The organism is Mesorhizobium sp. CO1-1-8 (assembly GCF_020164875.1).
GTDB lineage: Bacteria > Pseudomonadota > Alphaproteobacteria > Rhizobiales > Rhizobiaceae > Mesorhizobium.
Window position 1 is genome coordinate 57,131 of the sequence record NZ_JAIUGZ010000006.1, and the last position, 57,671, is coordinate 114,801.

At 62.8% G+C, this 57,671-nt stretch carries 50 protein-coding genes and 2 pseudogenes (2 of these 52 running past the window's edge); 28 read left to right on the forward strand and 24 right to left on the reverse strand.

Translation table 11 applies throughout. From position 1 onward, the window contains the following. The 12 genes and pseudogenes from LB558_RS13995 to LB558_RS14050 form a co-directional block, all read left to right on the forward strand. Positions 1-318, forward strand: partial view of a carbohydrate ABC transporter permease gene (locus LB558_RS13995; protein WP_224698087.1) — the 3' portion only. 633 nt of this gene lie to the left of the window's left edge; only the last 318 of its 951 coding nucleotides appear in the window; the start codon falls outside the window, past its left edge; its stop codon occupies positions 316-318. After that, positions 315-521 (forward strand): hypothetical protein, encoded by a 207-nt coding sequence (locus LB558_RS14000; protein WP_224698088.1) that lies wholly within the window; start codon positions 315-317, stop codon positions 519-521. The genes LB558_RS13995 and LB558_RS14000 overlap by 4 nt, the downstream gene beginning before the upstream one ends. A 2-nt stretch (positions 522-523) precedes the next feature. Further along, positions 524-1,635: pseudogene (locus LB558_RS14005) on the forward strand (ABC transporter ATP-binding protein). After that, positions 1,628-2,641: an ABC transporter ATP-binding protein gene (locus LB558_RS14010; RefSeq protein ID WP_224698089.1), complete on the forward strand. Its 1,014-nt coding sequence runs from the start codon at positions 1,628-1,630 to the stop codon at positions 2,639-2,641. Before LB558_RS14005 ends, LB558_RS14010 begins: the two are co-directional and overlap by 8 nt. A gap of 55 nt (positions 2,642-2,696) precedes the next feature. Beyond that, a complete protein-coding gene (locus LB558_RS14015) occupies positions 2,697-4,340 on the forward strand; it encodes a dihydroxyacetone kinase subunit DhaK (RefSeq protein WP_224698090.1) in 1,644 nt (547 codons plus the stop codon). A 71-nt stretch (positions 4,341-4,411) separates the two neighbouring features. Beyond that, complete coding sequence (gene dhaL / locus LB558_RS14020; RefSeq protein ID WP_224698091.1) at positions 4,412-5,014, forward strand: dihydroxyacetone kinase subunit DhaL; 603 nt, start codon at positions 4,412-4,414, stop codon at positions 5,012-5,014. Continuing rightward, the gene (gene dhaM / locus LB558_RS14025; RefSeq protein ID WP_013528085.1) at positions 5,011-5,400 is read left to right on the forward strand and encodes a dihydroxyacetone kinase phosphoryl donor subunit DhaM; all 390 of its coding nucleotides are present in this window, start codon (positions 5,011-5,013) and stop codon (positions 5,398-5,400) included. The genes dhaL and dhaM overlap by 4 nt, the downstream gene beginning before the upstream one ends. 22 nt (positions 5,401-5,422) lie before the next feature. Then, positions 5,423-5,725 carry an HPr family phosphocarrier protein gene (locus LB558_RS14030; protein ID WP_224698092.1) on the forward strand — a complete coding sequence of 101 codons (303 nt, stop codon included), beginning with the start codon at positions 5,423-5,425 and terminating at the stop codon, positions 5,723-5,725. Beyond that, complete coding sequence (ptsP, locus tag LB558_RS14035; protein ID WP_224698093.1) at positions 5,709-7,295, forward strand: phosphoenolpyruvate--protein phosphotransferase; 1,587 nt, start codon at positions 5,709-5,711, stop codon at positions 7,293-7,295. The genes LB558_RS14030 and ptsP overlap by 17 nt, the downstream gene beginning before the upstream one ends. An 11-nt stretch (positions 7,296-7,306) precedes the next feature. After that, complete coding sequence (locus LB558_RS14040) at positions 7,307-7,729, forward strand: hypothetical protein (protein ID WP_224698094.1); 423 nt, start codon at positions 7,307-7,309, stop codon at positions 7,727-7,729. 93 nt (positions 7,730-7,822) lie between these two features. After that, on the forward strand, positions 7,823-8,809 hold the full coding sequence (dhaK, locus tag LB558_RS14045) for a dihydroxyacetone kinase subunit DhaK (RefSeq protein WP_224698095.1): 987 nt from the start codon (positions 7,823-7,825) through the stop codon (positions 8,807-8,809). A 67-nt stretch (positions 8,810-8,876) separates the two neighbouring features. Further along, positions 8,877-9,887, forward strand: a complete 1,011-nt coding sequence (locus LB558_RS14050) for a nucleotidyltransferase family protein (RefSeq protein WP_224698373.1) — start codon at positions 8,877-8,879, stop codon at positions 9,885-9,887. A 7-nt stretch (positions 9,888-9,894) separates the two neighbouring features. Here the strand turns inward: LB558_RS14050 and LB558_RS14055 are convergent, their stop codons facing one another. From LB558_RS14055 to LB558_RS14070, 4 genes are all read right to left on the reverse strand, one after another. After that, positions 9,895-10,872: a serine kinase gene (locus tag LB558_RS14055; RefSeq protein ID WP_224698096.1), complete on the reverse strand. Its 978-nt coding sequence runs from the start codon at positions 10,870-10,872 to the stop codon at positions 9,895-9,897. Continuing rightward, on the reverse strand, positions 10,869-11,303 hold the full coding sequence (locus tag LB558_RS14060; RefSeq protein WP_224698097.1) for a lasso peptide biosynthesis B2 protein: 435 nt from the start codon (positions 11,301-11,303) through the stop codon (positions 10,869-10,871). The genes LB558_RS14055 and LB558_RS14060 overlap by 4 nt, the downstream gene beginning before the upstream one ends. Further along, on the reverse strand, positions 11,303-11,587 hold the full coding sequence (locus LB558_RS14065; RefSeq protein WP_224698098.1) for a PqqD family protein: 285 nt from the start codon (positions 11,585-11,587) through the stop codon (positions 11,303-11,305). The genes LB558_RS14060 and LB558_RS14065 overlap by 1 nt, the downstream gene beginning before the upstream one ends. A gap of 444 nt (positions 11,588-12,031) precedes the next feature. After that, positions 12,032-12,862: a DUF2259 domain-containing protein gene (locus tag LB558_RS14070; RefSeq protein WP_224698099.1), complete on the reverse strand. Its 831-nt coding sequence runs from the start codon at positions 12,860-12,862 to the stop codon at positions 12,032-12,034. Between the two features lie 145 nt (positions 12,863-13,007). On the opposite strand from LB558_RS14070, the gene LB558_RS14075 reads away from it, so the two are divergent. From LB558_RS14075 to LB558_RS33185, 3 genes and pseudogenes are all read left to right on the forward strand, one after another. Further along, positions 13,008-14,915 carry a propionyl-CoA synthetase gene (locus LB558_RS14075; RefSeq protein WP_224698100.1) on the forward strand — a complete coding sequence of 636 codons (1,908 nt, stop codon included), beginning with the start codon at positions 13,008-13,010 and terminating at the stop codon, positions 14,913-14,915. A 113-nt stretch (positions 14,916-15,028) separates the two neighbouring features. Then, positions 15,029-16,111 (forward strand): acyltransferase family protein, encoded by a 1,083-nt coding sequence (locus LB558_RS14080; RefSeq protein ID WP_224698101.1) that lies wholly within the window; start codon positions 15,029-15,031, stop codon positions 16,109-16,111. Positions 16,112-16,408: 297 nt separating this feature from the next. Further along, positions 16,409-17,109 (forward strand): annotated as a pseudogene (locus LB558_RS33185) (metallophosphoesterase family protein). Between the two features lie 76 nt (positions 17,110-17,185). On the opposite strand, the gene LB558_RS14090 reads toward LB558_RS33185, so the two are convergent. From LB558_RS14090 to LB558_RS14115, 6 genes are all read right to left on the reverse strand, one after another. After that, entirely contained in the window at positions 17,186-19,573 is a 2,388-nt protein-coding gene (locus tag LB558_RS14090) for a polysaccharide biosynthesis tyrosine autokinase (protein ID WP_224698102.1), read from the reverse strand. 236 nt (positions 19,574-19,809) lie between these two features. Continuing rightward, positions 19,810-20,706: a UTP--glucose-1-phosphate uridylyltransferase gene (locus LB558_RS14095; RefSeq protein ID WP_224698103.1), complete on the reverse strand. Its 897-nt coding sequence runs from the start codon at positions 20,704-20,706 to the stop codon at positions 19,810-19,812. A gap of 74 nt (positions 20,707-20,780) precedes the next feature. Beyond that, positions 20,781-21,749 carry a glycosyltransferase family 2 protein gene (locus LB558_RS14100; protein WP_224698104.1) on the reverse strand — a complete coding sequence of 323 codons (969 nt, stop codon included), beginning with the start codon at positions 21,747-21,749 and terminating at the stop codon, positions 20,781-20,783. Next, a complete protein-coding gene (locus LB558_RS14105; RefSeq protein WP_224698105.1) occupies positions 21,739-22,689 on the reverse strand; it encodes a glycosyltransferase in 951 nt (316 codons plus the stop codon). The genes LB558_RS14100 and LB558_RS14105 overlap by 11 nt, the downstream gene beginning before the upstream one ends. Then, entirely contained in the window at positions 22,689-23,684 is a 996-nt protein-coding gene (locus tag LB558_RS14110; protein WP_224698106.1) for a glycosyltransferase family 2 protein, read from the reverse strand. Before LB558_RS14110 ends, LB558_RS14105 begins: the two co-directional genes overlap by 1 nt. 40 nt (positions 23,685-23,724) lie before the next feature. After that, on the reverse strand, positions 23,725-24,897 hold the full coding sequence (locus LB558_RS14115) for a glycosyltransferase (RefSeq protein WP_224698107.1): 1,173 nt from the start codon (positions 24,895-24,897) through the stop codon (positions 23,725-23,727). A gap of 185 nt (positions 24,898-25,082) precedes the next feature. Between LB558_RS14115 and LB558_RS14120 the strand changes: the two genes are divergently transcribed. Both LB558_RS14120 and LB558_RS14125 read left to right on the forward strand, forming a co-directional pair. Then, positions 25,083-26,579, forward strand: a complete 1,497-nt coding sequence (locus tag LB558_RS14120) for a lipopolysaccharide biosynthesis protein (protein WP_127256341.1) — start codon at positions 25,083-25,085, stop codon at positions 26,577-26,579. A 52-nt stretch (positions 26,580-26,631) separates the two neighbouring features. Further along, positions 26,632-27,654, forward strand: coding sequence for a phosphoribosyltransferase family protein (locus LB558_RS14125; RefSeq protein ID WP_224698108.1), 1,023 nt, complete (start codon positions 26,632-26,634; stop codon positions 27,652-27,654). Positions 27,655-27,672: 18 nt separating this feature from the next. Here LB558_RS14125 and LB558_RS14130 read toward each other — a convergent pair whose 3' ends face one another. From LB558_RS14130 to LB558_RS14165, 8 genes are all read right to left on the reverse strand, one after another. Then, on the reverse strand, positions 27,673-28,752 hold the full coding sequence (locus tag LB558_RS14130) for a glycosyltransferase (RefSeq protein ID WP_023811595.1): 1,080 nt from the start codon (positions 28,750-28,752) through the stop codon (positions 27,673-27,675). A gap of 75 nt (positions 28,753-28,827) precedes the next feature. Continuing rightward, positions 28,828-29,277, reverse strand: a complete 450-nt coding sequence (locus tag LB558_RS14135) for a hypothetical protein (RefSeq protein WP_224698109.1) — start codon at positions 29,275-29,277, stop codon at positions 28,828-28,830. Positions 29,278-29,290: 13 nt separating this feature from the next. Next, positions 29,291-30,733, reverse strand: a complete 1,443-nt coding sequence (locus tag LB558_RS14140; RefSeq protein ID WP_224698110.1) for a GMC oxidoreductase — start codon at positions 30,731-30,733, stop codon at positions 29,291-29,293. A 92-nt stretch (positions 30,734-30,825) separates the two neighbouring features. Next, positions 30,826-32,157 carry a UDP-glucose dehydrogenase family protein gene (locus LB558_RS14145; protein ID WP_023811592.1) on the reverse strand — a complete coding sequence of 444 codons (1,332 nt, stop codon included), beginning with the start codon at positions 32,155-32,157 and terminating at the stop codon, positions 30,826-30,828. A 66-nt stretch (positions 32,158-32,223) separates the two neighbouring features. Continuing rightward, the gene (locus LB558_RS14150) at positions 32,224-33,078 is read right to left on the reverse strand and encodes a family 16 glycosylhydrolase (protein ID WP_224698111.1); all 855 of its coding nucleotides are present in this window, start codon (positions 33,076-33,078) and stop codon (positions 32,224-32,226) included. Between the two features lie 147 nt (positions 33,079-33,225). Then, complete coding sequence (locus LB558_RS14155) at positions 33,226-33,618, reverse strand: hypothetical protein (RefSeq protein ID WP_224698112.1); 393 nt, start codon at positions 33,616-33,618, stop codon at positions 33,226-33,228. Positions 33,619-33,866: 248 nt separating this feature from the next. Next, a complete protein-coding gene (locus LB558_RS14160) occupies positions 33,867-34,889 on the reverse strand; it encodes a glycosyltransferase (RefSeq protein ID WP_224698113.1) in 1,023 nt (340 codons plus the stop codon). A 94-nt stretch (positions 34,890-34,983) separates the two neighbouring features. Then, positions 34,984-36,108, reverse strand: a complete 1,125-nt coding sequence (locus tag LB558_RS14165) for a nucleotidyltransferase family protein (RefSeq protein WP_224698114.1) — start codon at positions 36,106-36,108, stop codon at positions 34,984-34,986. Between the two features lie 512 nt (positions 36,109-36,620). Here LB558_RS14165 and LB558_RS14170 point away from each other — a divergent pair. The 6 genes from LB558_RS14170 (at position 36,621) to LB558_RS14195 (ending at position 42,512) form a co-directional block, all read left to right on the forward strand. Continuing rightward, positions 36,621-36,773, forward strand: a complete 153-nt coding sequence (locus tag LB558_RS14170; RefSeq protein WP_224698115.1) for a lasso peptide — start codon at positions 36,621-36,623, stop codon at positions 36,771-36,773. 176 nt (positions 36,774-36,949) lie between these two features. After that, entirely contained in the window at positions 36,950-37,219 is a 270-nt protein-coding gene (locus LB558_RS14175; RefSeq protein WP_224698116.1) for a PqqD family protein, read from the forward strand. Further along, positions 37,203-37,757, forward strand: a complete 555-nt coding sequence (locus tag LB558_RS14180; protein ID WP_224698117.1) for a lasso peptide biosynthesis B2 protein — start codon at positions 37,203-37,205, stop codon at positions 37,755-37,757. Before LB558_RS14175 ends, LB558_RS14180 begins: the two co-directional genes overlap by 17 nt. After that, positions 37,754-39,676 (forward strand): lasso peptide isopeptide bond-forming cyclase, encoded by a 1,923-nt coding sequence (locus LB558_RS14185; RefSeq protein ID WP_224698118.1) that lies wholly within the window; start codon positions 37,754-37,756, stop codon positions 39,674-39,676. Before LB558_RS14180 ends, LB558_RS14185 begins: the two co-directional genes overlap by 4 nt. Further along, positions 39,673-40,659 (forward strand): serine kinase, encoded by a 987-nt coding sequence (locus LB558_RS14190; protein WP_224698119.1) that lies wholly within the window; start codon positions 39,673-39,675, stop codon positions 40,657-40,659. The genes LB558_RS14185 and LB558_RS14190 overlap by 4 nt, the downstream gene beginning before the upstream one ends. A gap of 8 nt (positions 40,660-40,667) precedes the next feature. Then, on the forward strand, positions 40,668-42,512 hold the full coding sequence (locus tag LB558_RS14195; protein WP_224698120.1) for an ABC transporter ATP-binding protein: 1,845 nt from the start codon (positions 40,668-40,670) through the stop codon (positions 42,510-42,512). 108 nt (positions 42,513-42,620) lie between these two features. Here the strand turns inward: LB558_RS14195 and LB558_RS14200 are convergent, their stop codons facing one another. Then, the gene (locus tag LB558_RS14200) at positions 42,621-42,896 is read right to left on the reverse strand and encodes an exopolysaccharide production repressor exox (protein ID WP_224698121.1); all 276 of its coding nucleotides are present in this window, start codon (positions 42,894-42,896) and stop codon (positions 42,621-42,623) included. A gap of 603 nt (positions 42,897-43,499) precedes the next feature. Here LB558_RS14200 and LB558_RS14205 point away from each other — a divergent pair. Both LB558_RS14205 and LB558_RS14210 read left to right on the forward strand, forming a co-directional pair. Then, positions 43,500-44,177, forward strand: coding sequence for a sugar transferase (locus tag LB558_RS14205; RefSeq protein ID WP_224698122.1), 678 nt, complete (start codon positions 43,500-43,502; stop codon positions 44,175-44,177). Positions 44,178-44,276: 99 nt separating this feature from the next. Continuing rightward, the gene (locus LB558_RS14210) at positions 44,277-45,542 is read left to right on the forward strand and encodes a polysaccharide biosynthesis/export family protein (protein WP_224698374.1); all 1,266 of its coding nucleotides are present in this window, start codon (positions 44,277-44,279) and stop codon (positions 45,540-45,542) included. Between the two features lie 314 nt (positions 45,543-45,856). Here the strand turns inward: LB558_RS14210 and LB558_RS14215 are convergent, their stop codons facing one another. From LB558_RS14215 to LB558_RS14235, 5 genes are all read right to left on the reverse strand, one after another. Next, a complete protein-coding gene (locus tag LB558_RS14215; protein WP_224698123.1) occupies positions 45,857-47,170 on the reverse strand; it encodes an O-antigen ligase family protein in 1,314 nt (437 codons plus the stop codon). Positions 47,171-47,363: 193 nt separating this feature from the next. Continuing rightward, the gene (locus LB558_RS14220; RefSeq protein ID WP_224698124.1) at positions 47,364-48,191 is read right to left on the reverse strand and encodes an SDR family NAD(P)-dependent oxidoreductase; all 828 of its coding nucleotides are present in this window, start codon (positions 48,189-48,191) and stop codon (positions 47,364-47,366) included. Between the two features lie 87 nt (positions 48,192-48,278). Next, positions 48,279-48,773, reverse strand: coding sequence for an acetone carboxylase subunit gamma (locus tag LB558_RS14225; RefSeq protein ID WP_224698125.1), 495 nt, complete (start codon positions 48,771-48,773; stop codon positions 48,279-48,281). Then, positions 48,770-50,974, reverse strand: a complete 2,205-nt coding sequence (locus LB558_RS14230; protein ID WP_224698126.1) for a hydantoinase B/oxoprolinase family protein — start codon at positions 50,972-50,974, stop codon at positions 48,770-48,772. The genes LB558_RS14225 and LB558_RS14230 overlap by 4 nt, the downstream gene beginning before the upstream one ends. A gap of 13 nt (positions 50,975-50,987) precedes the next feature. Further along, on the reverse strand, positions 50,988-53,117 hold the full coding sequence (locus tag LB558_RS14235; protein WP_224698375.1) for a hydantoinase/oxoprolinase family protein: 2,130 nt from the start codon (positions 53,115-53,117) through the stop codon (positions 50,988-50,990). 142 nt (positions 53,118-53,259) lie between these two features. Here LB558_RS14235 and LB558_RS14240 point away from each other — a divergent pair, with 142 nt between their 5' ends. The 3 genes from LB558_RS14240 to LB558_RS14250 form a co-directional block, all read left to right on the forward strand. Further along, positions 53,260-54,039 (forward strand): helix-turn-helix transcriptional regulator, encoded by a 780-nt coding sequence (locus tag LB558_RS14240; protein WP_224698127.1) that lies wholly within the window; start codon positions 53,260-53,262, stop codon positions 54,037-54,039. Between the two features lie 287 nt (positions 54,040-54,326). Continuing rightward, positions 54,327-56,501, forward strand: coding sequence for a thiamine pyrophosphate-dependent enzyme (locus LB558_RS14245; protein ID WP_224698128.1), 2,175 nt, complete (start codon positions 54,327-54,329; stop codon positions 56,499-56,501). Positions 56,502-56,590: 89 nt separating this feature from the next. After that, positions 56,591-57,671, forward strand: partial view of an ABC transporter substrate-binding protein gene (locus LB558_RS14250; RefSeq protein ID WP_224698376.1) — the 5' portion only. Its footprint extends 482 nt past the window's final position; 1,081 of the gene's 1,563 nt are visible here — the first part of the coding sequence; its start codon is at positions 56,591-56,593; its stop codon lies off the right edge, out of view.

The window sequence follows — 57,671 nt, forward strand, 5'->3', positions numbered from 1 at the left end:
GCGGCGATGATCGACGGCTATACGCGACTGCAAGCCTTCTGGCGCACCGTGCTGCCGCAGGCGACGACCGGCATCGCCGCGACCGCGATCTTCTGCCTGATCTTCGCCTGGAACGAATATGCCTTCGCCGCGCTGCTTACCTCAGGCACGGCGCAGACCGCGCCGCCCTTCATCCCGACCATCATCGGCGAGGGCGGCCAGGACTGGCCGGCGGTGGCGGCCGGCACGACGATCTTCCTGGTGCCGATCCTGGTTTTCACCATTCTGCTTCGCAAGCAATTGCTGCGCGGCATCACCTTCGGCGCGGTGCGCAAATGAGCATGACCAAGCCTCAGAAACGCAAAACGCGCTGGCCGGTCTGGGCCAGACGCGGGCTGATGGAAAACATCGCCACGGCACTGATCGCCATCGGCTTCCTGATGCTGTTCCAGCCCTTCGCGCTGTCGCTCTACACCTACTCCTTCATCACCATGCTCGCCGGCACGGTGATGTTCATCATCGTCTCCAAGTTCCCGGAATAATCATGGCCGAAATCCGCGTCCAGCACCTGAGAAAGGCCTTCGGCGATTTCGTCGCCGTGCAGGATTCCAACTTCGTCGTCGAGGATGGCGAGTTCTTCGTCATGCTCGGCCCGTCCGGCTGCGGCAAGACGACGACCTTGCGCATGATCGCGGGGCTAGAGCTGCCGACCGGCGGGCAGATCCTGCTCGGCGGCGACAACGTCACCATGCTGCGGGCACGCGAGCGCGACATCGCCTTCGTCTTCCAGCTGTTCGCGCTCTATCCGCACATGAATGTGCGCAAGAACATCGGCTTCCCGCTGCTGGCCCAAGGCATGCCTTCGGCCGAAATCCGCACCCGGGTCGAGGAGACGGCGAAGCTGCTGCGCATCGACCATCTGCTCAACAAATCCGTCTCCGGTCTTGCCGGCGGTGACCGCCAGCGTGTGGCGCTCGGCCGCGCTATCGTGCGGCGGCCAAAATGCTTCCTGATGGACGAGCCGCTGGGGACTCTCGACACCGAATTCCGCGATCTGATGGTCCATGAGTTGCGCGAGCTGCACAACCGCATCCACGCCACGACGGTGTATGTCACGCACGACCAAATGGAAGCGATGTCGATGGCCGACAAGATCGCCGTGATGAACCATGGCGTCATCGAACAGTTCGGAAGCCCACGCGAAATCTACGACCGCCCGGCAACCATGTTCGTCGCCGACTTCATCGGCTCGCCGCCTATGAACTTTTTGGGATTTGGCGGTGGATTGGCGAAGGGCGCCAAGGAGATTGTCGTGCAAGGCGCCAAGGTGGCGGTGCCGGAGGTGCGCGAGGATATCGCACCCAGCGACATGGCCCTTGGCATCCGCCCGGAACACATCCGCTTCGACGATGCCTCAAAACTACGCGGCGCCATTTACGGCACCGAATATCTCGGCACCACGCAGATCGTCGCGGTGGAGACGGCGGACGGCATCGTCAAGGCACGCGTCCCGGCCGAAATCCGACTGTCCACCGGCGACCATGTCGGCCTGACGCTGAGCAGCGCACGGCTGTCGCTGTTCGAGAGGAATCCGGCCGCGCGGTGAGAACCGCGATCCACGATGTGGCCTCGGAGCGGAGGGCCCAGCATGGCTGAGGTGCACATCAAGAACGTGACCAAGAATTTTGGCGACCATGTCGCCGTCGACGGCCTCGACCTGCACATAGCGGATGGTGAATTCGTCGTCCTGCTCGGGCCAACGGGGGCCGGCAAGACGACGACGCTACGCCTGATTGCCGGGTTGGAACGGCCGGATTCCGGCACGATCGAAATTGGCGGCCACAATGCCACGACCCTGTCGCCGGCCGAGCGCGACACCGCCTTCGTGTTCCAGCAATATTCGCTCTATCCGCATCTGTCGGTGTTCGACAATCTCGCCTTCCCACTGCGCTCGCCAGCGCGGAAAATGCCGGAAGACCAGATCCGCCGCCGGGTCGAGGAGGTGGCGAAGATGGTGCGCATCCATCACAAGCTCGCCAACCGCTCGACCAAGCTTTCGGGCGGCGAAATGCAGCGCGTCGCCATCGGCCGCGCGCTGGTGCGCAAACCCTCGATCTATCTGATGGACGAGCCGCTGTCGTCGCTCGATGCCAAGCTGCGCGGGGATCTCAGGCTTGAGCTGAAGCGCATCCAGACCGAGCTCGGTGCCACCATGCTCTACGTCACGCATGACCAGATCGAGGCGATGACCATGGCAGACCGCATCGGCATCCTCACTGAGGGCGTGCTGGTGCAGATCGGCTCGCCGCGCACCATCTATTCCGAGCCGGCAAACCTGCATGTCGCGGCAAGGCTCGGCCAACCGGCGATCAATCTTCTGCCAACCGGACTGCTGCCTGACGGCGGCGCACCGGCTGGCACCAAGACGATCGGCGCGCGCACCGAGCACCTGACGATCGCGAAGGCCGCGAACGGTCACGCCGACGGCGTTGTCGACTGGGTCGAGCATCTCGGCGACCAGAACCACCTGCATGTCACGGTGGGGGCCAAGAAACTGGTGACGCTGACCGATCCCGACACGGATCTGGCGCAGGGGGACAAAGTGGTGATCCGCTACCGGGCGCCGCTGTATTTCGGCGCCGACGGACAGCGATTGATGTGAGCGGTTTTCGGTGATTCAGCACCGGTTTTGACTTTGCCAGTACGGGACGAATTCGATGAAGCACTTTTTCAATCGCAGGGAAACGATCGTCACCGAGGCGCTGGATGGCCTGCTACGAACCATTGGCTCCGGCGATCTCGCGCGCCTCGACGGCTATCCCGAGATCAAGGTCGTCCTGCGCACCGACTGGGACAAGACGAAGGTCAGCGTCGTCTCCGGCGGCGGCGCCGGGCACGAACCATCGCATGCCGGCTTCGTCGGCAAAGGCATGCTGACGGCAGCGGTCTCGGGCGAGATCTTTGCCTCGCCAAGCGTCGAAGCCGTGCTGGCCGCCATTCGCGCGGTGACCGGCCCGGCCGGCTGCCTGCTCATTGTCAAGAACTACACCGGCGACCGCCTCAATTTCGGCCTGGCGGCCGAAAAAGCGCGCGCCGAAGGGTTTCGCGTCGAGATGGTGATCGTCGCCGACGATATAGCACTCCCCGATATTGCCCAGCCGCGCGGCGTTGCCGGCACCTTGTTCGTGCACAAGATCGCTGGCCATCTGTCGGAGGGCGGCCATGATCTGGCGTCCATTGCAGCCGCCGCTCGCGCGGCGGCGAAGGACATCGTTTCCCTCGGCATGTCGCTGTCGTCCTGCTCTATCCCCGGCCTGCCGCATGAAGACAGGTTTGGCGAAAACGATGGAGAGCTTGGCCTCGGTATCCATGGCGAGCCGGGCGTCGAGCGGATTGCGGTGCAGAGCGCCGACAGGCTGGTGGCGATCATGGCGGAGCGCCTCGCGGCACGGCTCGATCCCAAGGCCATCTACGCCTTGCTGATCAACAATCTCGGTTCCGTGCCGCCGCTCGAAATGTCTGTTATCGCCAACGCGGTGCTTGCCTCGCCGCTGGCCAAAACCATCAAGCTGACGATCGGCCCGGGCCCGCTGATGACGGCGCTCAACATGAACGGCTTCTCGCTGTCGCTGATCCGGCTCGACGCCGCGCGCGAGACAGCCCTGCTGGCGCCGGTCGGCCCGCACGCCTGGATGCCGGCAAAGCCCGTTGTGCCGCCTGCCGTCGTGCCGATGGTGAAAGCGGCCGGACAGAGCGCGGCACGCAAGCCCAGCCAGAATGCGCGGACCCGGTCTCTTCTCGTTACCGCCTGCGAAAGGCTGATCGCGCTGGAAGCCACTTTGAACGGACTGGATGCCAAAGCGGGCGACGGCGACACCGGCTCGACGGTGGCGGCCGGCGCGCGCAGTGTTCTCGAGCGGCTTGAAACACTGCCGCTTGCGGAACCCGCGGCGACGCTGGGCGCAATAGGCGACATTCTGAGCGCGTCGATGGGCGGCTCCAGCGGCGTGCTGCTGTCGATCTTCTTCACCGCGGCGGCGCAGGCTTTGGATAGCGGCGCGAGCCTGGCCAAGGCGCTGCTTGCCGGCCTTGAGCGGATGACTTTCTATGGCGGCGCAAGGATGGGCGACCGCACCATGGTCGATGCCCTAGAACCGGCCCTGAAAGCGCTCGAAGCCAGCGGCCTGGAGGAAGCGGCGGCGGCGGCTCGGCATGGTGCCGAGGCCACCTCCGCCATGGACAGAGCGAAAGCTGGGCGGTCCGCCTATGTCGGCAGCAAGCTGCAAGGTGTGACCGACCCCGGCGCCTATGCGGTGGCCGAGGTTTTCGCGGCGGCCGCCGCACTGCATGAAGCAGCTTGACGTATGCTCCAGTTGTCGAATGACCGTTCTTTCGATACTGCCGGCAAGATGGAAACCGGAATGCGGGTGACATGGCGGCGTTGAACCTTGCTGGGCTGATTACGGCCGCTGCGGATGCGATCGCCGCCCACGCCGAGGAATTGACCGCGCTCGACCAGGCGATCGGCGATGGCGACCACGGGCTGAACATGAAGCGCGGCTTCGAGGCGGTGCGCGCCGAAGCCGAGGCGTTTTCGGCCAAGCCGCTGCCCGATGCCCTGAAGGCTATCGGTACCAAGCTGGTGATGACGGTCGGCGGCGCCTCCGGCCCGCTGCTCGGCACCCTGTTCCTGGCGCTCGGCAAGGAGATTTCAGCGGCGCCCGATCGTGCCAATCTGACCAGGGCTTTCGGCAAGGCGTTCGAAGCGGTGGCAGCGCGTGGCAAATCGCAGGTCGGGCAGAAGACAATGCTCGACGTGCTGCAGCCGGTGCATGACGCGTTGCTGCAGGGAAAGACGGCGCCGGCAATCGCCGACATCGCCGACGCGGCCGCCGAGGTGACAATACCGATGAAGGCCCAGCGTGGCCGTGCGTCGTTCCTCGGCGACCGTTCGATCGGCCACATGGATGCCGGCGCACGTTCGACCGCGCTTCTGGTGCGCACGATCGTCGAAACGCTGGAAGGTCAGCCATGAGCAATGTCGGCATCGTCATCGTTTCGCATTCGCCGCTGGTCGCCGAGGGCACAGCCGACATGGTGCGGCAGATGGTGGGCGACGAAGTGCCGCTTGCATGGTGCGGCGGAAACGGCCATGGCGGGCTCGGCACCAATGTCGAGGCGATCATGGGCGCCATCGACAAGGCCTGGTCGGAGGCCGGTGTCGCCATACTGGTAGACCTCGGCGGTGCCGAGACCAACTCAGAAATGGCGGTGGAGATGATCGGCGAGCCACGGTCGCACAAGATCATCGTCTGCAACGCGCCGATCGTCGAAGGCGCGGTGATGGCCGCAACCGAGGCCTCCGGCGGCGCCTCACTGCGGGAAGTGGTGGCGACGGCGCATGAATTGTCGCCGTCGTGAGTGAACGGGAATTTTGAAAGACATGTCCGCATCCGCCGAAGCGACCGTTGTGATCAACCACGAGGTGGGTCTGCACGCGCGTCCTTCGGTGAAGTTCACCAAGCTGGCCAAGACGTTTGCCGCCGAGGTGGAAATCGCGCTTGCCGCCAACGGACCATGGTTCGATGCCAAGAGCATCGTCAAGGTGATGGCGGCCAAGGCGCCGAAAGGTACCGTGCTGCACATCAGGGCCAGCGGTGACGGCGCCAATGATGCCGTCGACGCGCTGGTCGAACTGGTGCGCCGCGATTTCGACGAAGGCACGGACCATGTCCGAACCGCTTAGGCTGCAAGGCATTTCGGCCTCGGCCGGCTATGCCGAGGGGCCACTGTTCGACCTCGACCAGACTGTCGTATCCTATGTCGGCAAAGAAACAGCCGACGACGAGAAGGCCGCGCTCGAAACCGCAATCGCCGTCGCGACAGGCCGTCTCACCGCATTGCTCGAGATGGCCGAGGGCGATGCCGCCGACATTCTCGAGTTCCAGATCGCCATGCTGAGGGATGATGCGTTGAGCAGCCCGGCCTTTGCCGCGATCCGCACCGGCCTGCCAGCCGACAAAGCATGGCGGCAAGCGCTTGATACTGAGGCTGCCGGCTACGATGCTTCAGACCAGGATTATTTCCGCGCGCGTGCCGCCGACATCCGCGACATCCGGGATCAGGTGCTGCGCGCGCTGTCCGAGGATGGCGACGTCCAGGCACCAGCCGGTGCCATCCTCTATGGCGAGGACATCGCGCCGACGCGTTTTCTCGAAACCGACTGGAGCCGCGGCGGCGGCATCGCTCTGAGGGCGGGCAGCACCGCCAGCCATGCTGCCATGCTGGCGCGCTCGCGCGGCGTACCTATGATCGTCGGTCTCGGTGGTTCCCCGGCTCATCTTGCCGGCACCGCGCTGCTCGACGCCGAAACTGGCGGCATCGTGCTGTCACCCTCCAAGACTGAAATCGCTGCCTTTCGCCAATCCTCCTCATCATTCCGGGCGCGCCGCGATCGGGCCGGGACGTTCCTGGGGCGACCGGCGGTGACCAAGGCCGGCACGGCGGTGCGGATGCAGGTCAACATCGCCGACCCGTCCGAGGTCGACGGTATCGATATCGCCACCTGCGACGGGGTCGGGCTGATGCGCACCGAATTCCTATTCGGCAAGACGCTCCCGGATGAGGAGACGCAGTATCGCGCCTATCGCAAGGTGCTGGAGTGGGCCGGCGACAAGCCGGTGACGATCCGAACCGTTGACGCCGGCGGCGACAAGCCGGTGTCCGGCTTTACGGTCGAGGAGAGCAATCCGTTCCTCGGCCTGCGCGGAATCAGGCTGTCGCTGGCAAGACCGGAGGTGTTTCGTGTACAGATCCGGGCGCTGTTGCGCGCCGCTGTCCATGGCAGTCTGAAGGTGATGTTCCCGATGATCGCCATTGTGGAGGAATACCGACAGGCAGCGGCGATGTTCGCCGAGGAGCAGGCGGTGCTTGCCACGCGCGGCATCGTTCACAAGATGCCGCCGCTAGGCATCATGGTCGAAGTGCCCTCGGTGGCGATCGTACCGGAAGCCTTTGCCGAGGCCGCTTTCTTCTCGATCGGCTCCAACGACCTCACCCAGTATGTCATGGCGGCCGCCCGTGATAACGCTGCCGTGGCACATCTCAATTCGGTCCGTCATCCGGCCGTGCTGCGGCTGATCGCGGCTGTGACCGCGTTTGGCCAGCGGGAAAAAATCCCGGTCAGCCTGTGCGGCGATGCCGGCGGCGATCCAGCCTCGATCCCGTCATTGCTCGAGGTCGGCCTGCGCGATCTTTCCGTCGCGCCGGCGCAACTCGCCATGGCCAAGGCGGCCATCGCGGACGTTTCTGTCTAGGCGCGGCCGGCATGGTCGACATCAAACCCGAACCCGGTTCCGAAGAGGCGATCCGCGCCTACAAGACGATCCTGTCGCACGTCATCGATCAGCGGCCGTCCGGCATGCGCCAGCGCCTCGCCGATGCGCTCGGCAAACACCGCAGCTTCGTCACGCAGATCTCCAGCCCCGCCTATTCGATCCCGATTCCGTCAAAACATTTGCCAGCTATCTTTTCCGTCTGCCATTTCAGCCCGGCCGAGCGCGACCAGTTTCTCGCCGCCTATCACCAAGCGCATCCAGGCAAGATGTCGGTCGCGGCAGGCATGCGCAAGACCCGGCATGTCTCGTTGATCGTGCCAGATTTCGGCGACGACAAGCAGAATGCCGCACTCGACAGAGCGGTGAACGATTTTATCCAGAAGATCACCAGCATCACCGGCAAGGGTAGCTGATCGAACTCTTTGTTTTACGCAATTCCGGACGGAAAACCGCGACACACTTTTCCTGGAATTGCTTTGGAAGGCCTATTTCGGGAGGAGACGACCGTGAAGAAATTCATGAACTCGGTGGACACGGTGCTGACCGAGAGCCTCGACGGTTTCGTGGCCGCCCATGCCGACATCCTGGTGCTTGGCGACGAGCACAAATTCATCCGCCGCAAGACCTTGCGGCCGGGCAAGGTGGCGCTGATTTCCGGCGGCGGCTCCGGCCACGAGCCGATGCATGGCGGCTTTGTCGGCCACGGCATGCTGGACGCCGCCTGCCCCGGCCAGGTGTTCACCTCGCCGACGCCGGACCAGATGCTGGCGGCGGCGGAAGCCGTCGACACCGGCGCCGGCTGTCTGTTCATCGTCAAGAACTATGAGGGCGACGTGATGAACTTCGACATGGCGGCCGAGATGTCGGAAGGCGTCCAGCAGATCGTGACCAATGACGATGTCGCCGTCGAGAATTCTTCCTATACGACGGGCCGGCGTGGCGTCGCCGGAACGCTGGTGGTGGAAAAGATCGTCGGCGCGGCGGCTGAACACGGCTTGGCGCTGGCGCCGTTGAAGGCGCTGGGCGACCGCGTCAACACGGCCACCCGCTCGATGGGCGTGGCGCTGACCAGTTGCACCGTCCCAGCGGCGGGCAGGCCGACTTTCGACATCGGCGATGGCGAGATGGAGTTCGGCGTCGGCATCCATGGCGAGCCCGGCCGCCGGCGCGATAAATTGAAAAGCGCCGATGCGATCGCGCAAGAAATCTGTGCCGCGATCCTGGGCGATCTCGGCGACCGGGCGAAGGGTCCGGCGCTGCTGTTCGTCAACGGCTTCGGCGGCACGCCGCTGATGGAACTCTATCTGATGTACAACAGCGCGCGCGCGATTTTCGAGAAGCATGGCGTGACGGTGACCCGTTCACTGGTCGGCTCCTACGTCACCTCGCTCGACATGGCGGGATGCTCGATCACGCTGACCATCCTCGATGACGAGACGACCACATTCTGGGATGCGCCGGTACACACTGCGGCGTTGCGCCGTGGCATGTAAAAGCTGGCTTACATCAGGCTTTTCTGCAACCATTCCTGACAATCCTATCCGAAACCTTGTCCGGTTGATGCTGCCATCTCTCACTGCCGCCGAAGAAAGACTCTTGCTGCGCTTCGCTGACCCCGAGGCGGCGGCAGGCGGCGAAGATTTGTCGGCAAAGACGCTGACGGCGCTGCTCGACAATGCCGAGTTCCACGGCGTGCTGCCGATCATGTTGCGCAAGCTCAGCGGGCAGCTGCCAGCGGATGCGGACCTGCACGGCAAGCTGGAAAATCTGCGCCAGAAGGCAACGATCGCCACCGGCCAGTCGATGCTGTTGAAGTATCATGGCGACCGCATCATGAAGGGACTGGCGGCGGACAATATTCCGGCGCGGATCGTCAAGGGACCCGTCTTCGCGCGAAAGCTCTACCGCAACGTCGCCGACAGGCCGTTCACCGACATCGACATCCTGGTCGAACCCGCCAACCTGGCGCGGGCAAACCAGGTGATCGCGGCATGCGGCTTCGAGCTTGGCAGCAACGAGGCCGAATCCTACGAACTGCAGGAATTCAAATGGCTCGAAAAGGAGAATTCCAGCCTGCTGGTCGAACTGCATGGCGACCTCGTGCATGATACCGGTATGCGGCGACGCCTGTCGCTGGGTTTCCCTGAATTGCGCACCATCGACGGCGAAGCGGCGGACACGCCGGCGGCCCTTCTGACGATTGCCATCGTGCACGCCGCCGGCGGCCACAAATTCCACCGGCTGCAGCTTTGCGTCGACGTGCTGCAAGGCGTGCGGGCGCTGCAATCACCCGAAGCAGAAGCACGCCTCTTCGATGCCGCCCGCATGACCGGTATCGAGCTCGAACTGGCTGTTGTGCTCGATGTGACTGGCCAGCTGTTCGAGGAGAGCCGCGCGCTTGAGCTCGCCGGCCGCATCAAGCCCGATCTCTCCATACGGCTGGCCAGGCGGTTGATCACCACGAATACGCTGCTTGGCGTCAATTCCAGGGACAGACTGGGCTCGCGCCTGCGTCGCGACGCCTTCCGGTGGATCCAGAGATTGGCCAAGGCCAGGCCGCAAGTAGCCTGACTTGACGTCAGTCCAGGGTGGCGCTGATCAGCGCCGCGGCGTCAGCCGGGCGCGCGCCCACTTCGAGCTGAAAGGTCGGCACCGAATTGACCAGCCCGGCGATGGTCGCCAGCCGGCGTTTCTGCATTGGCAGCAGCCCCGTCATGCTGGTGCGGACATTGTCCACTGCCAGCGCCACCATCGCGTCGGTCCTGGCCATGGCGACGAGCCGGGTCTGATGGTCGGCGGAACGCGCCAGGTGCAGAAGGGCCGCCACCGGCCGGGCGGATGCGTTTTCCACCCGCACGATCCCCGCCAGCCTTTCAAGCGAGACGGGCTGTTCGCTGTTGCGATCCCACGTCTGGCCAAGGCATGGCGCCACCTGCGGGATCATTTCGGCAGTCTTCTGGTGGATTTTGACGGCCCGCGGCAAGCCCCAGGCGGCGACTTTGCCCGAAGCGACATTCAGGATCATGGCGTCGTCGGAGCAGAGGCCAAAGCTCTGAGTTGCCAGCGCCAGCGACGTCGTGGTCTTGCCGGTTCCGCTCGGGGCATGGATCAGGACGACCGCATCGCGGTCAGGCAGGGTCAGCCCGGCCGTGTGCAGCATATGCTGGCCACCGGCGTCGAGTGCGGCGTCCAGGACCAGCATCGACGGCGTCCAGGCGGCTTTCGAACCGGTGCGAATCCGGAGTTCGGCCCAACCCGCCCCGCCATTGATCGCAACGGTTTGGCGCCCGGGAAAGACGAGATGGACAATGCCGCCATCCTCGATCATCCGGCAGGGACCGTCCTCCGGCACCTCGCCATCGAAGACGAGCGATCCATTGGGTGTCTCGTTCAGCGTGTCTGTCTCGGCGATATCGAGGCGAAAGTCCGGCTCGACGGGTTCCGCTATACGCAGGCTGCCCAGCATCCGGTCGAAATCCTGCCCCAGCTCGGGGCGCTCGGCCGATATGCCAAGGATCAGGCCGTTGAGGCCATAGCAGGCTGAAGGTCTGGTCAAGCGGGACGCGCCTTTACGGCATCGGCATGATGACGATAGATCTCGACCATGCCGGGAAGCTTGTCGCTGACCACCGGCTTGCCATCGAGGCAGATCCAGCAATGCGCCGACAGACGCTGCGCTTGCATCGATTGCGGATCGACGCCGAAGCGCAGGTCCGGATCGAAGCCGGCCAGCCGCAGGAAACAATGACCGAGCAGACCCTCCCTCAGGCACCTGCGGTCACGCATCAGCCAGGGGTGGCGGACTGTGCGGTTGACGCTTGCGACGATGTAGGCGGACGGCAGACCGCGATAGGGCGTCGACGAGGCGAGCGGCGCCCATTTGAGCACCTCCTCGAAGCTCCGGTTGGTGACGAGGACCGGCATCAGCCGCGCGCTTGCCCAGAGATGGCAGCGAAACAGAGCGCGCAGGAGCGGGCCGTCAGCCATCAAGCACCTGGCGCGGCGAGGATACCTTCCGAGATCAGATCCGTGGCCAATGCCGCCATGTCCTGATCGAGCGTCCCCTTGTCGACCTCGAACTCCTCGCAAAGCAGGTCGACGATCTGGTCGAGGTTGCGCGCGCCGTCCACCTTGTCGAGAAAGGCTTCGGTCGTGCCGTTGCATGTATAAAGCTGGCCGCTGCGCGCCAAAAGCACGACTGCGCCATCGCCCACATGCTGCACGGAGGCATCCTCGGCCATCCGCAGAACGGTTCCAGAGACTATTTCCACCGCGCCCCCTCCAAGCCATTCTCATCCCGGAATCAGATAGCGCGGAGGTGGCGCGCTGTCTATCAGCCGATCATGGGAGCCCGTTCGCGGGACCAATGGCTTTGCTGACAGATTCTCCGCGCCAGTCGCGTTAAAACCTGCTCGGTTGCGCCTTCCCGGCCGCATTCGTTCCAGAAATAGTCATCGATGAAACGTGACAAGCAGCGGGCCTGCCGGCAGCGGACGTTGCATTTCTTCCCCTAAGTAAGGTAAAGCCTGTCCGGGTATTGGGGAGATAGCGTATGCGTTACAATTGGGAGCGAGCTCCGACGAGCTTCGAACGTCACAGAAAAGCGCTGGCTACAGCCATTTTGATCGCTGGCGGCATTGGCCTCATGCTTGTGGCCCTGCCGATCTAGAAACAACCTTCAGACAGAGCGGCTGCCGGCGCTTGGGCGTGACCTCTCAGCGCGGCTGCCCGGTCACCGCAAGGAAGCGGCGATCACGCCCCTCGAAACCCTGGCTGAAACGCTGCACCAGCACGACAATCACCGGCGACCTGCCGACCGGGGTGAGTTCGTAGGATTCCGACAGGCTGTAGGAGGTCGGGCAGTTTCTTGAGCCCGGCACCGCCTTGTCCTCATGCAGGATCTTGAACGGCTTGCCATCCTGCCTTTGCAGCGTCAGCCGGAAGCCGAGCGCCTTGCCTGCCTTTTCACCTGGAACTAGCTGGTCGCCCTGCTGCGCCGCACCGAAACTTGCCGAACAATCGGTCGCGCTGGCCGCCAGGATTTCGTCGAGCTGGATGGTCGAAATGCCTGCTTCGCCATGGAGCGGCGCCAGCCGTTTCTGCGACACCTGTTCGAGGCGGGAGATGTCGTTGTAGGCAACCATTTCGCCCGGGAAGGTGAACTTGTCGGAAGCCGCCTGCTCGGCCGGGGATGTGATGGCATATTGGGCGAGAATGGGCGCCGCCTGCGCGGCGGCCTGCGCCCTCGCCTGCTCCAGCGTCAGTGTCGCCTCCTCCGTCTCGTCGACGACGAGGATCGGCTTACCGCCAACGAACTGATCCGTACGGGTATCGATGATGTCGATCTGCGACCAGCCGGAGTCCGAGACGCCAGCGTCGAGCGTTCCATATTGCTCGAAGGCGAAATAACCGCCATCCGGCGAAAAGCCGATGATGTGCCGTGCCGCGGCATCGCCGGCTTCAGCGGTTCCGGTGGACATAGCAAGTGCGGCGCCCATGACCGATGATAGCGAAAAGCGCCCGATGATCCGCACAGCAGCAGACATCACCACCCCAGTCCTGTCTCGCGGTTCATAGCTGCTTGCCCCCAAGGCGCCAGGTCGATCCCGTCGCCAACAATGGCGTGGATTTGCGGCCAAGGGTAGAGCGCGCTATCTGGAAGGAAGAAAAACATTTCCTGGGGAGGTATGGATGGCTTCACGCTATCACGAGGTCTATGAAGGTTGGAAACGTGACCCGGAACGCTTCTGGGCGGATGCTGCCGGCGACATCGACTGGTATTCGCCCTGGGACAAGGTGTTCGACGCCACGGCCGGTGTCTATGGCCGCTGGTTCACCGGCGCCACCTGCAATACCTGCTACAACGCCATCGACCGCCATGTCGCTGGCGGGCGCGCCGACCAGATCGCGCTGATCCATGACAGCGCGATCACGGGAACGATCAGGAAGTTCACCTATGCCGAGTTGAAGCGCGAGGTGGTTGCACTCACCTCGGTGCTGAAGAACCGTGGTATTCGCAAGGGTGACCGCGTCATCATCTATATGCCGATGGTGGCCGAGGCGGCCGTCGCCATGCTGGCCTGCGCCCGCATCGGCGCGGTGCATTCGGTGGTCTTCGGCGGCTTTGCCTCGCATGAGCTTGCCACCCGCATCGACGATGCCAGGCCGAAGCTGATCATTTCGGCATCCTGCGGCCTGGAGCCGGGCCGCGTCGTTGCCTACAAGCCGTTGCTCGACAAGGCGATCGAGATCTCCCGCCACAAGCCGGACGCCTGCCTGATCCTGCAGCGCGACCAGTTGCGCTGCGAGCTGAAGGAGCATTTCGACATCGACTACGCCGATGCCGTCGCCCGCGAACGGGCAGCGGGCGCCAATGTCGATTGCGTGCCGGTGCTGGCCACCGATCCGCTCTACATCATCTACACATCGGGCACGACCGGACAGCCCAAGGGCATCGTGCGTGACAATGGCGGCCATATGGTCGCGCTGAAATGGACGATGGAAAACGAGTTCGGCGTCAAGCCGGGCGAGGTGTTCTGGGCGGCATCCGATGTCGGCTGGGTGGTCGGCCATTCCTACATCGTCTACGGACCGCTGCTGCATGGCTGCACCAGCATCCTGTTCGAGGGCAAGCCTGTCGGCACGCCCGATGCCGGCACCTACTGGCGGGTGATAGCGGAGCATGGCGTGGTCGCGCTGTTCACCGCGCCGACCGCATTCCGCGCCATCAAGGGGCAGGACCCGAAGGGCGAGTTCATTGCCAAACACGACCTCTCCAAGTTCCGTACGCTGTTTCTTGCCGGCGAGCGCGCCGACCCGGAAACCATCAAATGGGCGGAGCAGAAGCTGAATGTGCCTGTGGTCGACCATTGGTGGCAGACAGAGACCGGCTCGCCGATGACGATCAATCCCGCCGGCCTTGGCCTGCTGCCGGTGAAATACGGCTCGCCCGGCGTGCCGATGCCCGGCTACGACATCCGCGTGCTCGACGATGCTGGCCATGAGGTGCAGCGCGGCACGCTGGGCAATGTGGTGATCAAGCTACCGTTGCCGGCCGGCTGCCTGCCGACGCTGTGGAACGCCGATCAACGGTTCCGCCAAGCCTATCTCGAGGAGTTCCCCGGCTTCTACAAGACGGCGGATGCCGGCATGGTCGACGAGGACGGCTACCTCTACGTCATGGCCCGCACCGATGACATCATCAACGTCGCCGGCCACCGGCTGTCGACCGGCGCCATGGAGGAGGTGCTTTCGGCCCATCCCGATGTCGCCGAATGTGCGGTCATCGGCATTGCCGACGCCATGAAAGGCCAGGTTCCGCTGGGCTTCGTGGTGTTGAACGCGGGTGTAACCCGCGATGTCGGCCTGATCGAGAACGAGGTGGTCGGCCTGGTGCGCGAACGCATCGGCCCGGTCGCCGCCTTCAAGACGGTGGTGACGATCAAGCGCCTGCCCAAGACGCGTTCCGGCAAGATCCTGCGCGGCACCATGCAGAAGATAGCCGACAAGGAAGAATGGGCCATGCCGGCGACGATCGACGATCCGGTCATCCTCGACGAGATCACCGCCGCCTTGAAGGAACGCGAAATCGGACTTTGAGCCACTGAAGGGTGGGCCGCGGACGACCTTTTCGAACGGCAAGCAATACTTTTATTGTGCGACGCAGCAATGCACCCTAAAGTCGTTCGCGGGGGGCCATCGACAAAGGTCGCATGGCTCAGCAGAAGATTACATTTGGCGGCGTCGACATCCTGCGCTTTCTCGCCGCCGTCATGGTCATGGTCTACCACTATGGCTTCTGGGTGTGGGCGTATCCGGACGGTGTTTCGGCGCGCGCCACGGGCGGCGTTCCCCCGCAACCGGCAATAGGCGCCTGGGTCGAATCCGGCTGGGTCGGCGTCCAGATCTTCTTCGTCATCAGCGGCTTCGTCATCGCCTTCAGCGCCGAAAGGTCGACGCCGCTGCGCTTTTTCGAAGCAAGGGTGAAACGACTGGCGCCGGCGGTGTGGATCTGTGCGCCGGTCACCGCGGCGGTGCTTTTGATCGTCGGTCTCAGCTGGCCGACCGATGCCGTCATCCGGCTCGTCCGCACCGGCCTGTTCGCCCCCTACGCGCCATGGGTGGACAGCGTCTACTGGACGCTCGGCATCGAGATCACCTTCTATGCCATCGTCTGGGTCCTGCTCAGGCTTGGCCGCTTCCATCAGATGGAAATGGTGGCCATCGCCATCGGTCTGGTCAGCACACTGTTCTGGTGCCTGTATTACCCGCTCGACTGGGCCGATCTTGCCGAAACACGCACGCTCGACCTGCTGTTGGTGCATCACGGCGTTTTCTTCGCCACCGGCGTCATGCTGTGGCTGATGCGCTGCAAGGCGGTGACAGCCGCCCGCCTTGCCTTCTGCGCCCTGTTCCTGTGCGGCGGCGTGCTGCAGATCGCCAGTTCGGTCGATGTTCATATCCTGAAGGTCGGGCGAGAGATGCCGTTCGCGCCGCCAATCCTCATCTTCCTTGTCGGCATCGCGCTGATGGCGTGGTCGCTGCGGCTAGACCTCTCCTGGAGCGGCTGGCGCCGGATCGGACTGATGACCTATCCGCTCTACCTGCTCCACGATGTCGTCGGCGCCGCCCTGCTTGGAGTCCTGGTCCGCGCCGGTCTGCCGCATCTGTTCTCGATGGCGGTCGTCGGCGCGACGATGATCGCGGCAAGCTGGCTGGTGGCGACCGAGGCCGAACCGCGCATCCGGCTGCTGCTCGACCACATCGTTTTCCGTTATCGGCTCAAGGCAGCCTGACGACGATCCGGCAGACCGGGCCGGCCGCCGACCTAAAGCATGTCGCGCCTGAGCGGATTCAGGCCCCTTGTTTCCACAGATCGTTCTCCCCGAACCGAGCTCATTTCTGAGCGACGTGCATTGGCGGTCCCGACCTGGCGCGGCTGCATTTTCCACGATTGCGGAATTTTCCGTTTCGGGCATGATAACAGGCACTTATGCCTTCCGCATGAGAGCTCGCCTCGAGACGCCCCGCACGTGACCCTGTTCCAGCGAAAACAACCCCGCATCGCGGCGCGGCCGCGCCTCGATATCGACATGCAGGACGCCGTCGTCTATGCGATCGGCGACGTGCATGGCTGCTACAAGGAACTCCGCGCCCTGGAGCAGAAGATCCTGCTCGATTCGCTGCGCTTCCAGAGCCGCAAGATCATCGTCATGCTTGGCGACTACATCGACCGGGGGTTTCAGTCGGCGCGGGTGCTCGATCACCTGCTGGCGCCGCCGCCGAAAGGATTTCAGCGCATTTGTCTTGCGGGCAACCACGAAGTGGCGATGCTGAACTATCTCGACGGAAATCTGTCCCGCGAACCCTGGCTGGCGACGGGCGGCCTGCAAACCCTGTTTCCTATGGCATCGATCCGGCGCGCCTCGCCAGCCTCTACGGGAGCAGCGCGCAGATCGACCGGCGCATAAGGGAGATCATTCCAGACGATCACGTCAGCTTCCTGCGCGGGCTGCCGATCATGGTCCGTTCGCGGAAGTTCGTGTTCGTCCACGCCGGCATCAGGCCCGGCGTCGACCTTGCGGCGCAAACCGACCATGACCTGATCAACATCCGTTCGGACTTCTTCGAAGCAACACACCTGCTCGACCGCTGGGTGGTGCACGGGCATACGCCGGTGGATGTCCCTAAGCTCGAAGGGCGCCGGCTCGGCATCGACACAGCCGCCTTCCAGAGCGGACGCCTGACCGCCGTCAGGATCGCCGACAAGCAAGGCAGGCTGATCTTCTCCTGACGCGCATCGATATTGCGGTGTGCTGACCTGGAGATCGCTGCACTCCAGAGTGGACCCACTCGCGCAACGGTCGACGTCAGACCGGCGCCTTGCCGCGCACTTCCGATTTTTCCAGATAGTAGCTCGAATATTTATCGAAGAACTTTTCCGAGCCGCCGAACGATCCGTATTTGGCCAGTTTCTTCAAATCGACCTTGTTCAGCACCGCGCCGACGATCTTGTTGGCGACATAGGGTTCGGATTCCAGCATCGACCTGACCATCGCGCGCGGGGTGCGCCCCCACTCGGTGACCAGTACAAAACCGTCGACCAACGGCGCGAAGGCCTTGGCGTCGACCACCGGTCCGAGCGGCGGCAGATCGACGACGATGTATTCGAACGTCTCCTTGGCGTTCTCGATGAAGCGCCGCATGCCGGCCGAGGAGAGAAGTTCGCTGGTATGCGAGAAGTGACCGCGCAGCACCGCCGGGATGATCGCCAGCTTCGTCTGCCTGTCGATCTTGCCGACCGACTGCCAGGTCTGGCCACCGACCACCGCTTCCATCAAGCCCTGCTCAGTTTCCATGCCAAGGCCTCGGCTGAGGCCGGGATTGCGCAAGTCGCCGTCGATCAGCAGCGTCTTGGAGCCATTGGCGGCAAGCAAGCCGGCGAGATTTGCCGCGACCGTCGACTTGCCCTCGCCAGGAAGCACCGAGATGATGCCGATGACGCGGCTGCCTTGCCCTTCCATCACGACGTCGAAGGCGATCTTGGCGCTGCGCAGCGTTTCGGAGAACATCGAGGCTGGAGAATCGATGCTGACCCGCATGCGCGCCCGCTTTTCGGCTGAAGACAGCGATTGGGTGGTCTTGGCGTCCACCTGGGTCTCGCCCGGCTTTTCTTCCTTGCCGAGCTTGCCGCCGATCGTCGGCAGATAGCCGAGGAATTTCAGATTGACGCGGTCGCGCACGTCCTCGCCGGTCCTGAAGAAGCGTTCGTTGAACTCGTTCAGGCCACCAAAGCCGGCGCCCATCAGCACGCCAAGCACTAGCGAAAGTCCGAGCACGACGATGGTGCGCGGGCTTGACGCGGCAAGCGGCATCGACGCGTCCGAGATGATGCGGATCTTGCCGACCGGGAAGGATTGCTGCTGCGCGGCTTCCTCGTAACGACCCAGGAATGTCTGATAGAGCGTGGTGAGCGCCGTCGCCTGCTGATCGAGTTCACGCAGCTTGACTTGCGTCTGGTTGTCGACGGAACTCTTGCCTTGCGCGGCCGCGACATTGGCCCTGAGCGCGGTCTCGCGTGCCTGCGCCACCTCATATTCGTTGCGGTAGCTTTCGGTCAGCTGCTTCAGCTCGCCGAAAATCTGCGTCGATATGTCGGCCTTCTCCTTGGACAGAGCCACCGCCTGCGGGTGCTCGGGGCCGAAATTCGCCTCGACGTCCTGCAGCCGCTTGGCCACCGTGAGGTAGCGGGTCTTGAGCGCCGATATGACCGAACTGCTCGGCTGGTCGCTCGATATGGCAGCATCCTTGAAGGCGTTGTCGGAGCCGCTGTCGACAATGGCCTTGTACTGCTGGTAGCGGGCGCTGGCGCGTGCGGTGTCGGCCTGCGCCACGATAAGCTGGGCGTTGAGGTCGGAAAGCTGCTTGTCGCTCATCAACTGGCCATCGCTGTTGGCGGCCAGCCCATGTTCGGCCCTGAATTTCTCAACCGCGAGCGAAGCTGCCTGCGAGCTCTGGCGCAGCTCCGTCAACCGGCCCTGCAGCCAGACCGCAGCCCGCTCGGTGGCATCGAAGCTGGCATCGAGCTGATCGGCGAGATAGGCATCGGCATAGGCCTTGGTGACGGCGTTTGCCAAGGCCGGATCCGTCGCCTGATAGCCGAGCGCGATAACATAGCTTCGGCCGATGCGTTCCGCCCGGATCTCGCTCTGCAGCTTGAGGATAGCGTAGTCGCGGCGCGACGTGGCGATCAGCGCATCGCGGGCGGCCGGGTCGAGTTTGCTGAAGTCAGCGCCACCCGGCATGGAAGAGCTGGGGCGGACATACTGGATCAGGCCGCGGATGAGGCCTATGCCTTGGGCAAGCGCCGACTGGGGCGGATTCATGAACGTGTCGTTCTGGTCGAGCTTCAGCTTGTCGACGACCACGGCGGCAAGCCGCGTCGAGGTCAGGATCTCGATCTGGCTCAGGATGGCGGAATCGGTCTGCATGGTTGTCGACGCCGCCGAGATATCGTCGACAATCTTGTTCAAGCCTTCGTCGATCAGCACGCTGGCGACCGACTGATATTTGGGCGGCGTTGTCTGCAAATAAAGCAGGCCCAGGAAGAGACCGATGACGGCACACACGGCGACCACCTTGGCCTGCCGTGCGGCCATGCCAAGCAGCCGCTCGATATCGATGAAGTCTTCGCCGTCTCCTGCGTCCGAATTCGGCAATGGCATCCTCTTGTCGAGAGGAAAGTTGGCATAATTCATCTTCGGTCCAATTCTAGAGCCGGTCCTATTCCGATTGATCGCAATGGGCTCTATCTCACTGTTTCAACATGACCTTTTCCGGAAACCGGGACCCACTTTCAGGGATCATGCCTTGGCTTACAGGCGCCTCGAAGATCGGGAGCATCGCCAGAAGCGATGCAAGCGTCGTGCCAGACGGCGAGAACGCGCCGGCCCCTCTTCGCCGGCCATCTGACAATGCTCCCGAAAGATGGGCATTATGCGGCTTCTTCCTGGCGTTCGTACGACCGGACGAACTCCTGAAGCATCTCGAAAACCGGACCCTTCATGTCGTCGCGCGCCAGCGCGAAGGCGATGTTGGCCTGGATGAACCCTTCCTTGGACCCACAGTCGAACATGCGGCCGAGGAAAGGCTGGGCGAAGAACGGCTGATCCTTCGACAGACGAACCATGGCATCCGTCAATTGAATCTCGTTGCCGGCGCCGCGCTGCTGATTGCCCAGGAGCGCGAAAATCTCGGGCTGCAGGATGTAGCGGCCGTTGATGTAGAAGTTCGACGGCGCATTGGCCGGCGCGGGCTTCTCGACCATGGCCGTCACCTCGAAACCGCCGCCGATCTCGGCGCCACGGCCAACGATGCCGTATTTGTTGGTCTCGCTCGGTTCGCAACGCTCGACGGCGATCACGTTGCCGCCCGTGCGCTCATAGAGATCGACGGTTTCGGCGAGGCATCCGCGCCCGCCGAAGGACACCATGTCCGGCAGCAGCAGGGCGAAGGGCTCGTTGCCGATAACCTCGCGCGCGCACCATACGGCATGGCCGAGGCCCTGCGGGGATTGCTGGCGGATGAAGCTGGTGGCACCCGCCACAGGCAGCATGCTTTCGAGCGCCTCCAGCTGGGTCTTCTTGCCGGTCTGCTCCAAGGTGCCGATCAATTCCGGATGCAGGTCGAAATAGTCCTCTATCACCGCCTTGTTGCGACCGGTCACGAAGACGATGTGCTCGATGCCCGCTTCGAAGGCCTCGTCCACCGCATATTGCACGACAGGCCTGTCGACGACGGGAAGCATTTCCTTCGGCATCGACTTGGTCGCCGGCAGGAACCGTGTTCCAAGCCCCGCCACCGGTATCACGGCCTTCCTGATTTTCTTCATCGCAAATTCCTTCTGAGGAGATCGACTTCAGTCCATTCACAGGCCACGAAAAATCCCTCCATGTGCCTGCATCTTCACCTCCCCGCCCCAACGGCAAATTGTGCCGCCATTCTTCGCAACCGCACGGCGATCGGCATGCCCATATGCCTGACCGCCGCCGGGTCGCTGAGCGCCGTCCGGATCGCCTTGAGCGGGGACCGCGCCTTGATGTGCTGAACCAGTGACAGAAACGATGCCGCCTTGCGCAGGCTGCGGCCGCGCCGGGCGAACGCCGCCTGCGCGGCCTTATCCATCCGGTGGGTTTGAGCGAACACGGCATCCGCCCTGCGCATCGCCTCGACGTGGTGAAGCTCGAGCACGCGCGAAATGGAGCCGCTGCGGATATGGTAGGCATAGCCGATATCGGGCTCGACCACGCATTTGCCGCCCTTGGCCAAGGCTTCGGCAAACAGGATGTAGTCTTCGCCGATCCTCAGCTTCTCGTCATAGCGAAGCCGGTTTCCGTTCAGGAACTCGCGCTGGAAGATCGGCTTGAGGTAGCCGAGGTTGAACTTGGATTCGAAGACGACGTTGCCGGCGATGTAGGTGGCCAGCGAAATCTCGCGCAAGCCTTCCAGATACTGCCGCGGAAACATCGCGTCCTCGATGACGCCATCCTCGCGAACGACCTGCAGATTGTCGACGGCGATCTGGGCGTCCGCGCTTTCGGCACGAGCGATCATGGCGGCGAGCCGGCCGGGAAAGACCGCGTCGTCGGAATCGAGAACCGCGATCCATCTGCCGCGGGCGGCATCGAGGCCGGCATTCCTGGCGCCGCCGGGGCCGTGGTTGCTGGCCAGGGCGACGACACGGACGATATTCTCTGGGTAGGCCCGCGCCACGTCGAGCGTCGCATCCCGCGACTTGTCATCGACGACGATGATTTCGACGCTGACACCCTTCTGGGCGATGGCGCTGGCGATAGCCCGGTCAAGGGTCGCCTCGGCATTGTAAGCGGCAATAACGAAGGAAACATCCGGGACAGAGCTGACGTCAGGCTGCACGCTTGCCTCCCTCCTCTGGCGAAGGCTGGCCATAGAGGCGGATTTCGCGGATGCCGACGAGGCCGCTGACGACACCAACATGCATAATGCCGCGCAGCACGCTGCGGTTCCTGCGTACCGGACTGACGACCACTGGAAGTGCCGAGGCGAAGCAATAGATGGCCTTTGCCGAGGCCAGGCCGACCTGCTTGACCAGGCCAATGCCGCTGGCGCTACTGCCCAGGAGATGGCCGTGCGTCTGGCCGACGCGGAAGCGGCGGCGGCCGAGCCAATCGAATGCCGCCCTGGAGCGCGGTACCACCTCCTCGACCCAGGCCTCGGGCGAGAAGGCGATGCGGCCGCCGGCTCTGTACATCAGGTCGAAGAACTCGGTGTCTTCGCCGCCGGTCTGGCCACGCGCCAGGCTGAAGCGGCGGCCGCGCAAGCTGTCCGAGGCCATCTGCAGCAGAACGTTGCAGGTATAGCCGGTGCGAATCTCGCCGCCCACCCAGACGGGCAAGGTCGAATGGAAATCGCCGCGCCGCATCCAGTCCGGTGCGTCCGGGCGATAGCGCGCCCTGACCGGGCCGAGCACGGCGGCGGCACCGCTTTGCTGCGCCATCGCGACCAGTTCGGCGAGCCATGGAGTCGTGGCCGTCTCGTCGTCATCGATGAAGGCGACGAAATCCGCCGTGCTCGCATCGAGGCAGGCGTTGCGGGCGATCGAGATGTTGCGCGCCGGGGCATGCTGGTAGTGGATCGGCACCGTCAATTCCCGCGACAGCGCCGCCACCATGTCGCGGGCCGTCGGGGTGTCGTCATTGTCGGCGACGACGATGCGGACATCGAATCCCGCCGGCATCTCCATGGCGTCGAGCGAGCGCAGCGTGTCGGCCAGTTCCGGCCGGCGGAACGTGCAGACGCCGATGTCGATGCTGCGGTTCTTTGCCGACACCGCCATCAGGCCACTCCTCGTCGCGAGCCGAGGCCGAGAAGCTGCAGCCAGAAGCCGACCGACCAGCCAAGATGCATGACCATGGCCGAGACACCGGCCAGCGCAACGTCGGCCTTGCGCTGGCGGATAGCCGTCACCAGCCCGTAGCCCAGGCACACCGAGGCCCACAGGAGCAGCGGTACCGCTGCCAGCCAGTGCACGAAGGAGAAGGCCGCCAGCAGCACCACTGGAAACACCAGCAGCGGCACCATCTGCCTCACCTTCGGGATGACGCGATGCTTCAGCACATTCTTGGCACGCCCGCGACCGTAGCCGAGATACTGGAAATAGAGGCCTGAGAGCGAGGCGCGCGGATAGTAGACCATCTGCGTCTTGCCGCTCATCCAGATCTTATAGCCGGCCTTGCGCAGGCGGTAATCGAGCTCGGCGTCCTCGTTGTGGCTGAAGGTTTCGTCATAGCCGCCAACAGCGCCGAAGGCCGATATGCGCATCAGCGCATGGTGGCCATGGTCGATCCACTGTCCCTGCGAAAGATGCCGGTGCTTCGAGCCGCCTGTGCCGAGCTTGGAGTTCTGCGCCGCCGCGGCCGCCTTCTGCACGGCACCGCTGCCGCTGGTCAGCATCGAAACGACAACCGAATCCGCTGATGTAGCCAGGGCTTCCTCGACCAGCCGGTCGCAATAGTCGTCGGGATAACCGCCATGCGCATCGATGCGGATAAGATAGTCGGCACCATCGCCGAAGGTACCAACGGCGAGATTGATCGCCGCGCTCTGGATGCGCCGCTGGTTGTGAAGCAGGATAACCCGCGGGTCCCTGGCAATGACATCCTCGACGATGGAAAGCGTGCCGTCGGTGCTGCCGCCGTCGGCGACGATGATCCGGGCGCCAAGCCGGGCGGCCGCGGGGCGCAATTGATCGAGCAGCGCACCGATATGGGCGGCTTCGTTCAGGCACGGGATAACGATCAGGCTGGATGAGGGTTTTTCCGTCTGCGTCATCAACCTCTGTCCATCTTGCCTCTGTCCATCCCCGGCCATCCTATGCCAATGCCTCGGCGGCAAAGGAACCGGGCGCGGCCGTCAGGCTGCGCAGCCGCTCGACAAGCGCCCGGCAATCGCTGCGATCGTAGCTCCAGGTTCTCGGATTGCGCGCCAAAACACGCCCCTTCAGCCTGGCGAAGCGATGCTCTTCCATCTTGCCTAGCGCGGCTTCGAGTGCCTCGGGCGAAGCCTGCGGCAACAGCACGCCGATATCCTGCTGTTTGAGGAACCGCCCGGTCTCGGTGTTGCCCATAGAGATCGGCACCGCCCCGAAACGGCAACCTTCATAGAGCCGGTTGGGCAGAAGCCATTCGGAGTTCTGCCCCGCTTCGAAGAAATCGATCGCCCAGGAAAAATGGACATCGTTGTAGATCGCCGCCATGTCTTCCGGATTGCGGTAGGGTCCGAGAAACGACAGCCACGGCTCGGCCTCGACAAAGCCGTGAAAGTTAGGGAATTCCGACAAAGCCGGACGGCCGCGCAGCACGATCTCGAAGCGGCCCTCCATGCGGCGGGAGAAATCAGCCAGCAGCTCGAGCGAGCGGCGGCAGCGCAGCGCGCCGAACCAGCCGATCCGCCATGGTGGGGCAACCGGGCTCTCTTCAGCCTCCGGAGCGCCGGGCAAGATCGTCGCGGCCTCGAAATATTTGTTTTCGACCAGCTCAATGGGTGCCGCGACCTGGCCGAACGGCTTGAAATAATTGGCGATGAAAGCCGGCGAACTGGTCACCAACAGCTTCACATCCCTGGCCAGAAAGCGTTCGGTGGCGCGCAGCGCCTTGCCCAGGACATCGTTGCGCAGCACAAGTCTATGAATATCGAGGCACTCGTATACGATCGGAACCGATGCACCGAAGGCTGACCTGGCGCGGCGGGCAAGCGCCAGCATTTCGAGGTTGCGCGCGATGATGAGATCCGGTTTTGGCATGCCGCCCAGCTTCGAGCCTATCGAAACGGCTGCCTTGGCTACGGCCGCGAGGCGTTGGCCGAATCGCCCGTCACGCGTCGCGCCGAGGTCGATTGGGCGCAGTCCCTCGATATCCGCAATCGGATTCGTGGTGCGACGGAAGCCGGCCAGGGTGACCTGGGCCCCACCTGCCCTGAGCATCGTGATCCGCCGGCGCACCGCCGGGTCGGAAACGTCGTGCACAAGGTACAAGACATGCAGCATAAAAACTCGACCGCTGTTGGCCCACCCAAGGGAATGCTAGTACAGCTCTTGCTGCATCGCAACATTTTTGCTGCACCAACCGACGTTTTCTGTTGCACTGCAAAATTATTGCCGTAGTTTGTGGTCGGCGGCGGTCGTGGATTTTCGGGCTCGGAAATCCACTAAAAAAATCAGGAATCCTGAATTTGGAAGCCAATGCATTCGATCCGCCAGAAGGCTCCTTGCGCAAATCGGTTGGGCGCGGCGCGGTTGTCACGGCCATGGCGCAATCGGTGCGGGTCGCGACACAGATCCTGTCCGTTATCGTCTTGTCGCGGCTGTTGTCGCCACAGGATTTCGGTGTCGTGGCGATGTGCGCCCCTGTGCTTGCCTTTATCGCCCTGTTCCAGGATTTCGGCCTGACCCAGGCGACGATCCAGAAATCAGGCATCCGGCATGAGGAGGTGAACTACCTCTTCTGGATCAATGTCGCCGTCAGCGCGATCCTGGCTTGCGTGCTTGCGGGTGCGGCGCCGCTGGTTGCTGCCTTCTACGGCGAGCCGCGCGTGACGGGTCTGGTGGCTGCGTTCGGGCTGCAGATCATGGCCTATGGGCTGGGCGCCCAGCATCTGGCGCTCTTGACGCGCCGCATGCAGTTCGGCCGGCTGGCCGTCATCGACGTCGCCAGCGCCATCGCCGGGCTTGCGGTGTCGATCGCCTGGACCTTCATCGATCGCTCCTATTGGGCCCTGTTTGCCGGCACGCTGACCGGTGCCGTGCTGCCGACGCTCTGCTACTGGGCGAGCTCGCGCTGGCGTCCGGGCCTGCCGCGCAAGGTCGCCGGCATCGGCGAGCTGATCAATTTCGGCGCCGGCATCACCGGCTTCAACTTCGCCAATTTCTTTGCCCGCAACCTCGACAATGTGCTGATCGGCAAATATTGGGGCGAGGCGCAACTCGGCCTCTATGACCGCGCCTACAAGCTGCTTCTGTTTCCGCTGAGTCAGATCACCAACCCCTTGTCGAAGGTGATGGTTCCGGCGCTTTCCAGACTGAAGGACGAGCCGGATCGCTACCGCAGCGCCTATCTGCGCGTCATGCCGCTGATCCTGCTGGTGGCGCTTCCCGGTGTCGCCTTCGCCACGGCGATGTCGGATGTGCTGATCCCCTTCGTGCTCGGCGAGCAATGGCGCGCAAGCGCCTCGATTTTCCTGGCGCTCGGCTTTGCCGGGCTGCTGCAGCCGCTCAACAATCCGGCGGGGTGGCTTTTCGTCAGCCAGGGCCGCTCCGGCGATTTCATGCGCTGGGGCATCATAACGGCCGTGACGTCGGTGCTGGCTTTCATGCTCGGCCTGCCCTATGGCGCGCTGGGCGTGGCGATCGCCTATGCGATCAGCGAATATCTGCGGACGCCGTTCCTGTGGCTCTATGTCGGCAAGAGCGGACCGCTGCAGGCGCATCATGTGCTTCGCGCGGCAACGCCGTTCGTGCTTGGCGCCCATCTGGCACTGGCCGCGATCTGGTTCATCAAGCCACTGCTGCCGCAGCAGCATGTCGTTGCCCTGGCCAGCGGCGCCGTGCTCGCCTACCTCATCACCGTCGTCATCGCACTGGCATTCGCCTCCGGCCGCGAAGCCCTGCGCGAGGCGCTCAAGATGCTGCCGGCAAGGCTGCCTGCGGCAGCGCCGCGCGAGGCGCAATAATTTGGGCGTCTTCGACTGCTACGGACATCTCCTCCAGGATCAGGTCTGAACCATGCACTACCGATCGATCTCCGATATGAACGACGCCATCGTCAGGGGCCTGCACCGGCTGCCGCGTGACATCGACCTGGTCGTCGGTGTGCCGAGAAGCGGCGTTTTGGCAGCGACGCTGGTCAGCCTTGCCGCGAACATCCCGATGACCGATCTCGACAGCTTCCTGGCAGGTCGCATCTATACGTCTGGCGTCACCAAGCGCCGTGCCGCTCTCGACCGCAACGTTTCCGAGATGCGCAAGGTGCTGGTGATCGACGACAGCGTTTCCGGCGGCAACGCCATGCGCGACGCACGCGCCCGCATCCAGGCTGCGGGCATCGAGGCGGATTTCACCTTTGCCGCCGTGTTCGGCCTTGAGCCCCTGCACCAGGAAACCGACCTCGTCTTCGAGGTCGTGCCGCATCCGCGCATGTTCCAGTGGAACTTCATGCATCACAAATTCCTGGCGCAATGCTGCGTCGACATTGACGGCGTGCTGTGCCTCGACCCGACAGAGGCGGAAAACGACGACGGCCCGGCCTATGAGAAATTCCTCAGCGAAGCGCGGCCGCTCCATGTCGCGACCCACAGGATCGGCTGGCTGGTCACCAGCCGGCTGGAGAAATACCGCGCGCTCACCGAGGCGTGGCTCGCCAAGCATGAGATCAAATACGACCAGCTGATCATGCTCGACCTGCCGAGCAAGGCGGAACGGCAACGGCTCGGCGCGCATGGCAGTTTCAAAGCCGATTTCTACCGCAAGTCCGATGCCATCCTGTTCATCGAGAGCGAGCACGAACAGGCGCTGAAGATCACCGAGCTGTCCGGCAAGCCGGTGCTGTGCGTCGAAACGCATATGGTCAGCTTCCCCAACACGTTATCGCTGCCGGCACTTGGCCAGGCTGCCCGCAACCTGCCGGCAAGGCTGCGGCAGATCAAGTCGCAAGAGGGCCGCAAGAGCGCCGCCAAGACCATTGCCCGCGCGCTGCTTGGCGCCCGCGGCTACGACACGCTGAAAAGCCGGATCAAACGCCCGGCCTGACCTGCTCAGGCGGCGCCGTCAGGCCGCCTGTCGCGCGCGCTGCTGCATGGCCCTGTCCAGTATCGAGAAGAAGGTGATGAACTGGCGATCGGGATCAAGTTCCGGGCGCCCGGCGAAGCTGCGAGCGAGACTGGAAAGCCGGTCATATTCCTGGTTGTCGTTCCACAGCCGCCTGACGGCCGCGACCCAATCGGCAAGCGGAGCATCGTAATCCAGCACCACGCCACCGGAGCCGACAGCCTCGGGCAGACCGCCGCGCCGCGAGCCGACAACCGGGATTCCGCTGCAATGGGCCTCCGAAGCGACGCGGCCCCAGGCCTCTTCCCACTTGCTGGGAGCAAGCAGGATCTTCGTGCGGCCATAAACCGTCTTCATGTCGCTGGTGCGGCTCTCCAGGACGACATTGCCCAAGGGAGCGATCGTCTGTTCGATCCGCGCCCGGTGATCGTCGTCGAGCTTCCAGCTTTCGACGAACAGGAAGGGAATTTCGCGGCAGGCGCCGGCAATTCGCACCGCGAGTTCAAAGCCCTTTTCCTCGTAAGGATTGATCAGCGTGACGAATTGGCCCGTCGTCGGCGTCGAGTAATGCGCCGGGTTGATGGTTGGCGGGATCACCACCGCCTCGATGCCGAACTCCTGTCTGTAGGTACGCGCGGTGAAGTCCGAATTGGCGATGTAAAGCGCTGAATGCAATTCGCGCAGATCGCCGCCCAGTTCATGGAACTCGACATTGCGGAGATAAACGACCAGAGGCACGCCCTCCGCCTGCAGCGCCTTGCCGATCGGAACCGATTTGTGACACTGGACCACGGCCACATCGGGCTTCAGCCTGTCGACGGCATAACCCGCCGCTTCCCAGGGAAACCAGGCCCGCACCACCGGATAGCCGGGATAGCTGTCGACAACCGCCGGCTGCCGCAACAGCTTCATCTTGGCCCGCGCCTTGAAGCCAAAGACCCCATCACCGAACAGGGCGGCGAGCACAGCGGCTTCATGACCGTGCTCGATCAGCTGTTCGGCCAGATGATGCGTGCTCGACTGAACGCCGCCACTGAACTCGGGCGGATAGCCGTTGCCGCCTGCAAAGAGAACTTTCATGATCGGGCTCCTTGTCGCATCTCGTATTCCTTGCTCGGAGACAACAGGCAAAGTCCGCCGCCTCTCTTTTCGACGTCAGGCAAGTTTCGGCGGCTCCAGATTGGCGAAGGGATTGGTACAGGATTGCCAGCCGGTAAACCGGATCGGGTCGTTGGGCGAACTGCGCCAGGCGTAGTCCGTCAGCATATGGAATTCGGCGACGACCCAGCGGTCGAAATGCAGCAGATCTTCCCGCTTCTGCCGGGGCAGCAAGCGACGCGCGGCGCCCAGTTTGAGCTCCTCCACCAGGGTGACGGCGTCACTCAGTTTTTCGCTTGGAAAGTTCCACGGATTCCTGTCGCGGAACGCCAGCACGAACTGCTGCAGATGTTCGATCCGGATGTTCAACTTGCCAAGGTATTTTTCCAGCGTGACGCGGACCAGATCCTCGTCCGAGAAGGAGGAAACAGTGGCGTAGGCGACCCCTGTCGAGACCACTCCGCCAGCCAAGACGGCCAGGGCCGAGCGTCTGGAAATCTCGATCATGCGATACCTCCTTTCACGCGATCCGGCTCGCCGCCCGCAAGGACAGCGCTGCCGCGGTCAGGCTCGGGTTGGCGCAGGAGCAACTCGGATAGGTGCTGGTGCCGACGACGACCAGGTTTCTGAGCTGGTGGTGGATCATGCCGCTGTCGACCACAGAATCGGCCGGGCCGATGCCCATCCTCAGCGTGCCCTGGACGTGCGATTCGGTCGGCCGGATGCCACGGTCGAAGAGCTTTTCGACCGGCAGCGGCGCCAGAAGGTCGGGCAATTTCTCCAGAGCGCGCGCCATGCCCTTCACCGCATAGTCCGATGGCGCCTTGAAGCTGACGAAGGCATTTTCATCCGCGTCCAGCGTGACGTAGTTCTCTGGGTCGAGCAGGTTCTCGGTGACCACGACAAGCGGCAGCGCCTGGCGCAGCCGCCCCTTTTCGGCACGCATTCCGTGCTGCCAGCGGTTTTCGAAATAAACCAGTGCCGCCGCGTGTTCCGATCGGTGAGGACCGTCATAGAGGCCGAAATTCAGACCGGTTGTGATGGTGCTGCCGTCGAAATTGTCGACGCCATCGAGATAGACCTCGAAATTCCAGCCGTAGGATTCATGCAGGCCGCTGCCGACAAATTTGCCGCCCAGGCCGGATCGCAGCATGATCGCCGCGCTCTGGATGGCATTGGCCCCAAGAATGAAGAGATCGCCGCTGACCTGGTATTCCTTGCCCTCATGGCTGAACGTGACCGAACGGACAGCGCCGCCGACGTGATCGAGCCGGCGCACTTCCGCACCGAGGCAGACCGAGACGTCGGGATGCTCGAAGACGTGCATCAACCCGTTGTTGACGGTGAATTTGGCGTCGACCGGGCACAGCCAGCAACGCAGATTGGCACAGCACGAGGTGCGCTGCGCGGTCGGCACGCGAGCCCGCGCGGTTGGCATGACGAAGTGCTGGCCGGGCTGCGCCGCCTTCATCATCGTGTCCGGTGTCGACATGCGATGCGGCGGTTGCGGAAACGGCTTCGAGCGGGGCAGCATCGCCGCCATGTCGGGATCGCCGGAGATCGACATGATGTCTTCCGCGTCGCAATAGAACGGCTCGACGTCGTCATAGCTGATCGGCCAGTCATTGCCGATGCCGTAGGTGCTTTTCAGCCGGAAATCATTGGGATGAAATCTTGGCGTCTGCGCGAACCAGCAGTTCGTCCCGCCACCCAGTCCGATCGTGTAGTTCCACGGCTTGTCGGAATTGGTCTTGTAGGTGGTCTCGTCTTCGATGTCGGTGTTGACGTTCTGTTCGAGCTGCCATTCATGGGTGTTGTGGCGTCCCCACTCCAGCACCAGAATGCGCGCCTTTCGGCGCTTGGCGAACTCATGCAGGAAGAAGGCCGAACCGAAGCCGGAACCGATCGCGACGAGATCGAAATGATTCTTGGTGATTTGCTCCGGCTTTACGTCCAGCACCATCAGCTACAACTCCACACAGAAATACGCGCTCAGTCCCAGCGCCCGCAGGCCGTGTGCGGACCGGTCTTGCATCCGTCTGCCAGGGCCCGGTCTCATGCCGCCATTCTGCCGATCGAGTGATATTCGATGCCGTGGCGGGCAATGACCTTGGGGTCGTAGAGGTTGCGGCCGTCGAAAATGACCGGCGTGATCAGCGCATCCTTCACCGCGTCGAAGGACGGCGCGCGAAAGCTCTTCCATTCTGTGGCGATCAGCAGCGCATCGGCGCCGCGCAGCGCCGCCTCCTTGGTGCCGCACAGAAGCAGGTCGTCGCGCAGCCCGTAGATAGCCTGGCATTCCTGCATCGCCTCGGGATCATAGGCCTGCACATTGGCGCCAGCCTTCCAGAGCGCTTCCATCAGGACGCGCGCCGGCGCCTCACGCATGTCGTCGGTGTTGGGCTTGAAGGCCAGGCCCCAGAGCGCAAAGGTCTTGCCTTTGAGGTTGCCCTTGAAATAGCGGTCGACCTTGTCGAAGAGAACCGATTTCTGTGCGTTGTTGCGCTCCTCCACGGCGCGCAGCAGCTTGGCGTCGAACTTGACGCCTTCGGCGGTCTTGATCAGTGCCCGCACATCCTTCGGGAAGCACGAACCGCCATAGCCGAGGCCCGGATAGATGAAATGGTAGCCGATGCGCGGATCGCTGCCGATGCCCTTGCGGACCTCCTCGATGTCGGCGCCGAGTTGTTCGGCCAAATTGGCCATCTCGTTCATGAAGCTGATCTTGGTCGCCAGCATGCAGTTGGCGGCATATTTGGTGAATTCGGCGCTGCGCACGTCCATCACGATCATCTTCTCGTGGTTGCGGTTGAACGGCGCGTAGAGTTCGCGCATCACAGCCTCGGTGTCCTCGCTGTCGGTGCCGACGATGATGCGGTCCGGCTTCATGCAGTCGGCGACCGCGGACCCTTCCTTGAGGAATTCCGGATTCGAAGCGACGTCGAAAGCCAGGTCCTCGCGGCCTCTTTTCTTCAACGTGTCGGCGATCCTGGCCTTCACCCTTTCGCAGGTGCCGACCGGCACCGTCGACTTGCCGACGACGATCTTGGGTTTGTCCATTTCGCGGCCGATGGTCTCGGCGACGGCCAGCACATATTTGAGGTCGGCCGAGCCGTCCTCGCCCGGTGGCGTGCCGACCGCGATCATCTGGATCTCGCCGTGCCTGACAGCGGCGGCGGCATCGGTGGTGAACTTGATGCGGCCGGCGGCATGGTTCTCCTTGACGAGGTTTTCCAAACCGGGTTCGAAAATGGGAACCAGGCCCTGGTTGAGCCGCTCGACCTTGGCGGCGTCGATGTCGACGCACACCACCTGGTGCCCGACTTCGGCAAGCACCGCCGCCTGCACGAGGCCCACATAGCCAATTCCAAACACCGTCAAATTCATTCGGTTTCATTCCCATGCAAGGCAGCGGACCGTTTTCGGCCCCGCCGGTTCAAATCGACTTCCCAACTACTTTACACTGCATGCCAGCGATTCCGGAAATTGACAGGGTTCGCCGAGCGCCGTGAAGGCGACCCGCTCGACCTGCAGGGAAAGCTTGCGGCCCGGATCCGCGAACGCTCCCATCCAACCCTCCATCGTATCGCTGCCCCAAAAGCTGAAGAATATCTTCTGTGCATGGCTGGGCAGCTTCGCCGGGTCGGTAATCGTGTTCACCAGTTGGCCGTTGACGTACCATCGCAGGCTGTCCTTCTGCCAGACGAAGGCGTAGTCATTGAAGGCGTTCTCCGTGCCTCCCGGCACGTCGACCAGTTTCTCGTTCTTGCCCTTGCCCGCGACATAGGCATTGACCTGCACCTTGGAGGTATCCTTGGTCAGGACCTCGAAGTCGATCTCGTCCCAGGGCTGCTTGTCGCTGGGACCGATATAGGTGAAGAACGCCGCGTTGAGGCCGGAGCCGGTATCGGTCTTCAGCCGTGCTTCATAGGTGCCGTAGCCGAAGCGCTGCTTGGTCTGGATCTCGCCGCAGACGTAGTCGCGATCCTTCAGCGTCTGCTTTTCGAAGCCGAGCGACAGCACATCATTCGACAGTTCGACCATACCTTTCGACCAGGTGCAATTCTGATGGCTGCCGTTGTTCCAGCCGTCGGAAACATACCAGCGCGCGCGGTCGAAGCTTTTGAAATCATCGACAAAGGACGGCGATGACGGAATCTCCTGGGCGCAGGAAGGGGTTACCAGGAAACCGCCAAGAGCAGCCAGCAGCAACGCCCCGAGCGACCCCAGCCGCCGGGCGGCTTGTCCGGTCCGATATGCGAGAGGCGCTGCGTCAACTGCTGTCGTAGGTTTCGGATTCGAATTCATATCAAACTCACCTTTGCGCTGTGTGTCCCCAACCCAAAGTCGACGTTCGAACCGCTCCTGAACGGGCCAACCTTGACCTCCCCTGTGACCCTCTCGATTGCTTCCCGCCTTGCATCAAATCTGTTGCAACAGTTCCGAGCCTCACGTTCAACCTCTGCCGGCGCCTGCCGGCCAGGCGAATTCCGCCGAGGCCGAATCGGCATCCTCGTCGAAGACCATATCCAGCGAATGCCGGAGCCCTTTCATCATGCCGTCCTGGCGCGACAGCGCCGCGATGCGGCGCTCGCAATTCAGGATCGACTGTGTCAGTGCGCTGACTTCTGAAGACCGCTTGTCGGAAGCAGAGCCGTTTTCCATCGCTTCGACCAGGAAGGCGGCATTGGTCGACGTCGTCCGGTAGCGATTCTCAAGCCCGACCCTCTCGGCCTCGATCTCGGCCGCAATCTGCTCGAACAGCTTTGCCAGACGATCGAGACGTGAAACATCGGCCTGCCGGTCGCGGGCCGGATCCCTTGATCTGAAACCGAATATCGAGGCCATGAACTCAGGTTCCTGTCATCGCCGGCCTATGGGCCGGGCTTCTGGCCGATCCCCGCAGCCGGGGCTCAAAAACTCACCTTGCATTGTCCTGCTCCTTTGAAGGAGAGACATCAGACCAATCCGATCGGGGGCCAGTTCGGCTGGTCGTCCAATATGCTGCACCGCAACATAGACTGCCATCGTCGGAGCCGCGAGGCAACCACCCAATTCGTAAACTCATAAATCCGACCGAAATGGTTTGCGTGCTTTCAGCGTTCCTTGCCCATGCTGGTTCCAGCCATCAGAAAGCGCAGCGGCGGCACAGGCTTTTGGCTGGACACAAGGCCGACGCGACGAAACAGCGCCTCGAGCTTGTCGGAAGCCACGCCCTGGACGATGGGGACGAGGTTGGACAGGCTGGCGAAAGCGTAAGCCGCGGCCGATGCCAGCCCCCGCTCGGCCTTGACGTCAAGGAAATTGCGCAGCCGATATTTGTCGCGCACGTGCCGTTCATGCCGCCGCAGCACCGCCTTCGAGCCTTCCGGCAGACTGTCGATCGCCAGCAGCGCCAGATCCGCATCGGCCAGACGCTTCAGGTCCTGGGTCTTGTGGCGGCCGCTCAGGGAATCGGCGCGGACGACGGCGCCGTAGCCGCAGGAGCGAATGACCTTGAACCGCGCCCCGCATGCGACCGCGCGGGCGTAGAGTTCATAGTCCTCGCCCAGCCGCAGGCTCTCGTCGTAGCTCAACCCATGGCGCTCGAGGAAGGCACGGCTGATCACCGGCTTCAAAAAGCCCAGTTCGCCCCTCTGCACGCGGCGCCTGGAGATGTTGCCTTCGACGAAGCGCTCGAAATCGAGGAATTCCGGCTCGGCGGCAAATTGCGGCGCGACGATTTTCGTCGCGTCGCCCGTTGCATCATCCCTGATGAGCATGATGTTGTCGGCCGCGAAATCCCAATCGGCGCCGGCAAACAGGTTGCGAAACCGGCCTTCGAGGAAAAAATCGTCGGCATCGAGAATGCTGATGAACGGCGATTTCGAGCCGGCTATGGCTGCGTTGCGGGCAAAGGAGGGGCCGCGATTCACATCGAGGCGCATCACGGAGAGCCGTCCGCTGCCATCATCGGCGGATCGTGCGACATCGGCGGTGTCGTCGGTGGAGGCATCGTCGACGACGACGACCTCCGCCACTTCCGGTTCGCGCAACGCGGATGCGATGGCGACGGCGATTGTCGCTGCGGCGTTTTTTGCCGCGATGATCACGCAGACCTCGGATTTCGTCATCGACATGGATTTGCCTCTCGTACAGGTAAAATCGATTTGCCCTCGCCCGTACTCGTTCGATGCACTACAGAATTGCCATCGGCATCCAATTTGCCTTCATTCAGCGACTCCCCGGCCGCTCGAAGATGCGGCGGCTGATATCGGCGGACGCCGCCCAGCCGGCTTCGGCCAGATAGCGGACCGGCGCGCGACCGCACAGTTCCCAAAGCACCGTTCGCCGCTGTGGCCACCGCAGCGACGGCAGCCACGGCGCGATGACCATGCTGAGCAGATCTTCATTGCCGATGCGCGACAGGATCCTGGTCGCACGCTCCGACAGCAGCGTGCTGGCCCCGCCGAGTAACACATCGGCGGCGCGCAGGCCAAGCAGCAGCGTGTCGTCCAAACCTTGCGCGGTTGCGGCATCGAGCAAACGCTGCTGATCCGCCTCGTCGAGGCGGCCGGCGCTGGCGCCGATATCACAGACGTAGCCGGCGCAGGGTTCCCGGTTGAAAAGGGCCTTGGCGACGCTGATGCAGGACAAAAGCAAAGTATCGGCCACCGAGGTGAACGGCACCGTCGCACCGGCGATTTCGACCTGTCGCTTGCGCCGCAGGAACCCGTCCGCGTCGCGCGGGCTTGGCGAGCCGGGCTGCTGGAGGCGGTAGTGGAGATCGACGGTGGACGACCTCGGCCCGTCGCCCCGGGTCATGTGCTGTTCGCCGAGGAAGCGGACCCACCAGACGGAGCTCGACTTGCCTGATACCTCATAGCCGATCTTGCGAAGGGCATCACGCGCCCTGAAAAATCCGAGCGGCGAAACCAGAATGTCGACATCGCCCGAGGGCTTCATAAAATGGTCGTCGTAGAGAAGCTGCTGCTGGAACGGACCCTTCAGAAAAACGAAATCGATCTCGCTGGCGCGCAGCACGTCATGGATCGCCATCGAATCCATGATGCAGGACGCGTTCATCGAAACCGTTTTCCTGCGGTAGGTGTCGAGCCATTGGAAAAGCTCAGACGGCCTTTGAGGCGCGGGTGCGCGCGAAAGGGCCTTGAGGACAAAGACGGCGACCTTATTCAGCCTGGCAATGTCGGCAATTTTTTCACCGTCAAGATCGCGCGTCGAAACGTCGCCCACGCGCGGCCCGGCGAAATACAATCGCAGGCAGGCCTGCACATAGGCCACCTCGTCGGCACAGCCGCCGGCGCGCAATCGTTCGTATGAGCCATCCGGCAAAGCCATTTAGCGCACAATCTCCCAACAAAGCGGTTCGCGCGGACCCTTATGGTGCAAGTGCGAAGCAAGCATCACCAAAAACCTCGATGCCGTAAAGCCTTTCCTTTTTGGAGTGCGAATTTTTGCAACCAAAGCGCCTATCGAGGTGGCGCCGGAAAGGAGTGAGAACCGCGGTTTAAATGTCCCCTCCCACGGCGGTTTCGCCGATCTCCGGCCGAATTTCCTGATAGAAATTCCTTCCATTAGGGAGACCTAAAGAAGACACAACGCAAACGACTTAAGCAAATAAATCAAGTGCTTAAAGAATCGGCACAGGCATTGCCGTCGTGCCCAAGGAACCGGCTAAAAATGGACAAGTTTTAGGCATACCGCTCATGTCGTGACGCTGGCAACCGTAATTGATTAACAGAAAGTAAAACAGTCTTGACTCATAAATGCTGCCGTGCAGCTATTGCATTGCAGCATAAAGTGCTGACGGCACTCGACAGGCCGTTTCCAGTCCTAAATCGGAGAGTAAAATGGAACAGAATGTTGAAAAGCATGAATACGAAACGCCAAGCCTGACGGTGCATGGTTCGATCGAGACCATCACCCAGGGCGGGGGCGGCAGCACGGCGACCGACGCAGCGTTCCCGGCGCACACGCCGATCGGCGACCTGACGTTCTCCTGAGATCTATAGCCGTTTCCAGAGTGACATGTTGGGCCTCTGGATTCAGAAACGTAAGCGGGTCGGGGGCCAAAACCTCCGACTCCCCTCTGCCACCTGGTACTGTCGAAGCGTTGTGTTAGCGAGGTTTTGGGATGAACTGGAAGCTATCTAACCTCGATTTAGGCGACCACGTTAGTGTGAGCGCGACCAAGGATGCCGTGGCTTGCGAGTTCGGCGACGGCTTGGCGCTGCTCAATCTCAAATCCAATGTCTACTACAGCCTGAATGGCGTCGGCGCCTTCATCTGGGATTTGATCCAGGAGCCCCGGTCGATCGGTGACATCCGCAGCGCCGTGCTTGCGCGCTACAATGTCGACCCGGCGCGCTGCCAGGCCGATGTCGACGCATTGCTGAAGGGCCTGGTCGATAATGGGCTTGCGAGACGGCATCATGAGGCACTTGTCTAAGCCGGTCCAGCACAAGGCGCTGGTTTCGCAGGCCCTGGTTTCGCGGGTCCTGGTTTCGCGGGCCTCAGCTTTGCGGCAGGAACCCGCGAGGGAAACAAGCTTCAAGCGCGGGGGAAGCCGGCGCGGGCTGGTCAGAATTTTCTCCCTGAGTGGCTCGGAAATGATCTTCCTTGGCCATTGCTTGCTGGTGGTGGCGACAGTTCGGCTGGGGCTGACGCTGCTGTCCTACAATCGTGTACGCAGCCTGGTGACGCGCCTCGACGCGCGGCAGTGCGCTTCAATGGGCGAACTGCGGCGTGTCGCCTGGGGTGTTGCTGCCGCGGCCCGTTTCGTCCCTTACGCTACGTGCCTGACCCAGGCGCTCTCCGGCCAGTATATTCTCGCCCGCCAAGGCAATGAATCGACGATACGCATCGGCATCGAACGTGGCACGGGCGAGCAGTTGAAAGCGCATGCCTGGCTGGTCAGCGACAACCATATCGTGCTTGGCGGATCGATCGACGGCTTCGCCCATCTAGTCGACCACGGCAGCCGATGAGCGGCGTCGCCGGAATCCTGCTGCGCGGAGCACACGCACCGGCGGTCGCGGCGGCCGACATTCAGCAAATGCTGGCGCGCATGCGCCATCGTGGTCCTGACGGCAGTTCATGGTGGCTGGACACCAGCATCGCCCTTGGCCACGCCTGGCTCAACACATCGGATGAAGTCGGTCCAGGCCCTTTGACGATGGCTGGCGGCCGGCTCGCTATCACTGCCGATTGCCGGCTGGACAACCGTGACGAGTTGCTGGCCAGGCTCGGTATCCGCGACCAGTCGGTAGCCGACGCGATCGTGCTGATGCGGGCCTATCTGCGCTGGGGCGAAGCCTGTCCGGAGCATCTGCAAGGCGATTTCGCGTTCGCCATCTGGGATGACGAGCGGCAATCGCTGTTTTGCGCGCGCGATCATTTTGGCGTCAAGCCGTTCTACTACCACGCGGCGGACCGGCGTTTTGCCTTTGCATCGGAGATCGGGCCGATCCTGGGCGTCGAGGGTATCCGCGCACGTGTCAGCGAGCGCCAGATCTCCGGCTTCCTGGCCGGGCTTCCCGACGACCCGCAGTCGACCCCCTACAGCGATATATTCAGCCTGCCGGCCCGCCACAGCTTAACCGTCACCGCGCAACAGGTGATGGTGCGCCGATACTGGCAGATCGAGCCGTCGGCGCGGCCCTTGCGGTCGGATGCATCGGAGGAATTCGCCCATCTGTTCTCGCAATCGGTGCGCAACCGCATGCGGGGGACCTCGGCGGTCGGGGCAATGCTGAGTGGCGGCCTCGATTCCTCGTCTATCGCCTGTGTCGCCGGCCTGCAGAATGCCGCCGCGCGCAAGCCGAAGCTGCCGACCTTCTCGCTGGTTTTCGAAAAGGGCTCGCCGATGGACGAGCGACCCTTCATCGATGCCGTTCTCGACCAGCAGAAGGTCGACGCGACGCTGATCCCGGTCGGCAACTATGCCCCATTCGCCGAATTCGAGCGCGTGCTGGAAGAACAGGAGGGAACGTTCCTGGCGCCGGGACTGACGCTCACCCGCGACATCTACCGGACTGCCGGCGCCAAGGGCATCAAGGTGCTGCTGGACGGCCACGGCGGCGACGAGGTCGTTTCACAAGGCCACGGCCACCTGCACGAGCTTGCGAATGGCGGCCGATGGATGGATCTGTGGCGCGAGGTCCGCAGCGCATCCAACACCTATGGCGACAGCACGCTTGGCCTATATCTCCAGTTCCTGACCCTCTACGGGCCGGCCTGGCGCATCGCCAAGCTGAGGCATATGGCCAACCGTACCCTGAACAAGATCCGTAAGCCCGCGCAAGTGCCGCGCGCACGAAGCTGGCGCGACCTGATCAATCCGGACCTGGCCAAGCGTACCGAACTTGTCGACCGGTTTCACCGGGCCGGCTATATGCCGCCCGGCGTCCAGGCCAGCGACGCCTTGAGCCATCGCTGGATCCTGTCGAACGGCTATGTCCCGCATGCTTTCGAGGTTCTCGACAAGGCCGCCGCCAATTTCGGCGTCGAGCCGCGCTACCCCTTCTGGGACAAACCGCTGGTCGAATTCTGCCTGGCACTGCCGGGTGAGGAGAAGCTGAGCCGCGGTTTTGGCCGCTATGTGCTGCGCCGCGCCATGCAAGGCGTATTGCCGGAGGCGGTGCAGTGGCGGCGCGACAAGATCGACTTCACCGCCAATCTCGTCAACGGCATGCTGCGCAACCATCGCGACCTCCTGGAACAGTTGCTGGTCTCGGATGCGAACCGCATCGCGCCTTACGTCAATCTGCCTGAAGTGAGTGCTGCCTATGCGCGGCTGCTGCGCCAGCCCGATCAGGCAGCCCCCCTGGATGTGCAGTATGTCTGGCGCTCGGCCTCGCTGTCGCTCTGGCTGCGGCAACTCCAGCATGGCGGGAGCCCCACGTGATGCCGCGCAACGAGCCGCTCGCTCTATGCAATGATGATGCCTTTCCGCAAGGCCGGGCCAAGCGAGAACGCCGCTACTACCGGGCCTACGGCCTGACCATCGCGTCGGAGGTGACGTTGCCCGAACTGCAGCCGGCGGCGCCGGGGGCGGCGGACCTCGTGATCGCCGTCGGCGCGATCGATCTGCCAAAGCCCTCGCCCGAAGCCGCGACCGACTTTCGCTTCGAGCCGGACCGGCAATATCTGGCTTGGCATGCCGTGGGCGCGTTCCTGATCACCGGTTTCAGCCGTATCGACATCGAACCGGCGCCCGGCGTCGACGATGCGCTGCTCGCGTTTCCGCTGCTCGGCCCGGTCATGGCGCTGCTCTTGCATCGGCGTGGCCTGCTTGTCCTGCATGCCAGCGCCATCGCCGCCGCCGGCACGAGCGCCATCTTCATGGGTGACAAGGGAGCCGGCAAGTCGACGACCGCAAGTGCGATGATCCGGGCCGGGCATCGACTGCTTACCGATGACGTGGTGGCGCTGGACCTGGCCAATCCGAGTGAGCCAATAATCGTTCCGGGCTTTCCGCAGATCAAGCTGGCGGCCGACGCCGCGGCGGCGATCTCGCTCGAGGAAGCGGAAGTGCGGCCGCAAGTGCATCCGGCGATCGACAAGATGCAGCATCGCCTGAACGGTGGCTTTTCCGGCGACAAGGTGCCGGCGACCAGGATCTATATCCTCGAGCGCGGCGAAAGGGCTGACATTACGCCCTTGCCCGCCATTGCTGCCCTGCCGGCCATCATCAAATTCTCCTATGTGATGCGCTTCGGCCGCGCGGCCCTGCCCGACGACTTCGCGGCGGCGCATCTTCGGCAATGTTCATGGATTGCTAACCATACCGGCGTGTACCGGCTGGAAGTCCCGACGGGCCTGGACAGGATCGGCGAAGCCGTGGGGCTGATCGAAAAGGATCTGTCGGCCGACAGCCGGCGGTCGTGAGCGCATCCATGTCGAAGCCCCCAATCCTTCGCCTGTCGCTGTTTCGGGAATTTGCCGCATTCGGCGCCGCCATTGCCCGGATCGGCGGCCGGCGAACATGGACGGCGCTGTTCTTCCTCATCCTCGGCAGCCTGACAGAGGGCATTTCCATCCTGCTGCTCGTCCCGCTGCTGCATCTGGTCGGACGCGCCGACCAGGATTTCGCAGTTCGGCTGCCCAACAATGATTTCGTGCGCTGGCTGGTGCCTGATGGCACGCTGCAACTGACGACCGTGCTTTGCGCGCTGGTCGGGCTTGTTGCAGCGCAGGCGGCGTTCAATCGCTTCAAGTCGGTCTACATGGCCAGATTGCTGTTCGATTTCATCAATCGCGTTCGCATGAACCTGTTCGAAAGCATCGGCAAGGCGCGCTGGGGCGTTTTTACACGCATGCGCAGTTCCGACCTCGATCATGCCCTGACCGGCGACATCGACCGCGTCCAGGGCGCGGCTTTCTCGCTGCTGATGCTGGTGCAGATCGCCGTTCTTCTGGCCGGCTATCTCCTGGTTTCCGTGTTCATCTCGCCGGTCATGACGCTGTTTGCCGTCGTCATCGGCGCCCTGATGTTCGTGGCGCTGCGGCCCTTCCGGGCGCGGGCCACTGCCTTCGGCCGTGTGCTGACCGCCAATCGCCAGGATCAGTACCGGACGGTCTCGGAGTTTCTCGGCGGCATCAAGGTGGCCAAGAGCCTGAACGTCGAGGACAGCTATTTCGCGCAACTGCGGTCAACGCTTGAGAGGATGAAGGCCGACAACATCGACTATGTGCGCAACAGCACCATCGGCACGGCAGTATACCAGGTCGCGAGCGTCGTGGGCCTGAGCCTGTTCATCTATGTGGCTTTGGTCCGCTTCAACCTGTCGCTGGCCGAGATCGTCGTCCTGCTCCTGGTCTTCATGCGTATCGCGCCGCGCTTCATGGACATGCAGACGCAAGCCCAGCAAGTGCTGATCAACCTGCCCGCCTTTACGGCAATGCGCAGCCTGCAGGCACGTTTCGACGCCGAACGCGAACCAGGCCATACCGAGTTCGCCGACGCCGGGACACTCTCGCTCAATACGGGATTGAATGTTCGCGGCGTCTCCTTCGCCTACGGAGATGCTGGCGACAAGGTGGTGGTGAGCGGCATCACCTTCGGCCTGCCGGCCGGCAAGGTCACCGCCCTGATCGGCCCGTCCGGATCGGGCAAGAGCACGATCGCCGACATGCTGCTTGGCCTGCTGGAGCCCACCACCGGCAAGATGCTTGTCGACGGCGTCGAGATCGATGCCAGCAATCGCCGTCGCTGGCGCGACCAGGTGGCCTATGTGCCGCAGGACGTGTTCCTCCTGCACGACACGATCGCGGCGAACCTGCGCCTCGCCGCGCCACGGGCCAGCGATGGCGATCTGTGGGCCGCGCTGCATCAGGCGCACGCCGGCGAGTTTGTCGAACGGCTCGACCTCAGGCTCGATACGGTGGTCGGCGATCGCGGCGTGCGGCTCTCGGGCGGCGAACGCCAGCGCATCGCGCTCGCACGCGCGCTGCTGCGCAAGCCGTCGTTGCTCATCCTGGACGAGGCGACCAGCGCGCTCGACTGGCAGAACCAGTCGCTGATCGCCAGGTCGATCGACGGATTGCGCGGTACGATGACGATCCTGACCATCGCGCACCGGCCATCGATGATCGCCTTCGCCGACTGGGTGGTGGCGGTGGAAAACGGCCGTATCGTCGAGGTCGGCCAATATCAGCGGCTGAAGGAAAAAACCGGCAGCCGGTTGTCGAGGATGCTGTCGGGGGAACAGTCGGAGAGCGAACCCGCCGATGTGGCGTGAGCCGGCGACCAAGACGCGTCGCGCCGAAACGGATTCACGCGGCGCTTAGTCTCTTGTTTCGAAGCATGCCGTTGGCTCCAAACCGGGGCCACGTTTGAGCAGTCTGCATCAATGCAGGCCGCGCCTGGCACTGCCCAGTTTCTCGCCTTCGGCGACCTCGGGTGCGCTCAGTTTGCGCTCGGCGTCACGGGCTATGTCGGCAGGCGTCGGCGCGCTCCTGGAGATCATGGTGTAGATGAGCACGAAATAGCCGGCCTGAATGGTCACGGCGCAGATGATGACGCGCACCAATATCGTGCCTATCGACGCACCGCCCAGCCAGGACCAGCCGACGACGATCGCCAGAGCGAAAATCATCCCGAGGATGAATTTTGGAAGTGCCATACCCAACAGCCCATAAACCGGCTCGGGTATTTATCACGATTGCCCCACCCGAGCGCCGTCCCTTGTCATGTGGGCTTGTTAAGGTCGCCCACTCTCGACCGGTTGCTTCCGGCCTTTTCCACCTGTCGTCACCGTGACAGGTATAATTTGCAATTCTATTAAGGCGAGCAATAGGCGGCAAGGGCAACTTCGGATATTTTTGATCGAGCTTTTGCAATCGACTCTGCCATGCTGCAATGCACGCAACGGGAGCTAAGCCGATATCCTCTCCCCGGCAGTTTTCAGTAAAATGGACCAATATTAAGTAGTATTTTATGTGGTTTTCATCAAGCATTACGGCATGATAAAGCACTAGTTTGCACCTCGCCTTGGCAGATAGGTAGGTCCGCCTAAAAAACGCCGCACAAAGGCCTCTATTTTTTCGGCCGTGCCCATTTATTGTCACAAATGTGCTAAATATGCCGAAATTTGTGCATGGCAAGCTTATTATTTAGTCAATTCATGACGTGACTATTTCAATGAGGTGGTAAATTGTGTGTTGCGCTGCAACATTTTTTTGGTATCGTGTGGTGAACCATTCGTTCAACGCATGGAGTTTACGGCATGAGGGACGTTGCCAAGTCGGCCACCGCGAGCTTTTCGCAGGCTGACATCGATTTTCCGCCGCCGATCGGCGGCCTGCTCAAGCGCAGCTTCGATATCACCGGTTCACTGATTGGCTTGATCGCCCTCAGCCCGCTGTTTGTCATGATAGCGCTGCTCGTCAAGTTTTCCGACGGCGGCTCCATTTTCTACGGCCACAGGCGAATTGGACGCGGCGGGCGGATCTTTCCTTGTCTGAAGTTCCGCACCATGGTTCCGGACGGCGACAGGGTGCTGGCAACGTATCTCGCCACCAACCCGGACGCCAACGCGGAATGGATCGCCACCCGCAAGCTGAAGAACGACCCGCGAGTCACCCGTGTCGGAGCGGTGCTGAGGAAACTCAGCCTCGATGAACTGCCGCAGATCATCAACATCCTGCAGGGCGACATGAGCCTTGTCGGCCCTCGTCCGGTCGTGCGCGACGAGCTGGAGATCTATGGAACGTCCGCCGTCTATTACCTGAAATCCCGCCCGGGCCTGACTGGCCTGTGGCAAGTCAGCGGCCGCAACGATGTGTCCTATGACAGCCGCGTCGCCTTCGATCGCCACTATGTCGAGAACTGGTCGCTGTTCGAGGACGTTCGCATCATCATCAAGACCGTCCCGGCCGTCTGGATGTCGCGCGGTTCTTACTGACCGGCCGATGCCAATGCCCAGACATTGGCATCGGCCATCGACGCAAGCTCATCGGGCGATGGGGCTATAGCGGATCGGAACGTTGAGTTGAAAACAGATTTGTTCGAAGCCTTTCGCAGCGGCCCGGATTCCGGCCGGTTGCGGCGGGCGCGCTTGCTGGCCACCTGCCTTGCCATGGCCCTCGTTGTCCCGCACATCGCCGCCGCCGGCGACTATCGCCTCGGCTCGCAAGACAAGCTCACCATCCGTGTCGCCGAATGGCAGACCGTCGAAGGCACATTTCGTGACTGGTCGGCGGTGAATGGCGAGTACACGGTCGGTCCATCAGGGACGCTGTCGGTGCCGTTCGCCGGCGAGTTGCCGGCATCCGGCAAGACCACGTCCGAAATCGCGGCCGCGATCGGCGAGGCGCTGCAGAAAAAGCTCGCTTTGTCGGACCGACCGGAAGCCTCGGTCGAGATGGCGCAGTTCCGGCCATTCTACATTTCGGGCGAAGTCCAGAACCCCGGCCAGTTTCCTTATGTCCCGGACCTGACAGTGTTGAAGGCGATCAGCGTCGCCGGCGGCATCAGGCGCAACGCCGATTACGGTCCCCAGCTCGGCAAGGACCTTGTCACCGCCAAGGGCATGTTCGACATCTCCGACGACCAGCGGATTCGACTGATCGTCAGGCGCGCCCGCATCGATGCGGATATGGCCGGCAAGGCGAGTTTCGAGGTGCCCAAGGAGGTCGAGGGCGATCCGAGGCTGGCAGCCATCGTCGCGGACGAGATGACGATCCTGACGGCTGACCAAAAGGCGCTGAAGCTGAAACTCGAGGCGCTCGACGATCTGAAAGGTGTCTTGGAGTCGGAGATCGAATCGCTGCAGAAGAAGATCGTCAACCAGCAGCAGCAGGTCGACCTGGCGCAGCAGCAACTCACCAGCATCGGTCCGCTCGCGCAAAAGGGCCTGATCGCCAATGCCCGACTGCTGGATTCGCGCCAGTCCGTGGCCGACCTGCAGGGCAAGATCCTGGACTACGAAACCGCCATCCTCACCGCCAAGCAGGCGATCAGCAAGGCGAAGCAGGATGCTATCGATGCCCAGAACACCTTGAGTTCAAGTCTCGCCACTGACCGGCAGCAGACCGAAGCCGACTTGAACGAAGCCGCGCTGAAGGTGAATATGCAAAAAGGCCTGATAGCTCAGGCCAGCGATCCCGCGATGGCGGCCGCTATAACAAACGATCAGCAACCTACCCTGCTCTATTCACTGGTGCGCAATCTCGATGGCAAGACCACCGAAATAGCCGCCAAGGAAGAAACTCCGGTGCTGCCTGGCGATGTGATCAAGATCAAGCTGGCGCCACTGGCTAGCCAGTAGCCTCGCCAAGCGCTGAGCGGTTCATCATTTTACAGAAATGCAGAACCACTCGTCCGCCTTCTGGGGCGGATGGTCACGGGATATCCCATCTGCATGTTCTGAGGTTGCTTCGGGGCGCCGTAACTGGAAGTGCCCTCCGGACGTTTTTGGCGCCTCCGGCTTTTAGACAGTAACCGCTGCGCGTCCAACGTCCTGGTCGCTCGGAGCACGCGACCCTGTCGCAGGGGCATGGATTTGCCGCCTCGCGCCCGGCCTCCTTGAGCCTTCAATCAGGAAATTTGTATTGATGCGACTTCAGGTCCCTGGACGATAGCTCACGCCCGATCGACGAGCGCCGGACGTCCGGCATGCCGGGGCCAGTCAGCCTCACCCCCGGCCGCGTCAACCGGCTCCGGCGCCGGCGACCGCCGCCTGCGGGTAACGGGCAGCCGCGTCAGCTTGAAGAAGCTGAAATACATCAGGAAAGAACCCATGATGTAGGGGTTGAGTATCTCGACCTCGACGAAGGAGCGGATCAGCAGCAGCACCATCACGCCGAAAAGGATCACCGAGTCCGCCTGCCATGCCTTGAAGATCACCGCCGAGACATGGCCGTAGAGCGTGCGCAGCATGATCAGCGACACCAGCGTTGCTCCGACGAAGCCGAGTTCGACGAGGGCCTCGATATAGGTGTTGTGGAAGTGGAAGCCGGTGCGGGTGGTGATATAGAATTCGTTCCACAGCCGCTCGGCTTCGGCGAAGCCCTGGACCCAATAGGCGGCATAGCCGACGCCGAGAATCGGCGATTTCTGCACCGTGTTCCAGCCTTGCTCCCACAGATAGGTTCGCCCGGTGAGCGTCGAATCTTTGCCAAAGAGGCCGAGTACGAAGTCCATCAGCCCGAGATTCAAGGCGACGAAGGCCGTCACGACCAGCATGCCGGCGCCGATCAGGAAGATTACCCGGCGATAGCGGCGCGACAGAAGTTTGCTCATCGCAAGGAGCGCCACCAGCGCCAGAACCGCCGGTATCGAGGCCATCGAGGTAGCGGAATGCGATGCGACCAGTACATAAGCCGACAGCAGCACGACGGGCACCGCCAGTATGAAGCTCAGCCGGCCGCGCCTGTAGAAGGCAAGGAAGACAACGCAGAAATAGATGCCGAGCGAGCCGACAAAGCCGATCTGATTCTTGGAGGCGAAGGCGCCGACGAAATTCACGGTGCCGTCGAGGACATCCTCGGAATAGTTTCCGACCTTCAGCGAATAGAGAAGGACGACGAATATCCCGATCAGCGCCCCTATGGTCAACGTGCGCACGCTGACGGTGCGAGCAGCTATGTAGGCGCAGGCAATATGGGAAAAATACTGGACCGACGTCCTTGCGGTGACGCCGGGAGCCTGCGACCAGAAAACCGAGAAGCAGACATAGGCCGCAAACAGCAGCGGCAGCCAGGCGCCGGACAGATGCCGCAGAAACCGCCGATGGTCGACCAGAATGAGCGGAAGCCAGACCGCATAGTAGGCCAGGATCATGATCTGGCCGAAGATGACCGAATAGGAAAATGCCCAGATCGAAACCGCTACGGCAAAGGCGCCATAGACCGAGTTCTTCTCGGGATCGATCAGCAGGGACTTTGGAATCTTCATCTCAGGGTCCCGCCGACACGACCCAGGGCCGGCAAGTCATGAGCCGACCGAAATCTTCGCAAACATGGACGTGCAATAACGGCGTCTCCATTGTGCAGTGCAATATAGCCTATTGTGCCCGGCGCTCAATGGCAAATCCGGTCACCTTGTCTTACAGCGAGGCATCTGCGGAAAGATCAGCTGGTCCGAGACGCTACCAAAGTGCTCCGCCGGTGATCTGTATGTTCTCCATGGTGATGCCCCTGGCCAGATCGGAGCACAGGAAGACCGCCAGAGCCGCGATCTCTTGCGGCTGCAGCATGCGCTGCTGCGGGTTGCCCCGGGCGATCTCGGCCATCGCTTCCTCTGGTGTGCGCCCCTTGCCTTCGCGCTCGACGACCTGCGCCACGTTGCGGCGCATCAGTTCGGTCTCGACCCAGGTCGGGCTGATCATGACGCACGTGACGCCGTGCGCCGCCCCTTCCAGCGCTACGCAGCGTGTAAGGCCGAGAAGGCCGGCCTTGGACGCGCAGTAGGCAGGGTTATCCTTCCAGCCGACCGAAGCGGCGGTTGAGCCGATATTGACGATGCGGCCCCAACCGCGCTCGATCATGCCGGGCAGAACCGCGCGGGTGGCGCGAAACGCGCCGGTCAGGTTGGTGTCGACGATCTTGTCCCAAAGCGCGTCGGAATGGCCGCAGACCGGCTGCTCGGTGGTGGTGCCGGCGGCGTTGACCAGAATGTCGGCGGGGCCGATGGACGCCTCGGCGTCAGCCGCGAACCGATTGGTGACGTCGCTGTCGCGCACGTCGAGATGAGCGGCGTGGACCCTGGTTCCGTGGGCGGCAAGAGCCGCACGCACGCGCTCGATCTCGTCCGCGCCCGGATAGTAGGCGGCGTCGGACCTGTCGGAGCCGGACGGCGCGATGTAGGAGCCGACGGCAACGTTGGCGCCGGCTTCAGCCAAAGCCGTGGCAATGGCAAAGCCCATGCCCGAGAACCCACCGGTGACGATGGCGCTACGGCCGGAAAGGTTGTTCATGGCGCACCATCTCCGCTTCGTTCCGGGCAGGCAATCAGGCCTGACCGGTTTTGGCAATCACACCGGCACAGCCCTATCGACAAGCATTCAGGACCCCTGAAGCGGTCTGCCCAGCCATTCGCGATAAAAGCCTTCGAGGTCGGGTTCGAAATCATGCACGATGGGATAACCGGGTGCCGCTGCCTCGACCTCATGCAGCGTCCCGCATTCCGGGCAGATGAACTCTCGGATTTCCATCCACTGCGGATCAGGAAGATCGCTGTTCGGATAGATTTCGCGCAGTGCTTCCTCTGTGTTGCGCACATGGATCGCGGCATTGAGCTTCCAGTTCTTTCGGTAGTCGCCGAAGGAGTGGCCGCATTCGCAGCGGGTAATGCGCTCATCGCCGCTCTGGCAGATGAACAGATGGTCCGAGACCGGCAGCAGGATCGGGTCCTTCCAGGCGACACGATCCTGATAGACGGCAACCATCTTGAAAAAACGGTCATCATCCTTGTAGGCACTCATGATGCGCCTTGTCTGCGGCCAGGGCAGCTTGCCGGCGGCCAGATCGCCTAGGACTTCCTTGCTGTACGAGGTCATGGCTTTGCTCCCGGCATGAAGATCGATCTGGCGTCGACGTTCCAGAACTCGCTGAATTCCCTGGTGAAGCGCGACGACAGCTTGATTGCGCTGGCGTACATTTTCTTCACCTCAGGCGCGAAGTCGGCCTTTTCGACGCGGCCACGCTCCTTGGCGATCCAGTCCGCCACAGGGACCGCCTTGGCCAGACGCTCTTTGCGCATGGCGGCGCGGCGCTCGACCGTGGCGTCGATATCGGCGATGGGATAACCGTCTTCATCGTCCTTCAGCACAATGCCGAACACCTGGTCCGCCGCTTGCCGGGTGAGAAAGCCGTTCTCGACATCCCAAGCCGTCTTGATCGGATCGCGCTCCAGCACGTCGCCATAGCCGCCGCCGCCATTGTAGGAATGGCTGAAGATGTCGCCGGATTTGTGCGGTGAGGTGATGTAGGGGCCCTCGACCACGACATGGTCGCCACCGATGTTCCGCTCGTAGTCGGAGACATGCGGGTCGATGCCCGGCGCATGCGCCAGCGGTTCGCCTTTTGCCGCCAGTTCGTGAATGTCTGAATTGCGCACCGCGCGATGCTTCTGGCATGTCGGCGCCGGATAACCGCCGCACATGCCGCCATTGTCGAACACCCTGGAAGAGTGCTCAGAGGTGTGGAGCCGCAGATGCGAGGTCTTGTTGATCAGCCAGGTGGAGACGAAGGAACAGCCGCCGCGATATTTGCCGGCGCCGCCGGAATTGGGGACGATCGAGCGACCGATATAGACCATCGGCATCGACTGTTCCCAGACCTCGATGTTGCCCATGTCGGATTCCGGGTTCCAGCCGACATAGGCGGTGTCGAGGCCGTCCTTGATGGCGAGCGCGCCGGAGCCGGCGGCGGCGCATTCGAAATGCGCCATGCCGAACGGCGTGCCGTATTGGCTTTCGCCACCCATCTCGATCATCGGGCTGTTGATCTGGCCGACAAAGGCCTCTTCGACGAAGCCGCGCGCGACAAAACTGCGCGACAGCAGTCGCTGGAAGACGCCATAGGCCGGCAGAAGCAGGGCCCATGAGGTGGCGGTCGCCACCATCTCGTTGTCGGGGTTGGTCCAGGTGCCATGCGGCAATTTCAGCTCGGTCGCCATCCAGGCGCCGTCATTGACCAGCCCTTCGAAATTCATGTGCTGGGTCAAGGTGACGAACATGCCGCCATCCATGCCGGCCGGCGTACAGTTCATCGAATGATAGCCCCAGGGCTGGGTGCCCTCGAAGTCCATGGTGATCTTGCCGTCTGTGGTGATCTCCATCTCGATCGGGATGTTGTAGAGCCAGTCGGGATCGCCGAGCAGTTGGAAGCCGGGCTTTCCCGCCGTGACGTGGCCGTAAAAAGTGTGGCCACGATAGATACCTGGAACTGTAAGCTGGCGGGTGCGGGCGAGCTGGGCGCGGCGGCCTTCCTCGATGAACTCCTTCGAGACCTTCATCCAGTAGTCGAGGCCGATCTCGGAGATCAGCTGCTTGACGCTTTCACGCATGTCTATGCAGGAGGCGACCTTGGCCTTCTCGTCGAGCACCCAGTAGATCGGCATGCGCAGGTTGCGCTCGCAGCGGATGACGTAGTCGCGGCGGATCTCGTCGTTCTCGCCGATCTTTTCGGCGCAGACGAACAGCCCTTCGGTGAAGCGCTCCTGCGCGAGACACACATCGCCGCCTGGGGTAATGCCGCCGGCTTCCAGCTCGTGGCAGACAGCACCGGCCCAGCCGACCAGCGTGCCTTCATGGAAGATCGGTACCACGTCCATGACGTCGGGCACCTGCACGGTGCCGATGAAGGCATCGTTGTTGGCGAAGATGTCGCCTTCGCGGATGCGAGGGTTTTCCTCGTAGTTGTTCTTGATCATCCATTTGATGAAGCGGCTCATCGTATGGACATGCACCATGATGCCGTTGGAGAGCGCGATGGCATCGCCCTCGGGCGTGTAGATCGCCACCACCATTTCGCCGACCTCGCGCACGCCGGGCGAGGCCGAGATGCGGCGGGCCATTTCGCGTGCCGAGACGCAATAGGCGCGCAACTTGGTGTGCAGGGTCTCGAATTTCAGCGGATCCTGGTTGCGCAGGGTGAGTTCGGTGATGCCGTCATAGCAGCCGGTCTCTTCCATCAGCCGCTCGGAATCGAGCAGTCTTTCGCGAAGGCGCAGGGCCGAGGCAGGTTTGTCCAACATGGCGGTCGCCCTCTCAAGCGTGGGTGTAGTGCAGCAGGGTCCATTCATCGACATGGACGCGGTCCTGCGGATGAACGACGAGCGTGGTGGCGGGATGTTCTATGATGGCGGGGCCGATGACTTCATGGCCAGGCTGCAAGAGATCCATCTCATAGAGATTGGCCTTGTGCCAGCGCCCACCAATATAGGCCTCGCGCACACCCTTGTGGGCGGCTGCCGGATTGGAGGCGCCTAGCGGCCTCTTGAGCAGCACCGGCTTGACCTTGTCGGCAGTGGCAATCAGGCCAAGCTCGGTGATGGTGAAGCCGGCTTCGCCATAGCGCGACACGCGATGGTTGACTTTGGCGTAGACCGCCTCGAATTCGTCGATAACCCTACGCATATCGTCGGCCGAGTTGACCTCGGAAAGCGGCGCCATGACCTCGACGTCCTCGAGCTGGCCGGTGTAGCGCATCATCAGGAACGGCACCGTCTTGATCTTTTCGCGCGCATGGCCGTCGGCGATCATCTCGTCGACCGCGGCCTTGGTCAGATCGTTCCACACTGTCGTCACCTTCGCGCCGAAAGCGGCCAGTGTCGCCTCGTCGGCGCGCGAGGGGATGTCGTGCTGCGTCGAGACGGAATGACGGCGCATGAAATCGGCCGTGGTGCAGCCGAAGGCGGAGAAGGCGGCGGCGAACTGGAAGGTGATGATGTCCTTGAAGCCGATGCCCCTGGAGCAGCCGGCCAGATGCAGCGGACCGGAGCCGCCGTATGACAGCAGCGTGAATTCGGAGGGATGGATGCCTTGGCCCGAGATAACGCGGCGCAGCGCGTTGTTGGCATCGGACTCCAGCATGTCGATCATGCCTTCGGCGGCTTCTTCCAGCCCGACGCCCAATATGTCGGAGCATTTCTTTTGGAAGGCGCGGCGGGCCTTTTCGACCTGCAGCACGACCTTGCCGCCGAGGAAATAGTGCGGGTTGAGGCGGCCGAGGATGGCGTCGCAGTCGGCTATGGTCGGCTCGGTGCCGCCGCGATCGAAGCAGATCGGGCCGGGGTCGGAGCCGGCGCTTTCCGGCCCGAGCGAGACCTTCTTGGTCAACGGGTCGACCTTGAGGATCATGCCGGCGCCGGCGCCGATCGTGTCGAGATGCAGCGTCGGCACGTTGAGCTTGAAACGGTCCATCAGCGGCTCGTTCTCGATCCGCGTCTGACCACGCGTGATGACGCCCATGTCGAAGGAGGTGCCGCCCATGTCCGAGCAGATCAGCGAATCATTGCCGATCAGCTTGCCGACATAGGCCGCACCAAGGATGCCGCCGATCGGGCCGGAGATCATGGTTTCATGCAGGCGCGGATGGTTAATCGAGGTCAGGCCGCCGAAGGACAGCAGCGTCTGCACGCCATACTTGAAGCCGTATTTCTTCGAGACGTCCTCGATACCTTTGAGCTGCTTGCGGCCACGCGACGTGGCGTAGGCCTCGATCAGCACCGAGTTCAGCCGCGACTGCTCGCGGATGACCGGGCGGACCTCGTGGCTGGTGTAGACGATGATGTCGGCGCCGGCCTTGTCGACCTCCTGGCGGCAGATTTCAGCGATGCGCTTCTCGTGCACCGGATTGACGTGCGAGAAGATGGTCATGATGCAGATCGCCTCGACCTTGTCAGCGATCAGTTTCTTCGCGGCGGCTGAGACCTCATGTTCGTAGAGGGGCAGCACGATGTCGCCGAACTGGTCGATGCGCTCGGTGACGCCATGCGTGCGGCGGCGCGGCACCAGCGGATCGGGATGGTGATGGGTGACCGCATGCAGCCGATCGGCATAGGAATAGTCGGCCCACGCCTGCAGCCCGCGGCCCATCAGGATCATGTCCTCGAGGCCCTTGGTGGTGATCAGGCCGAGCCGGCGGCCGGTGCGCGACAACAGTGTGTTGAGCATGCCGGTGCCGGAATAGAGCACGACGTTGACGCCGGAAAACAATGATTCAAGCGAGATGCCCCAGGCATCCGCCGCATCCTCGGCCGAGGCCAGGAAACCCTCGGCTTCGTTCTTTGGCGTGGTCGCCGACTTGCCGATCTTGAAGTGGCCGTCCTGATCGACAAGGATCGTGTCGGTCATGGTGCCGCCGGCGTCGATGCCGATGACGATTGGATTGCCAATGATTGGACTGGTCAGGTTTGGCTGGGTCACGCTCGCCTCGGGATCTGGTCTAGGTTGACGCTAGGTTAGATTCGACAGGCGGCTTCGCGCCATATGCCTAAAGACACAATGACGGCTGGGCCGGGATCACCGAGAAAAGGGCATGCGCATGGGCAATATCTGGGCGCCGCTCGCCAAGGCGATCGCCGCCACCGGCACGGACAGGCATGTCGACTGCCTGATCGACCTGATCGGCGCTGATATCGAGCACGACCTCGTCACGGTGACGCGCTATTCGGCGACGCAGACACCGGAATTCATCAAGCACCGGCGCTTCTCGGATGAGATGGTCAAGCGCTATCTCGACAATTACTACGTGTTCGACCCGTTCTATGCCTCGTGGCGGCGCGAGCGAAGGCTGGGTATCATGCCGCTGAAGCGGCTTGCCGACGACGAGGCCAAGCGCGGCCAGTACATTGCCGGCTTCCTGGCGCAGTCGGAGATCTGCGACGAGGTCGGCATCATGCTTGCCGATGGCGGCGACTGGTGCCTCGGCATCTTCCTCGACCGCTCGACCATGTCATTCAAGGATAGCGAGATCGCCCTGCTGGATGAGCGGCTGCCGGTGTTCGAGGCGCTGCATGCGCTCGACATCAAGGCGCGCGGAACCGAATTCTCCCGCACGTCGGCGCCGACCGGCCCCGGCGCCTCGCCCCGGCAGGAGCCGACCATTCCGGCCAGCCTGTGGCCGGAGCTGTCGCTGCGCGAGCGGGAGCTGGTCCAGCTGATCCTCGCCGGTCATCCGACGGCAAACATCGCCGAGCGCCTCGGCATCACCGTCGGCACGGTCAAGAATCATCGCCGGCGCATCTACGAAAAGCTCGATATCACCACCGAGCGGGAGTTGTTCTTGCAGTTTTTTCAGCATCGGGCCGATCGATAGCCGCTCGCCTCACCCTGCCGATCCGTCGGCTGAATACCTGGACTCGCAGAGCGAGCTCCCGCCCGTAAATTGGTGCTCCGACTTTATCGCTGGAATGACCAAAAGCGCGCCTCAAAATTCCTCTTGCGGAACGCCGCCGTCCCGGCTTAGTCTCGGCTTCGTGCCGAAAATGAAATTTAATTCCATTTGTATCGCACTCACCAGCCAGTGCCGTATCCGGGAAATGAACGGTCCAGTCGACTGAAAAAATATTTGATATATCATCTACCAGAACGGAAATAGCTGACATGGTCCAGCAGACATCGATCCAGCCATCGGCGCCCTGGTTGCGGCTCGACGTCGACGATTCTGACTGGGACGACGCCGAGGTTTCGAGCCTGGTGCGCTGGTATCATCAGATGCTGCTCATCCGCCGTTTCGAGGAAAAAGTGCTCGATTTCGCCAATGCCGGGCTGGTGCATGGTCCGGCGCATGCCAGCATCGGCCAGGAGGCGACGGCGGTCGGCGCCATGTCCGTGCTCGGAAAAGTGGACCGCATCAACGGCACCCACCGCGCCCATCACCAGGTGTTGGCCAAGCTGGTCAACGCACAGACGCCTGGGGGTTTCGACCCGTTGCATGACGCCTTCAGTCCGAACATGCAGGGCTCGGTGCGCGGCCTGATGGCCGAGATCATGGGCCTCAAGTCAGGCTATTGCGGCGGCCGTGGCGGCTCGATGCATATGCGCGACGATGCTTCCGGCATACCGGGCACCAGCGCCATCATCGGTGGCAACCTGCCGCACGCGGCGGGCTATGCGCTCGCCGACAAGCTGCTTGGCACCGGCAACATCTCCGTGGCCTTCTTCGGCGACGGCACGATGATGGCGGGATCGGCCTATGAGGCGATGAACATCGCCGCGCTCTACCGGCTGCCGGTGATCTTTTTCGCCGAAAACAATCTCTATGCCGTCTCGACGCACATCAATGAGCAGACGCGCGAGACGCGGCTGGCGTCGCGCGGCCCGATGCTCGGCTTTCGCGGCATCGAGTGCGACGGCATGGATGTGGTGGCGGTCCACCATGCCATGCGCGAGGCGCGCCGGACGATCGAGGAAGATGGCGGCCCGGTGCTGGTCGAGGCGCTCTGTTACCGCTTCCTGCATCAGAGCGGTGCGCGCCCGGGCAGCGAGTTCGGCTACCGCACACGGGCCGAAGAGGATGCCTGGAAAGCGCGTGATCCGCTTGTGACAATGGCTGCTCGTTTGAAAACGATGGGCATTCTCAAGGACGCCGACCTCGGCACACTCGACCAGCGCGTCATGGACGTCGTCAACACCGCCGCCGATTCGCTCACCGAAATGAGCGGCAACGCGCTGCGCATTCCCGATCATCTGTGGCCGGACCCAAGCGACGTCGACAACCAGATACGAGGCGACCTGTCTGAGCTGAGGGACGAGCGCTTCCTCGAGATCGAGGACGTGCCGCCGGCCGACACCAGGCCGGTCAAGTTCATGGTTGCAGCGTCCGAGGTCATCGCTCGCGCCATGGAGCAGGACCCGCGCATCATCATCATGGGCGAGGATGTGCACCGGCTGCGCGGCGGCGTTTCGGGCGCCACAAAGGGCGCGCTGGAACGCTGGCCGGAGCGCGTGCTGGCAATGCCGATCGCCGAGAACGGTTTTGTCGGTGTGGCGCTTGGTGCAGCGCTTTGCGGCCTGCGGCCGATCGTCGAGATCATGTTCGGCGACTTCTGCCTGGTTGCCGCCGACCAGATGTTCAACGCGGTCAGCAAGGTGCGGCATATGTTCGGCGGCGGCTTTCCGGTGCCGATCGTGGTCAGGGTCCGCGTCTCGCCGCACACCGGCTACGGCTCGCAGCATTCGGGCGATCCGTCCGGCCTGTTCGCGCTCTATCCCGGCTGGCGCATCGTCGCGCCGACGACGCCGTTCGACTATATCGGCCTGATGAATTCAGCGCTGAAATGCGACGATCCGGTCGTCGTCATAGAGCATGTCGAACTGTTCCCGAGCGAGGGTCCTGTTCCGATGGACGACCGCGACTATTGCGTGCGGCTCGGCAAGGCGAAGATCGTCAGGCCGGGCAGCGCCTGCACCTTGCTCACCAGCGCCAGCATGGTTGCTCTCGCCAGCCAGGTCGTCGAGGAGACCGGCGTCGATGCCGAGATCATCGACCTGCGCAGCCTCGACCCGACCGGACTCGACTGGCCGCTGGTGGAAGCCTCGATCCGCAAGACCAACCGGGTGGCCGTCGTCGAACAGGTGCAGCGTGGGCTGTCGCTTGGCGGACGACTGACACAAGAGATTCAGGATCGCGTGTTCGACTATCTCGACCACGAGATCCTGCATGTGACGGGAAGCCTCTCGGCTCCCGTCGTATCGGCCCCCCTCAACCGCGCCGCATTGGGCGGCGCTGAAAAGCTCAAGGCCGCGCTTCAATCCCTCACTGCCGTGGGTGGATAGAGCGAACGCATTGCCACAAAGATTCGACAAGAAAATGGGAGAATAAAATGAACATGACGATCCTACCAAGAGCCAAGACCAGGGCAACGATGCTGGCAGCGGCTCTGCTGGCCACCAGCGCCTTCTGGGCGCCGCCCACCTTCGCGCAGGACAGTAAGCCGCTGGTCATCGCACGCAACATCGACCTCAACTCGCTCGATCCGCACCGCGCCTTCTGCGACACCTGCCAGATCTACAATTCCAGCGTCTATGAATCGCTGCTGACGCTGGACAAGGACAACAAGCTGATCCCGCTGCTCGCCTCGAAGTGGGAAGGCAATGTGGACCAGAGCAGCTTCACCTTCACGCTCGACCCGGCCGCCAAGTTCTCGGACGGTTCGCCGGTCGAGGCCAAGGACGTCAAATGGTCCTGGGAGCGGCTGAAGAACCTCAAGGGCAGCGCCTCATTCCTGATGGACAATGTGGCTGATATCGAGACCCCGGACGCGCATACGGTCGTCGTCAAGATGGTCGCGCCGAGTTCCGAATTCCTCAACATCGCGGCGGCGCCCTACGCAGCGGTCGTCAACAGCAAGGTCGCTTCCGAAGCCGGCGCCAAGGCCGATGCGGACGCCTCGACGACAGACAATGCCGAGGCCTGGTTCCTTGCGCATTCAGCCGGCAGCGCACCGTTCGTGCTGAAATCCTATGAGCCCAATTCAGAACTGCGGCTGGCGCGCAACGACAAGTACTGGCGCACCGCGCCGGCGCTAAGCGAAGTCGTTATCCGCCAAACCAAGGATGCGGTGGCGCAGGCGCAGATGCTGCAGAGCGGCACCGCCGACATCGCCATGCAGATCGACCCGGACACGGCCAAGACGATGACCGGCAGCGACGTGAAGATCGAGACCGTGCCGTCCTACAACTTCATCTATGTGGCGCTGTCGCCGGGCGCCAAGGCCAACAAGGTTCCGCTGACGCCCGAGGTGCGTGAAGCCATCTCGCTCGGCCTCGACCGTCCGAGCATCCTCGACTTCACCATCGGCTCCGAGGGCCAGCTGATCAGCGCGCCGATCCCGCTTGGCTTTCCCGGCGGTTCGGGCTTCGAGGCGCAGCCCTATGACGTCGCCAAGGCAAAGGAACTTCTGGCCAAGGCCGGCCATGCCGGCGGCTTCGAGATGGAAGCGGCGT

Coding starts and splice junctions, on each gene's coding strand:
- LB558_RS14170 (WP_224698115.1), top strand. CDS start 36,621: ATGGAACAGAATGTTGAAAAGCATGAATACGAAACGCCAAGCCTGACG.
- LB558_RS14015 (WP_224698090.1), top strand. CDS start 2,697: ATGAAGCACTTTTTCAATCGCAGGGAAACGATCGTCACCGAGGCGCTG.
- LB558_RS14060 (WP_224698097.1), bottom strand. CDS start 11,303: ATGGCTGACGGCCCGCTCCTGCGCGCTCTGTTTCGCTGCCATCTCTGG.
- LB558_RS14230 (WP_224698126.1), bottom strand. CDS start 50,974: ATGTTGGACAAACCTGCCTCGGCCCTGCGCCTTCGCGAAAGACTGCTC.
- LB558_RS14220 (WP_224698124.1), bottom strand. CDS start 48,191: ATGAACAACCTTTCCGGCCGTAGCGCCATCGTCACCGGTGGGTTCTCG.
- LB558_RS14165 (WP_224698114.1), bottom strand. CDS start 36,108: ATGGCTTTGCCGGATGGCTCATACGAACGATTGCGCGCCGGCGGCTGT.
- LB558_RS14010 (WP_224698089.1), top strand. CDS start 1,628: ATGGCTGAGGTGCACATCAAGAACGTGACCAAGAATTTTGGCGACCAT.
- LB558_RS14155 (WP_224698112.1), bottom strand. CDS start 33,618: ATGGCCTCGATATTCGGTTTCAGATCAAGGGATCCGGCCCGCGACCGG.
- LB558_RS14140 (WP_224698110.1), bottom strand. CDS start 30,733: ATGGTGCTGGACGTAAAGCCGGAGCAAATCACCAAGAATCATTTCGAT.
- LB558_RS14030 (WP_224698092.1), top strand. CDS start 5,423: ATGTCCGCATCCGCCGAAGCGACCGTTGTGATCAACCACGAGGTGGGT.
- LB558_RS14215 (WP_224698123.1), bottom strand. CDS start 47,170: ATGAAGATTCCAAAGTCCCTGCTGATCGATCCCGAGAAGAACTCGGTC.
- LB558_RS14225 (WP_224698125.1), bottom strand. CDS start 48,773: ATGACCTCGTACAGCAAGGAAGTCCTAGGCGATCTGGCCGCCGGCAAG.
- LB558_RS14110 (WP_224698106.1), bottom strand. CDS start 23,684: ATGACGCAGACGGAAAAACCCTCATCCAGCCTGATCGTTATCCCGTGC.
- LB558_RS14070 (WP_224698099.1), bottom strand. CDS start 12,862: ATGTCTGCTGCTGTGCGGATCATCGGGCGCTTTTCGCTATCATCGGTC.
- LB558_RS14095 (WP_224698103.1), bottom strand. CDS start 20,706: ATGAAGAAAATCAGGAAGGCCGTGATACCGGTGGCGGGGCTTGGAACA.
- LB558_RS14130 (WP_023811595.1), bottom strand. CDS start 28,752: ATGAAAGTTCTCTTTGCAGGCGGCAACGGCTATCCGCCCGAGTTCAGT.
- LB558_RS14185 (WP_224698118.1), top strand. CDS start 37,754: ATGAGCGGCGTCGCCGGAATCCTGCTGCGCGGAGCACACGCACCGGCG.
- LB558_RS14000 (WP_224698088.1), top strand. CDS start 315: ATGAGCATGACCAAGCCTCAGAAACGCAAAACGCGCTGGCCGGTCTGG.
- LB558_RS14040 (WP_224698094.1), top strand. CDS start 7,307: ATGGTCGACATCAAACCCGAACCCGGTTCCGAAGAGGCGATCCGCGCC.
- LB558_RS14150 (WP_224698111.1), bottom strand. CDS start 33,078: ATGAATTCGAATCCGAAACCTACGACAGCAGTTGACGCAGCGCCTCTC.
- LB558_RS14240 (WP_224698127.1), top strand. CDS start 53,260: ATGCGCATGGGCAATATCTGGGCGCCGCTCGCCAAGGCGATCGCCGCC.
- dhaL (WP_224698091.1), top strand. CDS start 4,412: ATGGCGGCGTTGAACCTTGCTGGGCTGATTACGGCCGCTGCGGATGCG.
- dhaM (WP_013528085.1), top strand. CDS start 5,011: ATGAGCAATGTCGGCATCGTCATCGTTTCGCATTCGCCGCTGGTCGCC.
- LB558_RS14080 (WP_224698101.1), top strand. CDS start 15,029: ATGGCTCAGCAGAAGATTACATTTGGCGGCGTCGACATCCTGCGCTTT.
- LB558_RS14180 (WP_224698117.1), top strand. CDS start 37,203: ATGAGGCACTTGTCTAAGCCGGTCCAGCACAAGGCGCTGGTTTCGCAG.
- LB558_RS14090 (WP_224698102.1), bottom strand. CDS start 19,573: ATGAATTATGCCAACTTTCCTCTCGACAAGAGGATGCCATTGCCGAAT.
- LB558_RS14105 (WP_224698105.1), bottom strand. CDS start 22,689: ATGGCGGTGTCGGCAAAGAACCGCAGCATCGACATCGGCGTCTGCACG.
- LB558_RS14160 (WP_224698113.1), bottom strand. CDS start 34,889: ATGTCGATGACGAAATCCGAGGTCTGCGTGATCATCGCGGCAAAAAAC.
- LB558_RS14050 (WP_224698373.1), top strand. CDS start 8,877: ATGCTGCCATCTCTCACTGCCGCCGAAGAAAGACTCTTGCTGCGCTTC.
- LB558_RS14135 (WP_224698109.1), bottom strand. CDS start 29,277: ATGATCGAGATTTCCAGACGCTCGGCCCTGGCCGTCTTGGCTGGCGGA.
- LB558_RS14245 (WP_224698128.1), top strand. CDS start 54,327: ATGGTCCAGCAGACATCGATCCAGCCATCGGCGCCCTGGTTGCGGCTC.
- LB558_RS14115 (WP_224698107.1), bottom strand. CDS start 24,897: ATGCTGCATGTCTTGTACCTTGTGCACGACGTTTCCGACCCGGCGGTG.
- LB558_RS14145 (WP_023811592.1), bottom strand. CDS start 32,157: ATGAATTTGACGGTGTTTGGAATTGGCTATGTGGGCCTCGTGCAGGCG.
- LB558_RS14200 (WP_224698121.1), bottom strand. CDS start 42,896: ATGGCACTTCCAAAATTCATCCTCGGGATGATTTTCGCTCTGGCGATC.
- LB558_RS14125 (WP_224698108.1), top strand. CDS start 26,632: ATGCACTACCGATCGATCTCCGATATGAACGACGCCATCGTCAGGGGC.
- LB558_RS14075 (WP_224698100.1), top strand. CDS start 13,008: ATGGCTTCACGCTATCACGAGGTCTATGAAGGTTGGAAACGTGACCCG.
- ptsP (WP_224698093.1), top strand. CDS start 5,709: ATGTCCGAACCGCTTAGGCTGCAAGGCATTTCGGCCTCGGCCGGCTAT.
- LB558_RS14195 (WP_224698120.1), top strand. CDS start 40,668: ATGTCGAAGCCCCCAATCCTTCGCCTGTCGCTGTTTCGGGAATTTGCC.
- LB558_RS14205 (WP_224698122.1), top strand. CDS start 43,500: ATGAGGGACGTTGCCAAGTCGGCCACCGCGAGCTTTTCGCAGGCTGAC.